At 71.2% G+C, this 57671-nt stretch carries 43 protein-coding genes, 1 rRNA gene and 2 pseudogenes (1 of these 46 running past the window's edge); 27 read left to right on the top strand and 19 right to left on the bottom strand.

The genetic code is table 11. The features are described from left to right. From ACIBVL_RS37665 to ACIBVL_RS37625, 9 genes are all read left to right on the top strand, one after another. A protein-coding gene (locus ACIBVL_RS37665; RefSeq protein ID WP_399104931.1) for an FHA domain-containing protein crosses the window boundary here: on the top strand, positions 1-2947 show its 3' portion. It extends 443 nt beyond the left edge of the window; 2947 of the gene's 3390 nt are visible here — the last part of the coding sequence; the start codon falls outside the window, past its left edge; it ends in the stop codon at positions 2945-2947. Positions 2948-3155: 208 nt separating this feature from the next. Continuing rightward, complete coding sequence (locus ACIBVL_RS37660) at positions 3156-4538, top strand: ABC transporter substrate-binding protein (RefSeq protein ID WP_399104765.1); 1383 nt, start codon at positions 3156-3158, stop codon at positions 4536-4538. Between the two features lie 7 nt (positions 4539-4545). Next, on the top strand, positions 4546-5889 hold the full coding sequence (locus ACIBVL_RS37655) for a carbohydrate ABC transporter permease (RefSeq protein ID WP_399104763.1): 1344 nt from the start codon (positions 4546-4548) through the stop codon (positions 5887-5889). Then, on the top strand, positions 5886-6728 hold the full coding sequence (locus ACIBVL_RS37650) for a carbohydrate ABC transporter permease (protein ID WP_399104761.1): 843 nt from the start codon (positions 5886-5888) through the stop codon (positions 6726-6728). Before ACIBVL_RS37655 ends, ACIBVL_RS37650 begins: the two co-directional genes overlap by 4 nt. Before the next feature lie 147 nt (positions 6729-6875). After that, positions 6876-9149, top strand: coding sequence for a CDP-glycerol glycerophosphotransferase family protein (locus ACIBVL_RS37645; protein ID WP_399104759.1), 2274 nt, complete (start codon positions 6876-6878; stop codon positions 9147-9149). A gap of 41 nt (positions 9150-9190) precedes the next feature. Then, positions 9191-11392, top strand: coding sequence for a CDP-glycerol glycerophosphotransferase family protein (locus ACIBVL_RS37640; protein ID WP_399104757.1), 2202 nt, complete (start codon positions 9191-9193; stop codon positions 11390-11392). A gap of 8 nt (positions 11393-11400) precedes the next feature. After that, positions 11401-13617, top strand: a complete 2217-nt coding sequence (locus ACIBVL_RS37635; protein WP_399104755.1) for a CDP-glycerol glycerophosphotransferase family protein — start codon at positions 11401-11403, stop codon at positions 13615-13617. A 60-nt stretch (positions 13618-13677) separates the two neighbouring features. Then, a complete protein-coding gene (locus ACIBVL_RS37630; RefSeq protein WP_399104929.1) occupies positions 13678-14976 on the top strand; it encodes a hypothetical protein in 1299 nt (432 codons plus the stop codon). A gap of 103 nt (positions 14977-15079) precedes the next feature. Then, complete coding sequence (locus ACIBVL_RS37625) at positions 15080-16651, top strand: hypothetical protein (RefSeq protein ID WP_399104753.1); 1572 nt, start codon at positions 15080-15082, stop codon at positions 16649-16651. A gap of 49 nt (positions 16652-16700) precedes the next feature. On the opposite strand, the gene ACIBVL_RS37620 is transcribed toward ACIBVL_RS37625, so the two are convergent. Further along, positions 16701-17114 (bottom strand): organic hydroperoxide resistance protein, encoded by a 414-nt coding sequence (locus tag ACIBVL_RS37620; RefSeq protein ID WP_399104751.1) that lies wholly within the window; start codon positions 17112-17114, stop codon positions 16701-16703. Positions 17115-17255: 141 nt separating this feature from the next. Here ACIBVL_RS37620 and ACIBVL_RS37615 point away from each other — a divergent pair, with 141 nt between their 5' ends. Then, positions 17256-17762, top strand: coding sequence for a MarR family winged helix-turn-helix transcriptional regulator (locus ACIBVL_RS37615; protein ID WP_399104749.1), 507 nt, complete (start codon positions 17256-17258; stop codon positions 17760-17762). Here the strand turns inward: ACIBVL_RS37615 and ACIBVL_RS37610 are convergent. Continuing rightward, positions 17701-19233, bottom strand: a complete 1533-nt coding sequence (locus tag ACIBVL_RS37610) for a glycosyltransferase family 39 protein (RefSeq protein ID WP_399104747.1) — start codon at positions 19231-19233, stop codon at positions 17701-17703. The two genes, ACIBVL_RS37615 and ACIBVL_RS37610, sit on opposite strands and share 62 nt — an antisense overlap. Before the next feature lie 91 nt (positions 19234-19324). Between ACIBVL_RS37610 and ACIBVL_RS37605 the strand changes: the two genes are divergently transcribed. The 3 genes from ACIBVL_RS37605 to ACIBVL_RS37595 all read left to right on the top strand — a co-directional run bounded on the left by ACIBVL_RS37605 (position 19325) and on the right by ACIBVL_RS37595 (position 22606). Then, on the top strand, positions 19325-20569 hold the full coding sequence (locus ACIBVL_RS37605; RefSeq protein WP_399104745.1) for a glycosyltransferase family 87 protein: 1245 nt from the start codon (positions 19325-19327) through the stop codon (positions 20567-20569). Between the two features lie 82 nt (positions 20570-20651). Next, entirely contained in the window at positions 20652-21632 is a 981-nt protein-coding gene (galE, locus tag ACIBVL_RS37600; RefSeq protein ID WP_399104743.1) for a UDP-glucose 4-epimerase GalE, read from the top strand. 44 nt (positions 21633-21676) lie between these two features. After that, positions 21677-22606: an ADP-ribosylglycohydrolase family protein gene (locus ACIBVL_RS37595; protein WP_399104741.1), complete on the top strand. Its 930-nt coding sequence runs from the start codon at positions 21677-21679 to the stop codon at positions 22604-22606. Positions 22607-22616: 10 nt separating this feature from the next. On the opposite strand, the gene ACIBVL_RS37590 is transcribed toward ACIBVL_RS37595, so the two are convergent. Next, positions 22617-23261: a response regulator gene (locus ACIBVL_RS37590; protein ID WP_399104739.1), complete on the bottom strand. Its 645-nt coding sequence runs from the start codon at positions 23259-23261 to the stop codon at positions 22617-22619. Positions 23262-23319: 58 nt separating this feature from the next. Next, entirely contained in the window at positions 23320-23967 is a 648-nt protein-coding gene (locus ACIBVL_RS37585) for a TetR/AcrR family transcriptional regulator (RefSeq protein ID WP_399104737.1), read from the bottom strand. Between the two features lie 173 nt (positions 23968-24140). Here ACIBVL_RS37585 and ACIBVL_RS37580 point away from each other — a divergent pair, with 173 nt between their 5' ends. Further along, positions 24141-25058, top strand: coding sequence for an ABC transporter permease (locus ACIBVL_RS37580; RefSeq protein WP_399104735.1), 918 nt, complete (start codon positions 24141-24143; stop codon positions 25056-25058). Continuing rightward, positions 25051-25923, top strand: a complete 873-nt coding sequence (locus ACIBVL_RS37575) for an ABC transporter ATP-binding protein (protein WP_399104733.1) — start codon at positions 25051-25053, stop codon at positions 25921-25923. Before ACIBVL_RS37580 ends, ACIBVL_RS37575 begins: the two co-directional genes overlap by 8 nt. Positions 25924-26076: 153 nt before the next feature. Here ACIBVL_RS37575 and ACIBVL_RS37570 read toward each other — a convergent pair whose 3' ends face one another. Next, entirely contained in the window at positions 26077-31032 is a 4956-nt protein-coding gene (locus tag ACIBVL_RS37570) for an NAD-glutamate dehydrogenase (protein ID WP_399104731.1), read from the bottom strand. A gap of 590 nt (positions 31033-31622) precedes the next feature. Here ACIBVL_RS37570 and ACIBVL_RS37565 point away from each other — a divergent pair. Next, a complete protein-coding gene (locus tag ACIBVL_RS37565) occupies positions 31623-32189 on the top strand; it encodes a DJ-1/PfpI family protein (RefSeq protein ID WP_399104729.1) in 567 nt (188 codons plus the stop codon). A gap of 58 nt (positions 32190-32247) precedes the next feature. On the opposite strand, the gene ACIBVL_RS37560 is transcribed toward ACIBVL_RS37565, so the two are convergent. Together ACIBVL_RS37560 and ACIBVL_RS37555 are read right to left on the bottom strand one after the other, a co-directional pair. After that, positions 32248-32916: an HAD family hydrolase gene (locus tag ACIBVL_RS37560; RefSeq protein ID WP_399104727.1), complete on the bottom strand. Its 669-nt coding sequence runs from the start codon at positions 32914-32916 to the stop codon at positions 32248-32250. Between the two features lie 89 nt (positions 32917-33005). After that, positions 33006-33521: a DUF6912 family protein gene (locus ACIBVL_RS37555; RefSeq protein WP_399104725.1), complete on the bottom strand. Its 516-nt coding sequence runs from the start codon at positions 33519-33521 to the stop codon at positions 33006-33008. 327 nt (positions 33522-33848) lie between these two features. Between ACIBVL_RS37555 and ACIBVL_RS37550 the strand changes: the two genes are divergently transcribed. After that, a complete protein-coding gene (locus ACIBVL_RS37550) occupies positions 33849-34382 on the top strand; it encodes an Rv3235 family protein (RefSeq protein ID WP_399104723.1) in 534 nt (177 codons plus the stop codon). A gap of 180 nt (positions 34383-34562) precedes the next feature. Here the strand turns inward: ACIBVL_RS37550 and secA are convergent, their stop codons facing one another. Next, a complete protein-coding gene (gene secA / locus ACIBVL_RS37545; protein ID WP_399104721.1) occupies positions 34563-37376 on the bottom strand; it encodes a preprotein translocase subunit SecA in 2814 nt (937 codons plus the stop codon). Between the two features lie 282 nt (positions 37377-37658). On the opposite strand from secA, the gene ACIBVL_RS37540 reads away from it, so the two are divergent. Beyond that, positions 37659-38243 carry a GNAT family N-acetyltransferase gene (locus ACIBVL_RS37540; RefSeq protein ID WP_399104719.1) on the top strand — a complete coding sequence of 195 codons (585 nt, stop codon included), beginning with the start codon at positions 37659-37661 and terminating at the stop codon, positions 38241-38243. Positions 38244-38313: 70 nt separating this feature from the next. Then, on the top strand, positions 38314-39498 hold the full coding sequence (locus ACIBVL_RS37535) for a winged helix-turn-helix domain-containing protein (protein WP_399104717.1): 1185 nt from the start codon (positions 38314-38316) through the stop codon (positions 39496-39498). A gap of 6 nt (positions 39499-39504) precedes the next feature. On the opposite strand, the gene ACIBVL_RS37530 is transcribed toward ACIBVL_RS37535, so the two are convergent. The 4 genes from ACIBVL_RS37530 to ACIBVL_RS37515 form a co-directional block, all read right to left on the bottom strand. Further along, entirely contained in the window at positions 39505-40260 is a 756-nt protein-coding gene (locus ACIBVL_RS37530; protein ID WP_399104715.1) for a response regulator, read from the bottom strand. Positions 40261-40467: 207 nt separating this feature from the next. Next, the gene (gene hpf / locus ACIBVL_RS37525; RefSeq protein ID WP_399104713.1) at positions 40468-41160 is read right to left on the bottom strand and encodes a ribosome hibernation-promoting factor, HPF/YfiA family; all 693 of its coding nucleotides are present in this window, start codon (positions 41158-41160) and stop codon (positions 40468-40470) included. Positions 41161-41473: 313 nt separating this feature from the next. Next, positions 41474-42538, bottom strand: coding sequence for a ComF family protein (locus tag ACIBVL_RS37520; RefSeq protein ID WP_399104711.1), 1065 nt, complete (start codon positions 42536-42538; stop codon positions 41474-41476). A 134-nt stretch (positions 42539-42672) separates the two neighbouring features. After that, positions 42673-42810 (bottom strand): hypothetical protein, encoded by a 138-nt coding sequence (locus ACIBVL_RS37515; RefSeq protein WP_399104709.1) that lies wholly within the window; start codon positions 42808-42810, stop codon positions 42673-42675. Here ACIBVL_RS37515 and ACIBVL_RS37510 point away from each other — a divergent pair. Next, positions 42809-43090 carry a hypothetical protein gene (locus ACIBVL_RS37510; protein ID WP_399104707.1) on the top strand — a complete coding sequence of 94 codons (282 nt, stop codon included), beginning with the start codon at positions 42809-42811 and terminating at the stop codon, positions 43088-43090. The two genes, ACIBVL_RS37515 and ACIBVL_RS37510, sit on opposite strands and share 2 nt — an antisense overlap. A gap of 71 nt (positions 43091-43161) precedes the next feature. Here ACIBVL_RS37510 and ACIBVL_RS37505 read toward each other — a convergent pair whose 3' ends face one another. From ACIBVL_RS37505 to ACIBVL_RS37490, 4 genes are all read right to left on the bottom strand, one after another. Continuing rightward, positions 43162-44997, bottom strand: coding sequence for an LpqB family beta-propeller domain-containing protein (locus ACIBVL_RS37505; RefSeq protein WP_399104705.1), 1836 nt, complete (start codon positions 44995-44997; stop codon positions 43162-43164). After that, positions 44987-47077, bottom strand: coding sequence for an MtrAB system histidine kinase MtrB (gene mtrB, locus ACIBVL_RS37500; protein ID WP_399104703.1), 2091 nt, complete (start codon positions 47075-47077; stop codon positions 44987-44989). The genes ACIBVL_RS37505 and mtrB overlap by 11 nt, the downstream gene beginning before the upstream one ends. Position 47078: 1 nt before the next feature. Beyond that, positions 47079-47768 carry a two-component system response regulator MtrA gene (mtrA, locus tag ACIBVL_RS37495; protein ID WP_199314651.1) on the bottom strand — a complete coding sequence of 230 codons (690 nt, stop codon included), beginning with the start codon at positions 47766-47768 and terminating at the stop codon, positions 47079-47081. Positions 47769-48725: 957 nt separating this feature from the next. Further along, positions 48726-48914 (bottom strand): hypothetical protein, encoded by a 189-nt coding sequence (locus ACIBVL_RS37490; protein ID WP_399104701.1) that lies wholly within the window; start codon positions 48912-48914, stop codon positions 48726-48728. 234 nt (positions 48915-49148) lie between these two features. On the opposite strand from ACIBVL_RS37490, the gene arr reads away from it, so the two are divergent. After that, entirely contained in the window at positions 49149-49559 is a 411-nt protein-coding gene (gene arr / locus ACIBVL_RS37485; protein WP_399104699.1) for an NAD(+)--rifampin ADP-ribosyltransferase, read from the top strand. A 104-nt stretch (positions 49560-49663) separates the two neighbouring features. Here arr and ACIBVL_RS37480 read toward each other — a convergent pair. Beyond that, positions 49664-50064 (bottom strand): annotated as a pseudogene (locus ACIBVL_RS37480) (transposase family protein); the annotation flags it as partial. An 81-nt stretch (positions 50065-50145) separates the two neighbouring features. Here ACIBVL_RS37480 and ACIBVL_RS37475 point away from each other — a divergent pair. Beyond that, a pseudogene (locus tag ACIBVL_RS37475) lies at positions 50146-50471 on the top strand (conjugal transfer protein TraS); the annotation flags it as partial. 12 nt (positions 50472-50483) lie between these two features. Here the strand turns inward: ACIBVL_RS37475 and mtnA are convergent. Then, a complete protein-coding gene (gene mtnA / locus ACIBVL_RS37470) occupies positions 50484-51626 on the bottom strand; it encodes an S-methyl-5-thioribose-1-phosphate isomerase (RefSeq protein ID WP_399104697.1) in 1143 nt (380 codons plus the stop codon). Between the two features lie 140 nt (positions 51627-51766). Here mtnA and ACIBVL_RS37465 point away from each other — a divergent pair, with 140 nt between their 5' ends. The 5 genes from ACIBVL_RS37465 (at position 51767) to ACIBVL_RS37445 (ending at position 57488) form a co-directional block, all read left to right on the top strand. After that, complete coding sequence (locus ACIBVL_RS37465) at positions 51767-53116, top strand: glycerophosphoryl diester phosphodiesterase membrane domain-containing protein (protein WP_399104695.1); 1350 nt, start codon at positions 51767-51769, stop codon at positions 53114-53116. Positions 53117-53282: 166 nt separating this feature from the next. Continuing rightward, positions 53283-53996, top strand: coding sequence for a DUF4129 domain-containing protein (locus ACIBVL_RS37460; RefSeq protein WP_399104927.1), 714 nt, complete (start codon positions 53283-53285; stop codon positions 53994-53996). After that, positions 53993-55189, top strand: coding sequence for a DUF4350 domain-containing protein (locus ACIBVL_RS37455; RefSeq protein ID WP_399104693.1), 1197 nt, complete (start codon positions 53993-53995; stop codon positions 55187-55189). The genes ACIBVL_RS37460 and ACIBVL_RS37455 overlap by 4 nt, the downstream gene beginning before the upstream one ends. After that, entirely contained in the window at positions 55186-56178 is a 993-nt protein-coding gene (locus tag ACIBVL_RS37450) for an AAA family ATPase (protein ID WP_399104691.1), read from the top strand. Before ACIBVL_RS37455 ends, ACIBVL_RS37450 begins: the two co-directional genes overlap by 4 nt. After that, positions 56178-57488, top strand: a complete 1311-nt coding sequence (locus tag ACIBVL_RS37445; RefSeq protein ID WP_399104689.1) for a DUF58 domain-containing protein — start codon at positions 56178-56180, stop codon at positions 57486-57488. The genes ACIBVL_RS37450 and ACIBVL_RS37445 overlap by 1 nt, the downstream gene beginning before the upstream one ends. A gap of 100 nt (positions 57489-57588) precedes the next feature. Here the strand turns inward: ACIBVL_RS37445 and rrf are convergent. After that, positions 57589-57671: ribosomal RNA gene (rrf, locus tag ACIBVL_RS37440) — 5S ribosomal RNA — on the bottom strand; the annotation flags it as partial.

Raw genomic sequence — 57671 nt, 5'->3', positions numbered from 1 at the left:
GACGCTCGCGCCCGACGGCCGTGCCACGGTCACCGACCTCGGCTCCACCAACGGCACCACCCTGGACGGCACCCGCGTCCAGACCCGCCCGGTCCGTCTCGCCCCCGGCGCCCTGCTGCGGATCGGCGAGTCGGCCCTGCGGCTCGCTCCCCCCGGCGGCCCCGGAGTCCGGGTGGCGACCACCCCGGACGGCGAGGGCCAGGTGCGGGTGCCGTGCGGCGGTACCACGGCGGAGGGCACGGTGTCCCCGGGTGCGGTGACGACGGGCTCGGACACGGCACGTTCCGCGCACGCGCGCGTGGGGAGCACCCCGGCCGGTCCCGCCGGCCCGACCGGCCACGCCTACGGCAGGGTCGACTGGAGCGGCACGGCGGGCTCCCGGGGCGAGCGCGCCCCTGCCCCCGGGGAAGGCCCCCTGGTGCCCGGCCAGGGCAGCGCACCGCGCATCGAGAGCACACCCCCGGCCGGCACCGGCTCCGTCCACGACACCCACGCCGGCCGCACCGGCGTGGGCTCGTTCCCGACGCCGCACGACAGGACGCCGTACGACCACGCGCCGTACGACGACACGCCTCAGCACGAGGTCCGGGGCCCGCGGAGCCCCTCCCACGCCCCCTCACCCACCGACCCCGACGTCTCCTCCAGCCGCAAAGGCACCCCGCTGCGCGGCACCGACATCCCGCCCGGCGTGCGCAAGCGGGGCGGGCTCTCCGCGTGGGCGCGGCGGCTGGCCGGCGGGCGGGGCGGCGCGCAGGAGGGGCCGGACGCCGGGACCTGCGACGACGAGGCGGCCGGCGCCGGCACGCAGCCTTCGGCCGCCGCCGCGCCGGCGCCGGAGACCTGGCCGGACCTCGCGGCTCTGCTGCTGACGGCCCTGGCCCCGGGCCCCCGGCTGTGGGAGCGCGGCCCCGGTCACCCGGAGACGCTCACCGTCCGGCTCGGCACGGCGGACCGGGCGGCGCCCGACGGCTCGGGCCTGCTGCCCGCCGTACCGGTGACGGCGGACCTGCGCGAGGCCGGGGCGCTGGGCCTGGCCGGGCCCCGCCCGCGGTTGTCGGGGCTGGCCCGCGCGGTGCTGGCCCAGCTGGCCGCGCTGCACTCCCCGGACACCCTGGAAATCGTGCTGATCAGCACGGACCGGGGGCGCGCCGAGCAGGAGCGCACCGCCGAGTGGTCCTGGCTCGGCTGGCTGCCCCATCTGCGCCCGGGGCACGGCCAGGACTGCCGCCTCCTCCTCGCCTACGACCACGACCAGGCCGCGGCCCGCACCGACGAGCTGCTGCGCCGGCTGGAGGACCATCTTCCGGACGGCGCCCCGGCTCCCCGCACCGCCCCCCGCCCGTCCTGGGCCCGGACCGACGAGGCGGCGGACGGCTTCCCCGGCCCGTACACGGTGGTCGTCGTGGACGGCGACCCGGGCGGCGCCGACCTGCGGGAAGCGGTCACCCGGCTGGCGGTGCAGGGGCCGAGGGCCGGCATCCACGTGCTGTGCCTGGCCGAGACGTCGGCCGTTTCCCCGGCCGGCCCCGCCGCCCCGGTGACGCAGACGTACGAGGCGGCCTGCGCGGTGGCGCCCGCGTTCCCCGCGTGCGGGGCGGTCGCGCTGCTCAGCGGGGACGTGGCGACGGCGCTGCGGCTGTTCCGGGTCGCCCCGGTGGGCGACGGCAGGCCGGGCCCCGTCGGCCCGGGCACGCTCGCCGCCGTGGACGCGGTCTCCCCCGCCTGGGCCGAGCGCTTCGCGCGCGCCCTGGCCCCCCTGCGCCCCGACGGCGGCGACAAGCACCACACGCGCGTGTCCGCCCCGCTCCCCCCGTCGGCCCGCCTGCTGGACGAGCTGGGCCTGGCCCGGGCCACCCCGGCCTCGCTGATGGCCCGCTGGGCGGACGCGGCCGACGACGCCGAGGCGCTCGGCGGCCGGGCCTGGGCGGTACTGGGCGCCGGCCCGCGCGGCCCGGTCTCCGTGGACCTCGCCGCCGAGGGCCCCCATCTGCTGATCGAGGGCCCGCCCGGCAGCGGGCGCACGGAACTGCTGCGGGCGGTCGTCGCCTCACTGGCCGCCGCCGAGCGCCCGGAGCGGCTCAGCATGCTCCTGCTGGACGGCCGCGACACCGTCGGCAAGGGCAGCGGCGGCCACGGCGACGGCCTGCGCGTCTGTACGGACGTACCGCATGTCACGAACCATCTCACCGCGAACGACCCGGTGCGCATGCGGGAGTTCGCCCAGTCGCTGAGCGCCGAGCTGAAGCGGCGGTCCGAGCTGCTCGGCCTCTCCGACTTCACCGAGTGGCACACGCACCGCGCGGTCTCCGGCCGGATCGTCCCGCAGCGGACCCCGAAGACCCCTCCGGCCTCGTCCAGCGGCGCGGCCGACCTGGACGCCCCGCCCAGCACCACCATCCGGCTGCGCCCCTCGGCCGCCGCCCGTCAGCAGACCGAGGCCGCCCCGCCGCTGCCGCGGCTCGTCGTGGTCGTCGACGACCTCGACGCCCTCGTCTCGCCCGCCCTCGGCTCCCCCGGCCGGCCCGCCGCGGGCTCGGTCATGCGCGCGCTGGAGGCGGTGGCCCGCGAGGGCGAGCGGCTCGGCGTGCACCTGGTGGCGGCCACGAGCCCCGGCGGCCGTACCGCGGAGTCGGAACCGGTCCGCCGTTCCACCATACGGATCAGTCTCGACGCACCGGGTTCGGGCGCCGAGGAACCGGCTCCGGGCCGGGGCCGTCTCAAGGGCGCGGACGGCCGCCTCACCCCCTTCCAGGGCGGCCGCGTCACGGGCCGCATCCCTCGCACGGCCACCCTGCGCCCCACGGTGGTCCCGCTGGAATGGCAGCGCATGGGCGACCCCCCGGCCCGCCGCCCGGTCCGCGAACTGGGCAACGGCCCCACGGACTTGGCCCTGCTGGCCAGCGCCCTGGAACGGGCGTCACGTCATCCCAGCCCGTCCGGCGTCTGAGGACGAGGCCGTTTCAGGGCCGAAGCGGGGGCCCGGGGGTGTGACAGCCCCCGGCGACGCCCCGCAGCAGCCCCGCCCACCGATCACGACGCGGTCACGATCTCCCGGTTGACAGCGCGGGCGCTCTTGCCGACCCATGGCACCCGGCGTAGACCAGTGCCACGGGACAGCGCTCGAACGTTCGACGAGGACGAAGAACGGGGCAGTGATGCGCAGGACGAGCAACACCATCCGGACACGCAGGACCGTGAAAGCAGCCGCCACCCTCGTGGCGGGAGCCCTCGCGCTCTCGCTCACCGCGTGCGGCAGCGACGACGACAAGAGCAGCGGAAACGGGAGCGACACCGGGACCGAGGACTCCGGCAGCACGCTCACCCTCCCCAAGCTGGACGGCACGACCCTGGAGGTCGCGGCCGTCTGGACCGGCACAGAACAGGCGAACTTCAAGAAGGTCCTCGCCGAGTTCGAGAAGCGCACCGGCGCGAAGATCACCTTCGTGCCCGCGCAGGACCCGATCATCAACTTCCTCGGCTCCAAGATCGCGGGCGGCTCACCGCCGGACGTGGCCATGCTGCCGCAGCCCGGCGCCATCAAACAGGCCGTGGACAAGGGCTGGGCCAAGCCGCTGGGCGCCGACGCCCTCAAGGAGCTGCAGAAGAACTACTCGCAGGGCTGGCAGGACATCGGAAAGATCGGCGGCAAGCAGTACGGCGTCTACTACAAGGCCGCCAACAAGTCGCTGATCTGGTACAACGCCAAGGTCTTCGAGAACGCGGGCGCGAGCGACCCCACGACGTGGAAGGACCTGCTGACCACCGCGCAGACGGTGTACGACTCCGGCGTCACCCCGTTCTCGATCGGCGGCGCCGACGGCTGGACCCTCACCGACTGGTTCGAGAACGTCTACCTCTCCCAGGCGGGCCCGGAGAAGTACGACCAGCTCGCCCAGCACAAGATCAAGTGGACGGACCCCTCCGTGCAGGAGGCCCTGACCACCCTCGCGCAGATCTGGGGCAAGAAGGACTGGGTGGCGGGCGGCGCGAGCGGCGCGCTCCAGACCGAGTTCCCGGCCTCGGTCACGCAGACCTTCACCGGCGGCGAGCAGCCGAAGGCGGCCATGGTCTACGAGGGCGACTTCGTCCAGGTCAACATCGCCGACACCAAGGCGAAGGTGGGCACGGACGCCAAGGTGTTCCCGTTCCCGTCGGTCGGTGACACCGCGCCGGTGGTCTCCGGCGGTGACGCGGCGGTGATCCTGAAGGACTCCAAGGGCGCGCAGGCGCTGGCGACGTTCCTCGCCTCGCCGGACGCGGCGACGATCCAGGCGAAGCTGGGCGGCTACCTCTCACCGAACAAGAACGTCGACATCTCCGCGTACCCGAACGAGGTCCAGCAGAAGATCGCCAAGGCGCTGATCGCGTCCGGCGACGACTTCCGCTTCGACATGTCCGACCAGGCCCCGCAGGCCTTCGGCGGGACGCCCGGCAAGGGTGAGTGGAAGGACCTGCAGGACTTCCTGAAGAACCCGTCGGACGTGGCCGGCATCCAGAAGAAGCTGGAGTCGGACGCGGCGGCGGCGTACGGGAACTGACCCGGCGATGAAGTCGGCCGCGGTGGCGGGGGCTCCCGGAGCCCCCGCCGCTCCTCGCTCGCGCAAGAGTGTGACCGGCACCCGCAGGACCGTGGCGGCGCTGTTCCTGCTGCCCGCCCTGCTGCTGCTCGGCGCGCTCGTGGTCTACCCGATCGGGTACTCGGTCGTGCGCAGTTTCTACGACCAGTCCGGCGACGGTTTCGCCGGCGTCGACAACTACAAGGCCCTCTTCACGGACGACGGCATCCGCGCCGCGCTGAAGAACAACGTGATCTGGGTGGTGTTCGCGCCGACGATCGCGACCGCCCTCGGTCTGATCTTCGCGGTGCTGACCGAACGGGTGCGCTGGGGCACCGCGTTCAAGCTGGTCGTCTTCATGCCGATGGCGATCTCGATGCTGGCCGCCGGCATCATCTTCCGGCTGGTCTACGACCAGGACCCGGACAAGGGCGTCGCGAACGCGGTGTGGGTCGGCGTGCACGACACGTTCGCGCAGGCCTCCGCGTTCCCGAAGGCCCACCCGGGGCGCGACTCGCCGCTCGTCGCACAGGGGGGCGGCTTCAGCACCAGGACCGTCGTCCACACCGGCACCCCGGTGAGTCTGCCCCTGGTGGGCGTCGCCCCCGGCCAGATGCCCGACAGCGCCAAGAACGCCGTACCGGCCCGGTCCCAGCAGGACAAGGTCACCGGCACCACCTGGCAGGACTTCACCCGGGGCAAGGGCGTGGGCACCCTCGGCGCCCCCGACCCCTCCGAACTGGGCTACGCCGGGATGAGGATCGAGGCGGTCAAGGACGGCAAGGTGGTCGCGTCCACGACGGCCGCCGACGACGGCACCTTCACCCTCCCCGCCAAGGCCGACGGAGCCCACCTCCGGCTGCCGGCGAGCAATTTCAAGGAGCCGTACAACGGCCTGGACTGGCTCGGCCCCTCCCTGGTCACCCCGGCGATCATCGGGTCGTACATCTGGATGTGGGCCGGTTTCGCGATGGTGCTGATCGCGGCCGGGCTCGCGGGTGTGCCACGGGAGCTCCTCGAGGCCGCCCGCGTCGACGGGGCGAACGAGTGGCAGGTGTTCCGCAGGGTCACCGTCCCGCTGCTCGCGCCCGTCCTCGCGGTGGTCGCCGTCACCCTGATGATCAATGTGCTGAAGGTCTTCGACCTGGTGTTCATCATCGCCCCGGGCTCCTCGCAGGACGACGCGAACGTGCTGGCGCTGGAGCTGTACCGCAAGGGCTTCTCCGAGGACCAGCCGGGCATCGCGAGCGCGATCGCGGTGTTCCTGCTGCTGCTGGTGATCCCGGTGATGTGGTTCAACGTACGGCGGCTGAGGCGGGAGGTGCGGCGATGAGCAAGTGGCTGATCGAGAAGCTCAACGGCGGTCTGGTCCGCGCCTTCCTGATCGTCGTCGGCCTGTTCTGGCTGGTGCCGACGATCGGTCTGCTCATCTCCTCGCTCCGCTCGCCGGAGGACATGAGCGCGAGCGGCTGGTGGCAGGTGTTCAGCCAGCCCTCCCAGCTCACCTTCGACAGCTACCAGAAGCTCCTCGAGAACAGCGACATCACCGACTCCCTCGTCAACACGGTGCTGATCACCGTCCCGGCGACGGTCCTGGTCGTCGTCGTCGGCTCGCTCGCCGGATACGCGTTCGCGTGGATGGAGTTCCCGGGCCGCGACTGGTGGTTCCTGGCCGTCGTGGGGCTGTTGGTGGTGCCCGTGCAGGTGGCGCTGATCCCGATCGCCGAACTGTTCGGCAAGATCGGTGTGTTCGGGTCGGTCCTCGGGGTGGTCCTGTTCCACGTCGGCTTCGGTCTGCCGTTCGCGGTGTTCCTGCTGCGGAACTTCTTCGCGGAGATCCCCCGCGAACTGCTGGAGGCGGCCCGCCTGGACGGGGCGGGTGAACTGCGCCTGTTCCTGCGGGTCGTGATGCCGCTGGGCGGTCCGGCGATCGCGAGCCTGGCGATCTTCCAGTTCCTGTGGGTGTGGAACGACATGCTGGTGGCGCTGGTGTTCACCGACGCCGACAGCCAGCCGATCACGGTCGCGCTGCAGACCCAGGTACGGCAGTTCGGCAACAACATCGACGTGCTCGCGCCCGGCGCGTTCATCTCGATGGTGATCCCGCTGGCCGTGTTCTTCGCGTTCCAGCGGCAGTTCGTGTCCGGTGTGATGGCGGGCGCGGTCAAGTAGACGACAACGATCGCGGGGGTGGGCCGGACACCGGTCCGCCCCTTGCCGTTCACCCACAATCCCCCGAATGCCGTACAAAGCGTAACCACATCACTCCATCGGCCGTTCCCGGGCAAGGCCCTGTCCGCGCCGACCCATGGATGTCCCTTGCCCAGGTTCAGTGTCATCGTCCCCGCGTACAAGGTTCAGGCGTACCTGCACGAGTGCCTCGAATCGGTGCTGTCCCAGTCGTGGACCGATCTCGAACTCATCGCCGTCGACGACCGTTCGCCGGACGCCTGTGGCGAGATCATCGACGAGTTCGCCGCCCGCGACCCCCGCGTGCGTGCCGTGCACCTGCGGGAGAACGTGGGTCTGGGCCGGGCCCGCAACGCCGGCATGGACGCGGCGTGCGGCGACTACCTGCTGTTCCTGGACTCCGACGACACCCTCACCCCGGACGCGCTGCACACGATCGCCGACCGGCTGAAGGAGACCGGCGAGCCGGACGTCCTGCTCTACGACTACGCGCGCACCTTCTGGACGGGCGCGGCCGAGCGCAACCAGAGGGCGGCCCTGCTGACCGAAGAGGGCCCGGCACCCTTCCGGCTGGAGGACCGCCCGGGCCTGTTCCGGGTGCTGATGGTGGCCTGGAACAAGGCCTGCAAGCGGGAGTTCGTCGAGCGCCTGGGCCTGAGGTTCCCGCCCGGCTACTACGAGGACACGCCGTGGACGTACCCGGCGCTGATGGCGGCGGAGTCGATCGCGACGCTCGACCGGGTCTGTGTGCACTACCGCCAGCGCCGCCGGGGCAACATCCTCTCCACCACCAGCCGCCGGCACTTCGACGTCTTCGAGCAGTACGACCGGGTCTTCGCGTTCGTCGAGGAGCGGCCCGAACTCGCGTGCTGGCGCCCGGTGTTGTTCCGCCGCATGGTCGACCACTTCACGACGATCTTCACCAAGCGGGACCGTCTCCCGCGCGGCTCGCGCGCCGCGTTCCTGCGCAGGGCCCGCGCCCACTACCGCCGCTACCGCACCCCCGGCACCACGATCCCGCTGCGCTCCCGTCTCCGGCACACCCTGGTCCACCTCGGCCTGCACCGCACGTACCGGGCCCTCCAGGCGGCCATGACCCTGCGCCGCCGCGCCCTCAAGCTCGGCGTGAAGCTGGCCCGGGCCCTGAAGGCCGCCCTGCTCCAGGCGCACTACCGCATCCAGCTGCGTCTGCCCCTGCGCGCCGACCGCGCGGTGTTCGCCGCGTACTGGGGGCGGGGGCACGGCTGCAATCCCGGCGCGCTGGAGGCCGCGTTCCGCGCGTTCGCCCCGCAGGTGCGCACGGCGTGGATCGCCCGCCCCGAGCACCAGCACACCGTCCCGCCGGGCCCGCGCCGCCTCTCCCCCGGCACGGCCGCCTACTGGACGGCGCTGGCCCGCTCCAAGTACCTCGTCAACAACGTCAACTTCGACCGCCGGCTGGTCAAGCGCCCCGGCCAGGTCTTCGTCCAGACCCAGCACGGCACCCCCCTCAAGCACATGGGTCTCGACCTCCAGGAGCACCCGGCGGCCGCCCGCGACCTGGACTTCCCGGAGCTCCTCAAGGGCGTCGACAAGTGGGACTACGTCCTGTCCGCCAACCGCCACACCACCCTGACCTGGGAACGCGTCTACCCCGGCAGCTACCGCACCCTGGAGTACGGCTATCCGCGCAACGACGTCTTCCAGCAGGCGACCCCGGCGGACGTGGCCCGGCTGCGGGAGTCCCTCGGCATCCCCCGCGACACGGTCGCGATCCTCTACGCCCCCACCCACCGCGACTACCGCCGCACCCAGCGCACCGCCCTCGACCTGGAGCGCGTCCTGCGCCGCCTGGGCCCCCGTTTCGTGATCCTGGCCCGCGCCCACTACTGGCAGCGCGTCCCCCTCCCCCACCAGGCGCCCGGCGTCATCGACGTCGGCGACCACCCCGTCGTCGAGTCCCTCTGCCTCGCCTCGGACGTCCTGGTCACCGACTACTCGTCGATCATGTTCGACTACGCCAACCTGGACCGGCCGATCGTCGTCCACGCCCCCGACGACGACTGGGCGGCGTACCAGGCGGCCCGCGGCACCTACTTCGACGTGCGGGCCTTCCCGCCCGGCGCGGTCGCCCGCAGCGAGGACGAGCTGATCGACATCTTCGCCACCGGCCACTGGCGCGGCTCCCGTTCGACCCAGTTGCGTGCCGCGTTCCGCGAGCGGTTCTGCCCGTACGACGACGGACGCGCCGCCGAGCGGGTCGTACGGCATGTCGTGCTGGGCGAGACCGAGCTGCCGCCGGTCGTGCCGCTCGCCGAGCGCCGGCCCGTGCCGTCGGCGGCGGCCTCGGGACTGTCCCCGGCCGCCACCGTGCCGCAGCCTTCCGGCTCGCTGCCCGTCACCGACGGCCACGAACGCCGTTGAACACCGCTGTAAGCGACACGGATCTACGGAGAAAGAGCAGCATGCCCCGCTTCAGCATCATCGTCCCGTCCCATGGGGTCGCGGGCCGGCTGTCCCTGGCGCTGGACTCCGTCCTCGCCCAGTCCTTCGGCGACTTCGAGCTGATCCCCGTCTGCGACGCACCCGGCACCCCGGGCGCCCTCGTCGCCACCGGGTACGCGGAGCGGGACCCGCGGGTGACGCCGGTGCACTCGCCGCCGTCGGCGGGCCTGGCCGGGGCGCGCAACACCGGGATGCGGGCGGCGAACGGCGCGTACCTGCTGTTCCTCGACGGCGACGACACCCTCGCGCCGGGCGCCCTCGCGGCACTGGACGCCCGTCTCACCGAGACCGGTGACGTCGATGTCCTGTACGCCGAGCACGAGCGCACCCCGTGGTGGGAGGGCGAGCCGACCAACCCGGCGGCCCCCCTGCTGGCGAAGACCCCCGAGGGCGCCTTCGCCCCCGCCGAGGCCCCCCGGGTGACCGGCGTGCAGCTGCCCGCCTGGAGCGCCGCCTACCGCCGCTCCTTCCTCACCGAGCACCGGCTCGTCTTCCCCGACGGCCATTTCACGGACATCGGCTTCGGCGGTCTGGTCATCCTGCACGCCGACCGGATCGCGGCGCTGCGCTCCGTCGTCGTACGGCACCTGCTGCGCCGGCAGGGCAGCCGGCTCAACCTGCCGGGCGAGCACCACGCCGAGCTGCTGGACCGGGCCGAGCAGGTGCTGACCCGTGCCGGTGAACTCGATCTGCCGGCCGACCGGTTGAGCCCGCTCTTCGAGCAGCTCTTCGCCCTGGTCCTGAAGACGGCCGCGCACCCCGCGAGGCTGCCGGGCCGCCGGCGCCGGGCCTTCTTCCTCCGCGCGGGCAAGCTGTACCGCAGGCACCGCCCGGCGGGTTTCCGCAGGCCGGGCGGGAGCCTCGGAGTGCAGCACCGGCTGCTCGCGGCGGGGGCGTACACCGCGTTCCGCGCGCTGCGGGGCGCCAACCGGAAGGCGTCGGCCCTCGCCCAGCGCGTCCCCCGTCCCCGGGGGCTGCGCACGCGGATGTACTACCGGCGCCAGCTGCGCCGCCCCGTCGATCCCCGGCTCGCCGTGTACTGCGCGTACTGGGGCCGCGGATACGCCTGCAACCCGGCCGCGATCCACGCCAAGGCCGCCGAACTCGCCCCGCACATCCGCTCGGTGTTCCTCGTCGAACCCGACCAGGTCCACGCGATGCCCGACGGCGTCGACCACGCGGTGATCGGCAGCCGCCGCTACTGGAAGGTCCTCGCCCGCGCCAAGTACCTGGTCAACAACGCCAACTTCGCGGAGGGCGTGGTCAAGCGCGAGGGCAGTGTGCACGTGCAGACGCAGCACGGCACCCCGTTGAAGAAGATGGGTGTCGACCAGTCGACGTACCCGGTGGTCGCGGCCGCGACCGGCTCCTTCACCAAGCTGCTCGGCCGCGTCGACCGCTGGGACTTCAACCTCTCCTCCAACACCCACTCCACCCGGATGTGGGAGCGCGCCTTCCCCGGCCGGTACGAGCACCTCGAATACGGCTATCCGCGCAACGACGTCTTCTACACGGCGACGGCCGAGGACGTGGCCCGCGTCCGGCGGGAGCTGGGGGTCCCCGAGGGGAAGACGGCCGTCCTGTACGCGCCCACCCACCGCGACTACCAGACCGGCTTCGCGACCGGCCTGGACCTGGAGGCCTTCTGCGAAGCGGCCGGCGAGGACGTCGTCGTCCTGCTGCGCGCCCACTACTTCTACGACCGGGGCTCCCGCGCCGGTACCGGCCGGATCATCGACGTGACCGGCCACCGCTCCTCCGAGGACGTCTGCCTGGCCGCCGACGCGCTGGTCACCGACTACTCGTCGATCATGTTCGACTACGCCAACCTGGACCGGCCGATCGTCGTGTACGCCGACGACTGGGACGTCTACACCGAGACGCGGGGCGTGTACTTCGACCTGATGGCGGCCCCACCGGGACCGGTGGCCCGCACGCCAAAGGACCTGGCGCGCGTGTTCCGCGACGGCTCGTACGCGGACGCGGAATCGGCCGCCCGGCGGGCCGAGTTCCGCTCCCGCTTCTGCCAGTTCGACGACGGCCGGGCGGCCGAGCGCGTGGTGCGCCGGGTGCTGCTCGGCGAGCCCCCGGAGGCGATCGAGCCCGTGCGGCCGCTCGCCGAGCGCGTCCCGGCCCCCGCCGCCACCCTCGTAAGGAGCTGACCCCCGCAGTGCCCCGCTTCAGCGTCATCGTCCCCTGTTTCAAGGTGCAGGGCTTCCTGCGCGAGTGTCTCGACTCGCTCCTCGCACAGTCGTACCGGGACTTCGAGGTGATCGCCGTCGACGACCGCTCACCCGACGGCTGCGGTGCGATCCTCGACGAGTTCGCGGCCCGCGACGAGCGCGTCCAGGTGCTGCACCTGCCGGAGAACGTCGGCCTCGGCCGCGCCCGCAACGCGGGGATGCCCCATGCCACCGGCGACTACCTGTTCTTCCTCGACAGCGACGACACCCTCACCCCGGGCGCCCTGCACGCGATGGCCGACCGGCTGGCCGAGTCCGACGACCCCGACGTGCTGGTCTTCGACTACGCGCGCACCTACTGGTGGGGCGGAACGCGTCGCAACGCCCTCGCGCACGTCCTCGCCGACGTCGGTTCCGGCACCTTCACGGCCGCCGAACACCCGGAGATCCTCGACCTGCTGATGGTCGTGTGGAACAAGGTGTACCGCCGGGACTTCGTGGCGAAGAACGGCTTCGCCTTCCCGCCCGGCTACTACGAGGACACACCCTGGACGTTCCCGGTCATGCTCAGCGCGGAGCGGATCGCCACGCTGGACCGGATCTGCCTGAACTACCGCCAGCGCCGACAGGGCAACATCCTGTCCACCACCAGCCGCAAGCACTTCGACATCCACGACCAGTACGAGCGCGTCTTCGCCTTCGTCGACTCCCGCCCGGAGCTGGCCGGCTGGCGGCCCTATCTGCACCGCAAGATGGGCGAGCACTGCCTGGACATCCTGGCCAAGCCGGACCGGCTGCCGCCGTCGGACAAGGGCGAGTTCTTCCGCCGCACGGTGGAGATGTTCCGCACCCACCGGCCCGACGACGGGCCCGTGCCCGCCGAACTGCGCGTCCTGGAGGGCGGTTACCCCGCCTACCGGGTGCGGCGGCAGGCCGAACGGGCCGGGCGGGAGCTGGCGCGGCGCGGCGGGCTGGTGCAACGGGCGGCCGCGGGGCGCGTCCGGCGTGCGGCGGACGGGGTGCGGGCGCGCCGGGCGCTGGATCCGCGGCTCGTCGTGTACTCGGCGTTCTCGCACCGGGGGGTGCTCGGCGACCCGGGTGCGATCTACCGCAAGGCACTGGAGATCGCCCCGCAGATGCGCGGGGTGTGGGTGGTGCGCGACGAGGAGACGGCCGCGCGGCTTCCCGAGGGCGTCGAGCACGTCCTGCTGGACTCCCCCGCGTACCGCAGGGTGACCGCGCGGGCCGGTTTCTTCGTCAACAACGTCAACTGGCCGGGCGCGCTGGCCAAACGTCCCGGCAGCGTCCACATCCACACCCACCAGGGCACCCCGCTGAAGTACATGGCCGCCGATCTGCTCGCCAAGCCGGGCGGCCGGTACCAGGTGGACGTGCCGCAGATGCTGCGCCGCGCCGACCGCTGGGACCACAGCCTGGTCGCCAACCGGCATTCCGAGCTGGTGTGGGAGCGGGCCTACCCGTGCCACTTCGCGTCGGCGCGGACCGGCAGCCCGCGCAACGACGTCCTGGTCGGCGCCGGCCCGGAGGCGGGTGCGGCGGTCCGGGCCCGGCTGGGCATCCCGGCCGGGCACACGGTCGTGCTGTACGCGCCGACCCGGCGGGAGTACGTCCGGGGCGGGCACGTCGACCGGATCGACCTGGCCCGTTTCGCCGCCGATCTCGGCACGGACCACACCCTCGTCGTCCGTCTGCACCCGTCCCTGGCGACCGGGCACGCGCGCGGGCTGGGCCTGTCGGACCTGCACCGGCGCGGTGTGCTGATCGACGCCACCGACGAACCGCACGTCGAGGACGTGATGCTCGCCTCCGACGTCCTGGTCACCGACTACTCGGCCCTGATGTTCGACTACGCCAACCTGGACCGGCCGATCGTCGTGCACGCCGACGACTGGAACGCGTACGTGGCGAGCCGGGGCACCTACTTCGACATCACCGCCGAGGCGCCGGGCCATGTCTCGCGCAGCTACCGCGAACTGGCCTGGCTGCTGGCCTCCGGCAGCTGGCGGGACGGGGACTCCGCCCGGCTGCGGGCCGGCTTCCGGGCGCGGTTCTGCGAGTACGACGACGGACTCGCCGCCGAGCGGGTCGTACGGCGGCTGCTGCTGGGCGAGGAGTTCCCGGACGGTGCGGCGCAAAGGGTGCCCGGTCCGAGCGCGGCCCGCGAGGAGCTCGCGTCGACGTGAGAGCGCGGCCGACGTGATAGGCCAGATGTCGTGAAATTCCCAGATGTCGTGAAAGTTCGGTTGCGGCCCCGGGGCTGGGTGCTGGTCCTGGCCGCCGTGTTCGCGGTGCTCCAGCTCGCGAACGTCGCCGGCCGGGACACCCCGGACACCAAGAACTACCTGTCGTACGCGCTGAGCCTGCGCGGGGAGAGCAAGCGGGAGGCGGCGGCCACGACCATCGACTACGCCTGCCGGGGCAGCGCCTCGATCGCGGCCCGGCGGCAGAGCGTGAACGTGGTCCGCTTCCACGCGCCGGACCCCACCCGCCGGGTGCTGGCCGAGTGCCGCGCGCGGGAGTGGCGGAACGTCTCGGCGCGACTGAGGGCGGGGCAGACCGGCGGGCACACCGTGCCGTTCATGCCGGAGCGCTTCATGCGGATCTTCGAGGCGCGGCCGGGGTATCCGGTGTTCCTCCTGCCGTTCCTGACGCTGTTCGGGGTGACGTGGGGGCTCTGGCTGGCGGGTGTGGCGGTGACGGTGGCGGGCGGGGCGCTGGTCTTCCTGATCCTGCGCACCCTGCGCGCCCCGGCTCCAATCTGTCTGACGGGGCAGGCCCTGTACTACGTCCTGCCGTGCGGCACGACCGCGATGCGCCCGATGACCGAGGGCCTGATGCTGGCCTTGACGCTGACGGCGGTGTGGGGGTGTGCGCTGGCCCTGGAGGGCGGCGGACGGCGGCCGCGGGACGCGGCCTGGCTCGTGGGGGGTTCGCTGGCCGCGCTGTTCACGGTCAAGCACTCACAGGCGCTGTTCCTCGGGCTGTGCCTGGCGGGCTCGGGAGCGCTGGTCGCCGTACGGCGGCGCAGGGCCGGCCGGGAGCCGGGGCGCGGGGTGGTGACGGTGACGGTGGCGGGCTGCTGCTCGGTGGCCGGGACCGTGCTGCTCGCCCGGCTGCTGCACTACCCGTCGGAGTCGGAGAGCCTGCAGGATCTGCTGACCCATCACTTCTCCCGGCCGGACCGCACGCGCGTGTGGCCGGAGTTCCTGCACCTTCAGTTCAACTTCTGGGTGGAGTGGACGCGTCGGCAGCTGTGGGAGCCGCTGTTCGCGGTGGCGCTGGCGGCCGGGGCGTGGGGGGTGCTGCGGGCGCGGCGGCGGGCGGCCGGGGTGTTCGTGCCGGCCGCCGCGTGCACCGGGTTCCTCACCCAGGCCGGGCATCCGGACATCGCCATCTGGGGCGACCGGCTGATCGTCCTGGCATGGCTGCTGCCGGTGCTGGGGCTGCCGCTGCTGCTGGAGTCGGTGCTGCTGAGGGAGCGGGTCGCCCTGCCGGCACAGGAACGGTCCGGTCCGCCCGATCGGGCTCACTCGATGGGATGACAGTCGGCAAAGCCGCCGACGCGGGCGGGAATGTACGGCAAATGCGCCTGATGTGCAACTTTACCCCCATCTGCCATATCCGCGTTTTTCTGGTGCCCGTCCGGTGAGCGCCGGTGTCCTGACCCGGCGGCCGACGCTCGGTGCCACGGCGCTGCGCGGCGGACGGGTGTGGCGTCCGAGCCCGTACCGGGTCGTCGGCTTCCTGTTCTGGCTGGTGATGTCGCTGGCGTACTGGCGGGTTCCGCTGTGCTGCGACGCGGGTGTGCACGCGGCGGTCGTCGAACGCCTCAAGGCCGATCTGATCCATCCGCGGCATCCGATGGCCGACCTGCCGGGGGCGGGCAGCCCCTACTACTCGCCGTACGCGGTGGCCGAGGGCGCGTTCGCCCGGATGACCGGGCTGACGGGGTGGGAGGTGCTGTGGGTCGCCGGACCGGTGAACCTGCTGGTGCTGCTGACCGGCATCGGCCGTTTCGTGCGGGTGCTGACGCCGCGGCCCTGGGCGCCGGTGCTCGCCCTGACGGCGATGACGCTGCTGTGGGGCACGCAACGGGCCTGGTGGAGTGGCTATCTGGGCCTGATGTCGATGACCGGCAACCTCGGCTACCCGTCCACCTTCGGCATCGGGCTCGCCTTCTGGGCCTGGTCCCTGACGGGGGCGCGCGCGAGTGACGGGCGTCCGGTGCGGTTCGTCGGCCCGAGCGGGCTGCGCGGCTTCACCGGGTACGCGGACCTCGGGGCGCTGTACGGGGTGATCCTGCTGGTGCATCCGATCACGGCGGTGGCGGCCGTGACGGGCGGTGTCGCCGTCGTCCTGGGGTGGCAGCGGGCGTGGCGGCCGGCGGTGGCGGCCCGGTGGGCGGTGACGGGGGCGGTGGCGCTGACGGTGGCGGCCGGGTGGCCGTACTTCGACGTCTTCGCGCTGGCCGGGGACGGCAGCGTGGACGCGATGCACCGGCGGCTGTACGACGGCATGGCCGGGCACTTCTGGCTGGCGCTGCTGGGCCTGCCGGCGCTGTGGGCGCGGGGGCGGCGCTCGGTGCGCGATCCGCTGGTGCTGATGTTCGCCCTGGACTGTCTGGTGGTGGCGTACGGGTTCGTCAGCGGCCACTACACCTACGGGCGGATCCTGGGGCTGACCCTGGTCCCGCTGCAGTTCGCGCTCGCCGTGGAGCTGGCGGCGCCCCGGCCGTGGAGGGCGTGGCGGAAGGCGGTGGGGGCGGTCGCGGCGGCCGGGGCCTGTGCGGGGCTGCTGACCGTGCAGGCGGGGGCGGTCCTGCCGGCCTCGCTGGACCCGGTGGGTTTCGACCAGCCGCCGCACTGGCCGACGTACGACTGGGCCGCGCGGCACATCGGGCCCGGGGAGGTGGTGGTCACCGACGGCTACTTCGCCGTCCACGCGATCGCCGGGTACGGGCCGAACCTCGCCGCGCCCGCCTGGCCGGACGCGGCACTGGACGAACGGGCGCGGCGGCGTCGGCTGGAGGACGTCCGCGCCTACCTCGCCCGTGACTCGACGCGCGCCCAGCGGGCCGTGATCGCCCGCCGCTACCGCATCCGCTGGCTGCTGCTGACGCGCTGGCACCCGGTGCCCGAGGAGGCCGTGGTGGTGGCGTGGAGCCGGCGGACGGGGGAGGTGCTGGCGCGGGTGTCGCCGGCAGGGGGAAACCCCTGAGACCGGCCTCAGGGGAGTGGCCGCTCTCAGGGGTGGTCGTCCGTGGCGCCTACTCGATGACGAGGTCCACGTCGATGTTGCCGCGGGTGGCGTTGGAGTACGGGCAGACCTGGTGGGCGGCCTCGACCAGCTTGCGGCCGGTCGCCTCGTCCAGGGTGTCGGGCAGTTCGACGCGCAGCGTCACCTTCAGACCGAAGCCCTCGCCCTGCTTGCCTATGCCGACCTCGGCGGTCACGGCGGCGTCGGAGACGTCGACCTTCGCCTGGCGGCCGACGAGACCGAGGGCGCTGCCGAAACAGGCCGAGTAACCGGCGGCGAACAGCTGCTCCGGGTTGGTGCCCTGACCGTTGCCGCCCAGCTCCACCGGCATGGCGAGCGCGAGGTCGATCTTGCCGTCGTTGGAGACGGCACGGCCCTCACGGCCGTGGGTGGCGGTGGCGACCGCGGTGTACAGCGCGTCCATGGATGAACCATCCCTCTCGAAGTCTGTGTCAGGGGGTGGCCGGCCCGGACGCTCAGCGCATCCGGGCCGCTCACGGAGATAATTAGAGCACACAATTCAGTTGTGCACAACTAAATGGCTCGCTAGAGCTACTCTGGAGGCATGACCCCGACGTCGACCTCCGCCCCCTCACCCGCCGCCTCGGAGAACTGGCTGCGCCTGGACCGCCAGATCTGCTTCTCCCTGCACGCCGCCTCGCGTGCCTTCAACGGCGTCTACCGCGTGATCCTCAAGGAACTCGGCCTGACCTACCCCCAGTACCTGGTCATGCTGGTCCTGTGGGAGCACGGCGAGCTGCCCGTGAAGAAGCTCGGCGAGCATCTGCGCCTGGACTCCGGCACGCTCTCCCCGCTGCTCAAGCGGCTGGAGTCGGCGGGTCTGGTGAGCCGGGAGCGCAGCACGCACGACGAGCGCTCGGTGGAGATCCGGCTCACCGAGGAGGGGGTCGCGCTGCGGGAGCGGGCGCTGCAGGTGCCGCGCCGGATCGCTTCGGCGACCGGGTTCGACCTGGAGGAGATCAGCGAGCTTCGGGAGCGCCTCGACAAACTCACGGTCGCGCTGGACGCGGCCGCGCTGGAGGAGACGCGGGGGACGCCGGGGAGCCGGTAGGCGGGCGGCGCGTGTACAGGCGCACGGTGATGCCCTCACGCACGAACTCGCGCCTGGGCACGCTCGGCACGAAGTCCTCCGTCACGACGGTCAGCTTGACCCGCTCGGTCGGATTGCGCGGACGCCACGGGGAACGCAGGGCGTACGGCTCGGCGAACACCCAGAGCCGGTCCAGCGCGAGCAGACGGCGGCGCAGCTCGGCGGCGCCCCGCTCCCGGCCGTAGAGCGTGCCCGAGGCGGGTCCGGGAGTCTTCAACGCCACGTCCCTCATGTTCCCGAAGCCCTGCGGGTAGGTGACCGCCGCGCGCCGCCCGATGGTCGGCAGGAACACCACGGCGTCCCCCGGCCGCAGCTCGCGCGCGGCCAGCGCGGAGACGGCGGCGAGGGTGTCGGGGCGGGTGCGCAGGGTGCGGTCCTGGCGGTGGAGGGGCAGGTGTTGGGTGAACGCGAGGGCGATGGCGAGAGTCCCCGCGAGCGCCCCCGCCGAGGGCGTGAACCAGTCCCTCGCGCTCAGCAGGCGGTCCGCACCCGCCGCCGCCAGCAGTGGCGCCCCCGCGAGGGCGTACAGCACATACCGGTCGTCGTACATCGGCCGCAGCTGGGAGACGACGAGAAGGGTCAGCGGAGGCACGACCGCCCACGGCAGAGCCACCGAGGCCACGGTCAGCCGGCGGGGCCCCGGCACGGCGACGAGCGCGAGGACCAGGCAGGTCCAGAAAACCAACCCGCTCGGCCCGAAGAAGGCGTGCAGCAGCCGCTCCGCACTGCCGAGCCCCGGCCGCGGCAGCCACGCCACCTGGCCGGCCTGGGCCTTCGACACCAGGGCGAGCGGGACCAGGGCGAACACGGCCGCGCCTGCCGCGCCGGCCCACCGAAGCCAGGCCCCCCTTGCCACGCGCGCGTGCAGGAGCGTCAGCGCGTGCGCGAGCACCAGCAGCGCGGCGAACTCGTGCAGCAGACAGGTCAGCGCGAGGACTACGCCGTAGGGCCACCAGGAGCGCCCCTGGAGCGCCCGGACCAGCAGCAGGGTCGTCCCGGCCGCGCCCGCGCCGACGAGGGCGTACGAGCGGCCCTCCTGCGCGTAGTGGCCCACCAGCGGGGTCGCGGCGTACAGCAGGCCCGCCCAGAGGCCGACGCGCGGCCGGGCCAGCCGTACGCCGAGGGCCGCGACCAGGCCCGCGGTGGCGGCCGCCGCACAGACGGACGGCAGCCGCAGGACCGCCTCGCCCGGGCGGACGGCGAGGACCGCGTGCATGAGGAGGTAGTACAGACCGTGCACGGCGTCCACACCGTGCAGCAGCCGCCAGATCTCCGGCACCGAGCGGCGCGCGACCTGGAAGGTGACCGCCTCGTCACGCCACATGCCCCCGCGGTCGAGCCCCCAGAGACCGAGCGCGAGCATCACCCCGGCGGGGACGCCGGCCGCCACGGCTGCCGCATGCCCCGCCCGCCCCTTGTTCGCGATGTTCACGGCACCATTTTGTGAGATTTAGTACCGCTTCTTGGCTATTGACGGAGTATCTGAACTAAAGAGGCATTCGAGCGGCTTACCATCCGCCGTCATGGAACGTCGTCGTCTTCTCCTCGCCCTCGCCGCCGCCTGGCTGGCCACCCGCGCCCTGATGCTGTGGCTGCTCGCCCATGACTCCCTGGGGATTCTGGGCGGACGGGTGGGCCGGGAGGTGTGGCGTCTGTACCACCACTGGTACGGCGTCCTGGCGCACGGCGCCTTCCCCGCACACGACACGCTGTGGCAGTACCCGCCGGGCGCCGGTGTGGTCCTGCTGTCGCCGGGACTGCTGCCGTGGTGGACGTACTTCCAGGCGTTCGTCGCCCTCACGGTCCTCTCGGACGCGGTGATCGCGTTCGCGCTGGCCCGCGCGGGCACCCGCCCCGGCCGGACCCTGGCCGGGGCGGCGGTCTGGGTCGGCGGGCTGCCCCTGCTGGTCCGCGTCCCCTTCGCGCGCTACGACGTCCAGGTCACGGCGCTCGCCGTGGTCTCCCTGCTGGCGCTGTCCCGCTCCACACGCGTGTGCGGGGCGTTCGCGGCCCTGGGGACACTGGTGAAGGTGTGGCCGGCGCTGGTGCTGGTGGGCGTCCAGCGCGGGCGCGACACCCGGTCGGTGTGGGCCTCGGTGGCGCTGACCGGGACCTCGCTGCTCCTGCTGCTGGTGTTCGTGTTCCGCAACCCGCTCGCCTTCCTGCTCCAGCAGGGCGGCAGGGGCGTGCAGATCGAGTCCCTGGGCGGCACCCTGCTCTCGCTCGCGACGCACGCCGGCTGGCCGGGCAAGGTCCACTACCGGTACGGCGCGATGGAGTTCACCGGCCCGTACGTCTCGACCGTGGCCCACACCTCGCTGGCCCTCACCGCCGTCGCCTTCGGCCTGCTGCTGCTGTGGCGGATCCGCGCCCGCCACTGGACCGAGGCCGTGCCGTACGACGCCGCCCTGAGCGCCGTCCTGCTGTTCACCGTGACCAGCCGGGTCATCAGCCCGCAGTACATGATCTGGCTGGTGGGCCTGGCCGCGGTCTGCCTGACCTCCCGGCACACCACCCAGCGTCCCGTGGCCACGCTGATCCTGGCGTCGACCGCGCTCAGCGCCGTGATCTTCCCGGTGAAGTACGGCGAGGTCATCGAGTGCAGTTGGACCGGCACCGGGCTGATGGTCCTGCGCAACGGGATGCTGCTCCTGGCGGCCGCGCTGTCCTTCGCACGCCTGTGGCGCACGAGCACGGTGCGTGCGCCACAGGACACGGGGAGTTATCCACAGGCCCTGCGCGAGAGCCGTGCGCCTGCTTCACTGTGAGACGACGTCATTGCGGCAATTGTCCGCGGACCGACTGGGTGACGGAACCGACCGGGTTACCGACGAGGGGGAGGGCCGCTCCATGACCTGGCTGATCACCGGCGGCGCCGGATACATCGGGGCACACGTCGTACGCGCCATGACGCGTGCGGGCGAGCGGACGGTGGTGTACGACGATCTGTCGACCGGTATCGCCGCGCGCGTACCGGCCGGGGTTCCCCTGGTCGCGGGCTCGACACTGGAAGGGGAGCGGGTCGCCCGCGCCCTCGCCGAGCACCGGGTCACCGGGGTCGTCCACCTGGCGGCGAAGAAGCAGGTCGGCGAGTCGGTGGACCGGCCCCTGCACTACTACCGGGAGAACGTGGAGGGGCTCAGAGTCCTGCTGGAGGCGGTCACCGCGGCCGGAGTGCCGTCCTTCGTGTTCTCCTCCTCGGCCGCCGTGTACGGCATGCCGGACGTCGACCTGGTCACCGAGGACACCCCCTGCCTGCCGATGTCGCCGTACGGCGAGACGAAGCTGGCCGGCGAGTGGCTGGTCCGCGCGACGAACCGGGCCACGGGCCTGTCCACGGCCTCCTTGCGCTACTTCAACGTGGCCGGGGCGGCCTCCCCGGAGCTTGCCGACACCGGCGTCTTCAACCTCGTCCCGATGGTCTTCGAGAAGCTCACGGAGAACGCGCCGCCGCTCGTCTTCGGCGACGACTACCCGACGCCCGACGGCACCTGTGTGCGCGACTACATCCACGTCGTCGACCTGGCCGAGGCCCATGTGGCCGCGGCCCGCGCCCTCCAGGCCTCCCCCGGCCGCGAGCTCACCCTCAACATCGGCCGCGGGGAGGGCGTCTCGGTCCGGGAGATGATCGACCGCGTCAACGCCGTCACCGGATACGACCGGCCCCCCACGGTCGCCCCGCGCCGCCCCGGCGACCCGGCCCGCGTGGTCGCCGCCGCCGACCGCGTCGCGGCCGAGCTGGGCTGGAAGGCCGGACACGACGTCCATGACATGATCACCTCGGCCTGGGAGGGCTGGGTACGACTACATCCACAGGCGGCTCGGGCGTAGGCGGGGCCGGGGGAGCGAGTGTGGCGGTCTCATGGAGTGACGCGGTGATCGATTTCGCACGTGCCGTCGGCTGTGTCGTCGGGTCCGCCGTGGGTGACGCGCTGGGGGCGCCCTTCGAGTTCGGCCCGGAACGTGCCTTCTCGGCCCGGTTCCCGGCCACGGGGCACGGGGGCGAGATGTGCGGGGGCGGAGGCTGGGAGCCGGGCGAGGCGACCGACGACACGCAGATGGCCGTACTCGTCGGCGAGTCCCTGCTGGAGTGCGGCGGTCTGGAACCGGCCGACGTCTTCCGCCGGTTCACCCGCTGGGCGGCGGCCGGCCCCAAGGACATCGGCCTGCAGACCGAGGCGGTGCTGAGCAGCGGGGACCCCTGGGACACGGCCGCCGCGCTGCACTTCCAGGTGAGCCAACGGGCGGCGGGGAACGGTGCGTTGATGCGGGCGGCCACCTCCGCCGTGCACTTCGCGTCCCAGGACCGCTCCGCCACCATGGACGCGGCCCGTCGGCTCGCCGCCCTCACCCACGGGGACCGCGCCGCCTGGGAGGGCACGGCCGTCTTCCACGAGCTCGTCCGCGTCGCGCTGACCGGCGCCGACCCACTGGCCGCGCTCCCGGACACCCTGGCCGAGGTCCACCCCGACCACCGCGAGCGCTACGCCACCGTCCTCGCCCCCGACTGGCACCCGGACCTGGCGACCGAGTTCAACGGCGCGGTCTGGCCCTGTCTCGGCTCCGCCGTCTGGGCGCTGCGCACGACCTCCTCCTACGAGGAGGCCGTCCGCGCCGCCGTCGACCTCGGCGGCGACACCGACACGGTCGCGGCGGTCACCGGCGGGCTGGCCGGAGCGGTGTACGGCATCGACGGCGTGCCGCGGCGCTGGACGGCCGCCGTGCACGTACCGCTGCCGGGGTGGGGCGACCGGGTCCTGCGCCTGCCCGGCCTCACCGAGCTGGCGCGGCGGCTGGCCGCCTGAGGCGGATGGTCTACGCGTTGTTGAGGTACGCCAGCACGGCCAGCACCCGGCGGTGGCCGCTGTCGCTCGGCGGCAGGCCCAGTTTCAGGAACACATTGCCGATGTGCTTGCTGACCGACCGTTCCGTGATGACGAGCGTGGTGGCGATGGTGGTGTTGTCGCGGCCCTCGGCCATCAGCTTGAGCACCTCGCGCTCGCGCGGGGTGAGCTGGTCCAGCGGGGAGTCCTTGCGGCGTGTCATCAGCTCGGTGACGACCTCGGGGTCCAGCGCGGTACCGCCGCCCGCGACCCGGTCCAGGGCGTCGAGGAACTCGTCGACCCGGCCGACGCGGTCCTTCAGCAGATAGCCGACGCCGCTCGCGCCACCGCCGAGCAGTTCGGCCGCGTAGGACTCCTCGACGTACTGGGAGAGCACCAGCACCGGCAGGCCGGGGATCTTCTCACGGGCCTCCAGGGCGGCCCGCAGCCCCTCGTCACGGAAGCCCGGCGGCATCCGCACATCGAGCACGGCCACGTCGGGGCGGTGCTCCAGCAGCGCCGGAAGGATCTCGGGGCCGGTGGCGACGACGGACGCGACCTCGTGCCCCGCCGACGTCAGCAACAGGACGAGGCCCTCTCTGAGCAGGGCGTTGTCCTCGGCTATCACGACTCTCATGCCACCTCGACTCCCGTCGACCCGGTCGACTCCCGTCATGGCGCCCGGAGTTCTCCGCTCACAGCGCCTTGATCGCCTCGGCGGTCGCCCGCGCCAGCGCGCCCAGGTACCCCTTGGGCAGCTTCGGGCTGCGGATCACCACCGAACGCCAGTAAAGCGGACCGGAGATCAGATCGAGTGCCAGCTCGTCGTCCAGGCCCATACGGACCTCGCCGCGCTGCTCCGCCGCCGCCACGATCTTCAGCGCGACCCCTTCCTGGCCCTCCCGCAGCGCCTTCTGCAGGGCCTCGGCGATCTCCGGGTTGCGGGCCGCCTCGGCCTGCAGATCCGGGATGACCTGCGAGGCGACGGGGTGCCTGAGCGCGCGCGACGTCACCTCGTACAACATCCGCAGGTCACCCTCCAGACTGCCCGTCTCCGGGGCCGGCAGGCCCTGCACCGCGAGCGCCGAGACGAGGTCGAGGACCAGGTGCAGCTTGGAGCGCCAGCGCCGGTACACCGCGGTCTTGCCCACGCCGGCGCGCCGGGCGATGCCCTCGATGGACATCCGCGCGTAGCCGACGGTGGCGAGCTCCTCGAACACGGCCGCCCGAATGGCTTCCGTCACATCCTCGCGGAGCACGGCCGCGCCCGCGGGAGCCCGGCGGCGCGGCTTCGCCTGCCGTTCATCGGCGTTCGTCGCGTTCGTCGTCATGCCGACCAGCATAGGGCGTTACGACGAAACGGTTGCGTTCCGACGTCCACTGGGCCTACGCTCACGTTGCGACGATACGGTCCCGTCCCGACGTAAGAAAACGTGAAGAGAAGCGTAAGAGAACACCGGGCGACGGCGGCACGACCGGCCCCTTGCCCCCCACCCCCCGAGTGAAAGCAGCGGATGTGAGCCAGGTACTCCACACACCGCCCACGACACAGGCCGCACCCCACGACGACCTCGCGGCCCTCGCCGCCCGTCACGGGCTCACGGTCAGCGGTGCCCGCCCCTCCCTGCCCCAGTACGTCCGTCAGCTGTGGGCACGCCGCCACTTCATCACCGCCTTCGCCACCGCCAAGCTCACCTCGCAGTACAGCGACGCGAAGCTGGGCCAGATCTGGCAGGTGATGACCCCGCTGCTGAACGCGGCCGTCTACTACTTCATCTTCGGCCTGCTGCTGGGGACCAAGAAGGGCGTCCCGGACTACATCCCCTTCCTGGTCACGGGCGTGTTCGTGTGGACGTTCACGCAGAGCTCGATCATGTCGGGCACCCGGGCCATCTCCGGCAACCTCGGCCTGGTGCGGGCCCTGCACTTCCCGCGGGCCGCACTGCCGCTCTCGTACTGTCTGCAGCAACTCCAGCAGCTGCTGTTCTCGATGGCCGCGCTGCTGGTCATCCTGTTCGTCATGGGCGTACCCCCGGCGCTCTCCTGGGTACTGGTGATCCCGGTCCTCACCCTGCAGTTCGTCTTCAACGCGGGCGTGTCGATGATCCTGGCCCGCGCGGGGGCGAAGACCCCCGACATCGCCCAGCTGATGCCGTTCGTGCTGCGCACCTGGATGTACGTGTCCGGTGTGATGTGGAGCATCGACAAGCTGCTCAGCAAGCACACCGACTGGCCGGCCTGGGTCACGGACGTGCTGCGCGCCAACCCGGCCGCCGTCTACATCGATCTGATGCGCTTCGCGCTGATCGACAGCTTCCACGCCGACCAGCTGCCGCCCCACGTGTGGGCGTGGGCGGCCGGCTGGGCGCTGGTCGCCGGCGTCGGCGGCTTCACCTACTTCTGGAAGGCTGAGGAGACGTACGGCCGTGGCTGACAAGGCACACCCCATCGAGCCCCTCGACGAGCGGGCCCCCACCGTCATCGCCGACGGCGTCGACATCGTCTACCGGGTCAACGGCACCGGCGGCGGCCGAGGCTCCGCGACGGCGGCCCTCAACCGCATCCTGCGCCGCAAGCAGACCGAGAAGGCCGCGGGCACCCGTCTGGTGCACGCGGTGAAGAACGTCTCCTTCGTCGCCTACAAGGGCGAGGCCATCGGCCTGATCGGCACCAACGGCTCCGGCAAGTCGACCCTGCTCAAGGCGGTCGCAGGCCTGCTGCCGGTGGAGAACGGCCGTATCTACACCGACGGCCAGCCCTCCCTCCTCGGCGTCAACGCGGCCCTGATGGGCGACCTGACCGGCGAGCGCAACGTCTACCTCGGCGGCCTCGCCATGGGCATGTCCCGGGAGCAGATCAAGGAGCGCTACCAGCACATCGTCGAGTTCTCCGGCATCAACGACAAGGGCGACTTCATCTCCCTGCCCATGCGCACCTACTCCTCCGGCATGGGCTCGCGGCTGCGCTTCTCCATCGCCGCCGCCAAGGACCACGACGTCCTGCTCATCGACGAGGCCCTGGCCACCGGTGACGCGCTGTTCCGCAAGCGCTCGGCGGACCGCATCCGTGAGATGCGCGAGCACGCCGGCACCGTCTTCCTGGTCAGCCACAGCAACAGCTCGATCCGCGAGACCTGCGAACGCGTGCTGTGGCTGGAGCGCGGCGAGCTGAGGATGGACGGCCCCACGGAGGAGGTCCTGGACGCGTACGAGGCGTTCAGCGGGGAACAGAAGGCCAAGAAGAAGCCCGCTCCCAAGAAGCCCGCCCCGAAGCCGGCCGCGGCGACGACGACGGCCTGATCGGGACGCCGCACGAAAGACGGTCTGATCAGGACAGCACACGGAAAGGGCGCCCCCGACCACTCGGGAGGCGCCCTTCCTCCTGTTCTCAGATGGTGACGGATGCGTCCGCCGGTGACGGATGCGTCCGCCGGTCACGCATCCCTTCGCCGGTCACGAATGCGTCCGCAGCAGGGTCCGCATGGTGCGCATCGCCACCGACAGATTGGCCAGGTCGAACGTCTCCGAGCTCTGGATCTCCTCCAGCGTCGTGCGCGCCCGGCCGAGGATCGCCGCGTTCTTCTCCTCCCAGGCCTTGAACCGCTGCTCGGGCGTCGAGGTGCCGTTGCCGACGGCCAGGACGTCCGCGGTCAGCGCCGCATGGGCCGCGTACAGGTCCTCGCGGATGGAGGCGCGGGCCATGGACTGCCAGCGGTCGGCACGCGGCAGCTCGATGATGCGGTCCATCAGCTGGGTGATGCGCAGCCGGTCGGCGAGGTCGTAGTAGACCTCGGCGACGTCCAGCGGGTCCTTGCCCATGCGGTCGGCCACCGACACGATGTCCAGCGCCGGGAAGACCGACGAGAACCCGGCCACCCGGGAGGCGAGCTCGTCCGGCACGCCGGCTCCGGACAACTCGTCGTAGATCTTCTGCCACCACTCCAGGTCCGCGCCGCGCAGCAGCTTGGTCAGCTGCGACCAGACCTGTTCGACGCGTTCGGCGAAGAAGTCGACGGTCTCGGCCAGTTGCAGCGGCTGCGGCCGGTTGTTGAGCAACCAGCGCGTGCCGCGCTCGACGAGCCGGCGCGAGTGCAGCCGGATCCGGGTCTGCACGGCCGCCCCGACCGTGTTGTCGAGCTCCTCGACCGCGTCCCACACCGGCGCCGAGCGGAAGATCGCCCGGGCCGCGGTCTGCGCCCGCACGATCTCCTCCAGCGAGGCACCGGTCTCCTCGCGCAGACGGTGCAGATACGTCGTACCGCCCGTGTTGACCGTGTCGTTGACCAGCACGGTCGTGGTGATCTCGCGGCGCAGCGGGTGGTTGTCGATGTACCCGGGGAACGTCTCGCGCAGCGCGGTCGGGAAGTAGGCGTACAGCAGACCGCGCAGATACGGGTCGTCGGGCAGCGAGGTGTGCAGCAGCTCGTCCGAGACCGTGATCTTCGTGTACGCCATCAGGACGGCCGTCTCCGGACCCGTCAGGCCGTGTCCGGCTCCGAGGCGTTCGCGGATCTGACGGTCGGTCGGCAGGAACTCCAGCGCCCGGTCCAGATGGCCCTCACGGACCAGGTGACGGATGAAGCGCTGCTGGGCGTGGAGCATGTCCTTGGACTGGGCGAGGGCGTTGGCGATCGCCACGTTCTGCGCGTAGTTGTTGCGCAGGACGAGCCCGCCGACCTCGTCGGTCATCTCCGCGAGCAGCTTGTTGCGCTGCTTGACGGTCATGTCGCCGTCGGTGACCAGGCCGTTGAGCAGGATCTTGATGTTCACCTCGTGGTCGGAGGTGTCCACGCCCGCGCTGTTGTCGATGGCGTCGGTGTTGATCCTGCCGCCGAGGCGGGCGAACTCGATCCGGCCGAGCTGGGTCAGGCCCAGGTTGCCGCCCTCGCCGACGACCTTGACGCGCAGGTCCTGGCCGTCGACGCGGATCGGGTCGTTGGCCTTGTCGCCGACGTCGGCGTTCGACTCCGTGCTGGCCTTGACGTACGTACCGATGCCGCCGTTCCACAACAGGTCCACCGGCGCCGACAGGATCGCCTTCATCAGGTCGGCCGGGGTCAGCTTGGTGACGCCCGCCTCGATGCCGAGGGCCTCGCGGATGTGCGCGTTGACCGGGATCGCCTTCGCCGTACGGGGGAAGACACCGCCGCCGGAGGAGATGAGATCGCTGTTGTAGTCGGCCCAGCTCGACCTGGGCAGCTCGAACAGGCGGCGGCGCTCGGCGTAGGAGGTCGCCGCGTCCGGGTGGGGGTCGATGAAGATGTGCCGGTGGTCGAAGGCGGCGACCAGGCGGATGTGCTCGGAGAGCAGCATGCCGTTGCCGAACACGTCACCGGACATGTCCCCGATGCCGACGACCGTGAAGTCCTCGACCTGCGTGTTCACGCCCAGCTCGCGGAAGTGCCGCTTGACGGACTCCCAGGCGCCGCGGGCGGTGATGCCCATCGCCTTGTGGTCGTAACCGGCGCTGCCGCCGGAGGCGAAGGCGTCCCCGAGCCAGAAGTTGTACGACTCGGCGACCTCGTTGGCGATGTCGGAGAACGTCGCCGTGCCCTTGTCGGCCGCGACCACCAGGTAGGTGTCGTCCTCGTCGTGCCGTACGACGTCGGCCGGCGGCACGACCTCCCCGGCGACCATGTTGTCGGTGATGTCGAGCAGCGCCGAGATGAACGTCCTGTAGCTGGCGATGCCCTCGGCGAGCCACGCGTCACGGTCGGCACCCGGGTCGGGCAGCTGCTTGGCGACGAAGCCGCCCTTGGCGCCGACGGGCACGATGACGGTGTTCTTCACCATCTGCGCCTTGACCAGCCCGAGGATCTCGGTCCGGAAGTCCTCCCTGCGGTCCGACCAGCGCAGCCCGCCTCGCGCGACCTTCCCGAACCGCAGGTGCACACCCTCCACCCGGGGCGAGTACACCCAGATCTCGAAGGCGGGCCGGGGCGCCGGCAGATCGGGGATCGCCTGCGGGTCGAACTTCATCGACACGTACGCGTGCGGCGTGCCGTCCGCGGTCTTCTGGAAGAAGTTGGTGCGCAGGGTCGCCTTGATGACGGTGAGGAAGGACCGCAGGATCCGGTCCTCGTCGAGCGAGGCCACCTGGTCGAGCGCGGCCTCCAGCTCCTCCAGCAGCGCGTCGACGATCTCGAGCCCGGCACGCTGCCGGCCGGGCGACATCCGCGCCTCGAACAGCGACACGAGCAGCCGGGTGGTGTGGACGTTCGTGCGGAGGGTGTCCTCCATGTAGTCCTGGCTGAACGTGGAACCGGCCTGGCGCAGGTACTTGGCGTACGCGCGCAGCACCATCGCCTGCCGCCAGTTCAGCCCGGCACCCAGCACCAGCGCGTTGAACCCGTCGTTCTCCGCCTTGCCGGTCCAGGTCGCGGCGAACGCCTCCTGGAACCGCTCACGCCCGTCGTCCCCGAGCAGGTCGGTCGTGCCGCCGCCCAGGGCCTTGGGGATGCGCAGGCCGAAGTCGTAGATCCAGGCGACGCTGCGATCGGTGCGGCGCAGCTCGTACGGCCGCTCGTCGATCACCTCGACACCGAGTCGGTTCAGCACCGGCAGCACGGCCGACAGGGAGATCGCGTCGCCCTTGCGGTAGATCTTGAAGCGGCGCTCGTCGGGCGCGGCACCCACCGGCTCGTACAGGCTGAGCGAGAAGCTCTGCTCCTCCGTGAGCCGTTCGAGGTGGACGAGGTCGGCGACCGCGGCCCGTGGGCTGTGGTCCGCCTTGTAGCCCTCGGTGAAGGCGTTGTTGTAGCGGCGCAGCAGCTCGGCGGTGCGCTCCTCGCCCAGCTCGGCGTTGAGCGCCTCGGCGAAGGCGTCGGTCCAGGACCGCGCCGCCTCGACGAGCCGCGCCTCGATGCGGTCCTTGTCGGCCTCCGACAGCTCGGGCAGCTCGGTGCCCTGCGGGACACGGACGACGAAGTGCAGCCGGGACAGGATCGACTCGGTGTTCCAGGCGGTGAAGTCGACGCTGGTCCCGCCCAGTTCCTCCTTGAGGATGTCGATGATCCGCAGCCGGACGCCGGTGGTGTAGCGGTCGCGGGGCAGGTAGACGAGCGCGGAGTAGTAGCGGCCGTACTCGTCCTGCCGCAGGTAGAGCCGCAGCCGCCGCCGCTCCTGCAGATACAGCACGGAGGTGACGATCGAGCGCAGCTCGTCCACCGGGGTCTGGAAGAGCTCGTCGCGCGGATACGTCTCCATGATCTGGAGCAGATCGCGCCCGTCGTGGCTGTTGGGCGAGAACCCGGCGCCTCTGAGGACGGCGTCGACCTTGCGCCGGACGACGGGCACCCGCAGCACGGACTCGGTGTAGGCGGCGGAGGAGAACAGCCCGAGGAACCGCCGCTCCCCCACGACGTTCCCGTCGGCGTCGAACTTCTTCACCCCGACGTAGTCGAGATAGGACGGCCGGTGCACGGTGGCCCGGCTGTTCGCCTTGGTGAGGACGAGCAGCTTGTGCTCACGGGCCTTGGCGCGGGCGTCGGCGGGGAGCCGCTCGAAGGAGGGGCTGACGGGGTGGGTGTCACCGTCGGCGTGATGCGGGTCGGCCCGCAGTATCCCCAGCCCGGTGCCCGGTACCGCGGCGAGGGAGTCGTCCTCCCGCAGCTGGTACTCCCGGTACCCCAGGAAGGTGAAGTGATCGGCGGCGAGCCAGCGCAGCAGCTCGCGGGCTTCCTCGACGTCGGGCGAGGCGAGGTCCCCGGGCCTGGGCTCGTCGGGGAGACCGTCGGCGATACGCAGGGCCGAGTCCCGCATCTTCTCCCAGTCCTCGACGGCCTCACGGACGTCGGAGAGCACCCTCAGCAGATCGTGGGTGATCTGCTTGAGGTCCGCCCGGTCGGTCTCCCGGTCCATCTCGACATGGATCCAGGACTCGACGTGCGCGTCGTGTGGGAGGTCGCCGGTGGCGGGCGGGGCGCCCAGCACCTCGATGAGCTTGCCGGTCACATCGCGCCGCACCGCGACCTGCGGGTGAATGACGAGGTGGATGCCCCGCCCCTGCCGGGTCAGTTCATTGGTGACGGAGTCGACGAGGAAGGGCATGTCGTCGGTGACGACTTCGACGACCGAGTGGCTGCAGGTCCAGCCGTTCTCCTCGACGGTCGGCGTGTGGACCCGGACGTTGGCGGTCCCCTGTGGCCGGTTCTCGGCGAGCCGGTAGTGGGAGAGCGCGGCCCCGAAGACATCGACCGGGTCGCGGTCGTTGAGGTCGTCCGGAGCGGTGTGCAGGTAGTAACGCTGCAGGAACGCGAGGAGGGCGTCATGGTCCGGGGTGCCCGGCGTGCCTGACGTGCCCTCGCCCGTCGTCCCAGTCGGTAGGTGCCCCCCGACCGGGCTGTTCTCAGCGACCCGCGCCGCCCTCTCGAGCAGCTCGGCCTTGGCTTCGTCCAGCTTGGTCTGCATTGTCCTCTGACTCCTGTCGCGCGCCGTTGCGTGACGTAGAAGGAAGTACGGTCTCTTCCCCTGCGGCTCGACGCCACGGCCCGGGGTCTCCGGTCTGTTCCGACGCTATGCCGCAAGGTGAGATGAGCGGGGGATAATCAGCCATTCTCGACACCACTCCGAGGTGTGACGCTGCTCTCCGCGCCGCGCTCTCCCCGGACCCGTACGGCGTCCCGGCGCCCCTGGCGCCCCGGCCCCACCCGCGAAAACCAGCGTCCGCCGCCCGGCCGCGGAGATGGTCCGCACGCACCGGGCGCAGGGCAGGGACAACCGCACCCCCGCGAAATATCGCGCTGATCACGCCACTAAGGCTATCGCTCCTCACCGGGGGCCCGTCATGAGCCGTATGTGTACAAAACAGGGGGTCGAACTTTGACGTTCTGCACAGGGGCGGGGAGGGGGGTGGCGTGCGGGGGTCGTCCGGGCGGAGGGGCAGGAGTCGACGTCGGCCCCCGCCCCGAGGGACCCTGAAAGCGCCCCCACCTCTTGGCAAGGCCGCCCGCCGGAGGCACGTTGCCAAGGACAGCGCCCGCTTGGGAGGAGCCGCCCACATGTCCGCGAAAGTCCTCATCGTCACCGGCGACGCAGCGGAATCCCTGGAAGTCCTCTACCCCTACCAACGCCTGCGCGAGGAAGGCTACGAGGTCCACATCGCCGCCCCCACCCGCAAGAAGCTCCAGTTCGTCGTCCACGACTTCGAACCCGGTTTCGACACCTACACCGAGAAACCGGGCTACACCTGGCCCGCCGACCTCGCCTTCTCCGAGGTCGACCCCGGCCAGTACGCCGCCGTCGTCATCCCTGGAGGCCGTGCCCCCGAATACCTGCGCAACGACCCCGAACTCCGCAAGATCCTCAAGTCGTTCTTCGACGCCGACAAACCGGTCGCCCAGATCTGCCACGGCCCCCTGCTCACCGCCGCCGCAGACGCCCTGCGCGGCCGCCGCGTCACCGCCTATCCCGCCCTGGAGATCGACATGCAGTCGGCCGGCGCCACCTTCCAGGACACCGAGGCGGTGGTCGACGGCACTCTCGTCTCCTCCCGGGCCTGGCCCGACCACCCGGCCTGGATGCGCGAATTCCTGACGATCCTGCGCGCGAAGGCCCCGGCGATGTGACCCGCCCCCACAGGTGCGGCGTCCCCAGGACGCCGCACCCCGCTCACCTCGACACCCCTCAGGCGGCGAGCCACTCCGCCATCTCCACCGCCTCGGCCAGGGAATCCACCACCGGCACCCCCACCCCTTCCAGACTGGCCCGGCTGTGCGATCCTCCGGTGTAGAGCACGGCCCGCGCCCCCGCGTGCAGCGCGGCCACCGCGTCATCGGCCGCGTCCCCGATCACCACCGTCCGCGCCGGCTCCACCTCCTGCAGCGCCGCGAGATGCCGCACCATGTGCTCCGCCTTGCTTCCGCCGGACGGCCCGACCCGCCCGTCGACCCGCACGAAATGCGGTTCGATCCCGAACCCCCGCACCACCGGAATCAGTTCCTCATGCACGTACATGCTCAGCAGGGACTGGCTGTGCCCCGCCGACCGCCACCCCGCCAGCAGCTCCACCGCCCCGTCGGTGAGCGCGCACCGCGCCCGGTGCTGCGCGTAGTACCGGTGGAAGGCCTCGTCCATGACCTCCCACTCGGCGTCGGTGGGCAGCCGCCCCATCAACCGCTCGTAGAACTTCGGCACCGGCACGCAGTACAGCGCCCGGTAGCGCTCGAGTGTGAGGGGCTCCAGCCCCAGCTCTGCGAACGCCGCGTTCGTCGCCCCGATGATCGCGTCGTTGTCGTTGAGCAGCGTCCCGTTCCAGTCCCAGACGATGTGCGCCGCCACCTGCTGCTTCCCCATACCGGCAAACGTACCCGCCGCCACCGACAATCAAGTGCCGAAGCCGACCGCACAACCGCCGCACCGCCCGCGCGCCGGCCTGCGGGGCGTCAGCTCCCGGCCCCCACCAGGTTGGGGATCTCCTGCGTGGCGAACCACAGCAGCTCATGGTCCTCGGCCCCGTCCACCACGAACTGCGCGTCGTCGTCCCCGCCGTCCGCCGCCGCGAGCGCCTCCGCCGCCGCGGACACGTCCGCCTCCGCGTCCCCGGCGTCGACATGCACCGCGGCCGCCTTCGCCAGCAGCACGCCCCCCGACACCCGCACCTCACCGAGCGCCGCCGGATCCAGTCCCCGGTCGGGGTCGGCCACGGCCGCGCGGTCGGGTACGTCGACGGCGACCACGACCCGTCGGCGCGGCGCGGCCGGGTCCGCCGCGAGCAGCCGCAGCGAGGCGAGCGCGGCCCGGCTGAGCGCCGCGTACTCCAGCTCCTCGATGTCGTCGGACAGGTACCACTCGCGCAACGCGGGCGTGACGGCGTACGCGACGAGCGGCCCGGACCCCAGCTCCCCCGTCTTGTGCGCCTCGGCGAGGCCGGAGAGGGTCAGGGGGACGTAGACGCGCATGGCTGGCCGCTCTTTCGTCGTCGGTTCCGGGGCCGGAGGCTCCGCTCGAAGGACCTTCAGGATACGTGCGGGTGTCCCCTTTCGGGCCTCTGCCCGCACCCCGGAACGTGTCCACCCGACGCCCCGGAATTCACCCCCCGCACCCCTCCCGCCGGGACTTTTCCCTCCCTCGATCACCCTGATAGGTGAATCACCCCCGCCTTCACCGGAAACTCTCCGCTTCCTTGCCCTCACCCTCCGCAACCCCGTACAAGATCGACCACGGCAAGTTACCGCCCGGTAGAACCCGGGGCCGTCGACCCCTCAAGCCGATCGAACGGGGACACGATGAACAAGGTCATGACGAGGATGCAGCACACCCCCGGCACCCGCCCTCCCGGCCGCCGCGACACCCGCCGCCCCACAGGCACCCCACCCCGCACCCGACAGACACGCCCGACCCCACCGGCCCCCACCCCGGCCAAGCCCCGGCCCACCACCCCCGCAGCCATCCCGAGCCCCCACCGCCCACCGGCCCAGCCCCGCCCCACCGACCTCTTCGCCGACCGCCTCCTCGCCGTCCTCAGCGGCCGACGCCCCGTCCACTCCATGCTCCGCCACACCCTGGGCCGCGCCTACGACGACCTCGCCCACCTCGCCGAACGCGGCCCCCTGCGCACCGCCCACGGCATCAGCCCGACCGTCCGGGACATCGGCTACTACGTCCCCCGCCCCGGCGCCATCGAGGCCTTCGCCCGCATCGGCACCGGCGACCGCCTGCGCGCCATGGCCTTCCGCCTGGAACTCGGCACCGACCGCCGCTGGCGCTGCACCGCCGTAGAGGTGGGAGGCCCCCGCAGGCCCGACACCCACGACGACTGACCGACCCGCGCGGCTCCGGGCAGAACCTCCCAGACCGCCCACCGACGCGCCACGACCGCCCGCCACGCCTCACCCGTCTCATGCCAGAGGGCCGGGCCACCGCAAGGTGACCCGGCCCTCACAACGCCACGCACTCCACGACACCATCACCCCCGGCGACGACCCCGCGGACCCGCACCGCTACTTCTTACGGCGCCGCCCGGCCTTCGCCTGCTTACGACGCTCCGCGCGCGTCAGACCGTCCGCCTCGGAACGGACCGGCTCGTCGTCCGCGTCGAATTCGCCCTCGACGGTGCCGCCCTCACCGTCCACGGTGGGCGCGGAGAAGTGCAGGTTCCGCCGCTGCGGAGCGTCCAGCCCCTTGGCGCGGATCTCCGGACGCGCGCCCGCCTGCGCCGGCACCACGTCCTGCTTCTCCAGATCCACCGGCTCGGCGTCCTCGACCGGAACCTCCTCGACCTGCTGCTCCACCTGGACCTCCAGGTTGAACAGGTAGCCGACGGACTCCTCCTTGATGCCGTCCATCATCGCGGAGAACATGTCGAAGCCCTCACGCTGGTACTCGACCAGCGGGTCCTTCTGCGCCATCGCGCGCAGGCCGATGCCCTCCTGGAGGTAGTCCATCTCATAGAGGTGCTCACGCCACTTGCGGTCCAGAACCGACAGCACGACCCGGCGCTCCAGCTCACGCATGATCTCCGAGCCGAGCTGCGCCTCACGCGCCTCGTACTGCTCGTGGATGTCGTCCTTGATGGACTCGGAGATGAACTCGGCGGTCAGACCGGCACGGTCACCGGCCGCCTCCTCCAGCTCGTCCACGGTGATCTTCACCGGATACAGCTGCTTGAACGCGCCCCACAGCCGGTCCAGGTCCCAGTCCTCTGGGAAGCCCTCGGCGGTCTCCGCGGAGACGTACGCGTCGATCGTGTCGTCCATGAAGTGATGGATCTGCTCCTGCAGGTCCTCACCCTCCAGAACGCGGCGCCGCTCGCCGTAGATGACCTCACGCTGGCGGTTGAGGACCTCGTCGTACTTCAGAACGTTCTTACGGGTCTCGAAGTTCTGCTGCTCGACCTGCGACTGCGCGGACGCGATCGCACGCGTGACCATCTTGTTCTCGATCGGCACGTCGTCGGGCACGTTCGCCATCGACATCACCCGCTCGACCATCTGCGCCTTGAACAGACGCATCAGATCGTCACCCAGCGACAGATAGAAACGGGACTCGCCCGGGTCGCCCTGACGGCCGGAACGACCGCGCAGCTGGTTGTCGATACGACGCGACTCGTGCCGCTCGGTGCCCAGTACGTACAGGCCGCCGAGCTCCTCGACCTCTTCCTTCTCGGCCTTGACGGCCTGCTCGGCCTTCTCCAGGGCGGCGGGCAGAGCCTGCGCCCACTCCTCGATGTGCTCCTCGGGGTCGAGGCCGCGCTGCCGCAGCTCCGCCTCCGCGAGATCCTCGGGGTTGCCGCCGAGCTTGATGTCCGTACCACGGCCGGCCATGTTGGTGGCCACCGTCACCGCGCCCTTGCGGCCGGCCTGCGCGACGATCGACGCCTCACGCTCGTGGTGCTTGGCGTTCAGCACCTCGTGCTGGATACCGCGCTTGGAGAGCTGCTGCGAGAGGTACTCCGACTTCTCGACGGACGTCGTGCCGACCAGGATCGGCTGACCCTTCTCGTGCTTCTCCGCGATGTCGTCGACGACCGCCTCGAACTTCGCGACCTCGGTGCGGTAGATCAGGTCCGACTGGTCCTTGCGGACCATCGGCTTGTTCGTCGGGATCGGGACCACACCGAGCTTGTAGATCTGGTGGAACTCGGCGGCCTCGGTCATCGCCGTACCGGTCATGCCGGAGAGCTTGCCGTAGAGGCGGAAGAAGTTCTGCAGGGTGATCGTGGCAAGGGTCTGGTTCTCGTCCTTGATGTCCACCCCTTCCTTCGCCTCGATCGCCTGGTGCATGCCCTCGTTGTAGCGGCGGCCGGCGAGGATACGACCCGTGTGCTCGTCGACGATCATGACCTCGCCGTCGATGACGACGTAGTCCTTGTCCTTCTTGAACAGTTCCTTCGCCTTGATGGCGTTGTTCAGATAACCCACGAGCGGCGTGTTCACCGACTCGTACAGGTTGTCGATGCCCAGCCAGTCCTCGACCTTGGAGACACCGGCCTCGTGGATCGCGACCGTGCGCTTCTTCTCGTCGACGTCGTAGTCGCCGGTCTCCTCGAGGCCCTTCAGCGGGTTGCCCGCCTCGCCCTTCTTCAGGCGCGTGACCAGCTTGGCGAAGTCGCCGTACCACTTGGTGGCCTGGTCGGCCGGACCGGAGATGATCAGCGGCGTACGGGCCTCGTCCACCAGGATGGAGTCGACCTCGTCGACGATGGCGAAGTTGTGGCCGCGCTGGACGAGCTCGTCCTTGGACCACGCCATGTTGTCGCGCAGGTAGTCGAAACCGAACTCGTTGTTCGTGCCGTACGTGATGTCGCACTGGTACTGCTCACGGCGCTGGGCCGGCGTCATGTTCGCCAGGATGCAGCCGACGCTCAGCCCGAGGAACCGGTGGACACGGCCCATCATCTCGGAGTCACGCTCGGCCAGATAGTCGTTCACCGTGATCAGATGCACGCCGTCGCCCGAAATCGCGTTGAGATACGCGGGCAGCGTGCCGACGAGCGTCTTGCCCTCACCGGTCTTCATCTCGGCGACATAGCCGAGGTGCAGGGCGGCACCACCCATGAGCTGCACGTCGTAGTGACGCTGGCCCAGAACGCGCTTGGCGGCCTCACGCACCGTGGCGAACGCCTCGGGCAGCAGGTCGTCCAGGCTCTCACCGTCGGCGTACCGCTGCTTGTACTCATCGGTGAGGGCCCGCAGCTCGGCGTCGGAGAGGTCGACGAAGTCCTCTTCGATGGAGTTGACCTGGTCCGCGATGCGGTGCAGCTTGCGCAGGATTTTGCCTTCGCCTGCACGCATGATCTTCGAGAGGACGGACACGGGGGTTGGTCTCCTTGCCGGTCGGGCCTAGGACGGTCGGTTTCCCATTTGACTTACTGAGCAACGGCCATCGTATGCGAGGACCCCGCCACGCCGGGAGGCCTGCCGCGGCGAGGACCGCACACTGTCGCGCACATGCTCCAAAATCTTCTCCACACAGGACAACGTCCACCCCCCGCCGATAGTGCCGCCCACACCCCACGAATTGCGCGAATTGTGATCACCCGCTCACCCTCGGCAAACGCGTGGCGCCCGCCGTGCACCCCCCACCACAATCTCCCGATGGAGCCCGTCACCCTCACCACCGACCGCCTGGTCCTGCGCCCCGTCGGCCCCCACGACACCGACGCCGTGTACGCCGCCGCCCAGGACCCCGACATCCAGCGCTGGACCACCCTCCCCTCCCCCTATCTCCCCGAACACGCCCGCAGCTTCACCGAACAACTCGTCCCCGAAGGCTGGGCCAACGCCTCGATGTTCACCTTCGGCGTCTTCCTCCCCGACGGCCCCCTCACCGGCATGCTCGCCCTCACCATGCACTCCCTGGCCACCGCCGAGATCGGCTTCTGGACAGCCAAGGAACACCGGGGCCGCGGCTACACCACCGAGGCCGCGCTCACCGCCGTCCGCTGGGCCTTCACCCACCTCGCCGTCGACCGCGTCGAATGGCGCGCCGAAGTGGGCAACACCGCCTCCCGCGCGGTGGCCGAACACGCCGGCTTCACCCTTGAAGGCACCCTCCGCTCAGCCGTCAACAACAAGGGCGTACGCCGAGACTGCTGGGTCGCCTCCCTCCTCCCCTCGGACCTCGGCCTGCCCTCCACCGCACCGTACTTGCCGGCACCGACACCGTCCGACGGCGACTGACGCACACCCCCATCGGCCGAACCCCCAGCCCACCCGCCCACTGTCAGACCCACCACCTATCGTGCGACGCATGACGACCCCGCCCCCCGCCACCGAGCTCTCCGCGGACGAAGCCCGCCGCATCGCCCTCCGCGCACAAGGCTTCCTCGGCGCCCCCAACCGCAAGGCCGGCGTCCGCGGCATCCTCCGCCATCTCGGCGCGGTCCAACTCGACACCATCTCCGTCCTCGCCCGCTCCCACGAACTCATCCCCTACGCCCGCCTGGGCGCCGTGGGCCGCAAGACGGTCGAGAACGCCTACTGGAAGGACACGCACACCTTCGAGTACTGGTCCCACGCCGCCTGCATCCTCCCCATCGAGGAATGGCCCCACTTCGCCTTCCGCCGCCGCGCCTACCGCAACCGCCCCCACTGGAACCACGACCTCCCCGAGGGCACCTACGACCAGGTCATCAAGCAACTCCGCGCGGAAGGCCCCCTCACCGCCACCGAACTGGGCGGCGCGAAGAAGACCAGCGAGTGGTGGGACTGGTCCGGCACCAAGGTCGCCGTGGAACGCGCCCTCATGTACGGCGAGGTCGTCTGCGTGGAACGCCGCGGCTGGAAGCGCCTCTACGACCTCGCCGAGCGCGCCGTCCCCGCCGACCTGCTGCACGACGAACTGGACGACACCGAATGCCTGCGCCGCCTGGTCCGCCTGGCCGGCCAGTCCCTCGGCGTCGGCACCCGCGCCGACATCGCCGACTACCACCGCCTCAAGGGCGAACAGGTCGACGCGGTGATCGCCGACTCGGGCCTGGTCCCGGTCACGGTCGAGGGCTGGGGAAAGCCGGCCTGGGCCGACCCGGAGGCGCTTGGGACACCCCCGCGCGGCCGCCACCGCACCACGCTCCTGTCCCCCTTCGACTCCCTCATCTGGGAGCGGGCGCGCACCGAGCGGATCTTCGGCTTCACCCACCGCCTGGAGGCCTACGTCCCCAAGCCCAAGCGGATCTACGGCTACTTCGCCATGCCGGTCCTGGCCGGCGGCCGGCTCGTCGGCCGCGTCGACCCCGCCCGGGAGGGCCGCACCCTGGTCGCCAAGCAGGTCACCCTGGAAAACGCCAAGGCGGTCCCCGCGGTGGCGGAAGCGCTGGTCGAGGCGGCGAGCTGGGTCGACTGCACGGACGTACGTGTGGAACGCGTGGACGCCCCCGAACTGCGCGACCCCCTCACCAGGGAGGTCACCCGCGCCCTGGTCACCGCCCTGCGCTGACCGAGGTCACCGGATCTCGAGGATCTTCTCCCGCATCGCGTACACCACCGCCTCCATCCTGGAGTGCAGCTGCAGCTTCTCCAGGATGTTGCGCACATGGTTCTTCACGGTGTTCTCGGAGATGAACAACTCCTTGGCGATGTCCCGGTTGTTCATCCCCGTCGCGACCAGCTTGAGCACCTCGAGCTCACGGTCCGTCAGCCGCGGCGCGGGCACCAGCCGACGCTCGTCGGTCCGCTGGATCATCGACTTGAACTCGGTGAGCAGCTTCGACGCCATCGACGGGCTGATCTGCGACTGCCCGTCGGCCACCGCGCGAATCGCGGTCGCGACCTCGTCGGTCGAGATCTCCTTGAGGAGATAACCGGTCGCGCCCGCCTTGATCGCGTCGTAGAGGTCGGCCTCCTCGTCGCTGATCGTCAGCATGATGATCTTCGCGCTGGGGGCCACCTCCTTGATGGAGGTGCACGCCTCGATACCGCCGCGCTTGGGCATCCGTACGTCCATCAACACGATGTCCGGCAGCAGATCGGCCGCCTTGTCCACGGCCTCCGCGCCGTCGCCCGCCTCACCGACGACCTGGATATCCTCCTCGGCGGCGAGCACGATCTCCAGCCCCCGGCGGAAAAGGGCGTGGTCGTCCACGACGAGGACTCTGATCGGCTCCTTGCGTGAAGTGCCGTCATCGCCCGCGCCCGGGCCCATGCCGACGACGCCGTCGTGGGCATTCTCGTCATGCATCGGTCCGAAGCTGTCCGCCATCGTTCCTCCCCCTGAAGGCTGTGGCCGTGATTCCTGAGCCATCGCCAACCCAAGGCAACGACCCACCGGTTGGGTCGCCCTTGCCATGATTCCATGCCGAGACGACAACGCGGTGACGGTGCGCTGCCGCAAGGGGTCGCACACGGGTGCCCCTGGGGGCGCACACCGCGCTCCAGGGGCACACCGCTCAGCTGTCACCGGGCCGGGTCAGCCGCCCAGCGCGCCACCCGCCTCGGGGGAGTGCGCCTGCGCGACCATCGGGTCCGTGTCGAGATGGATCACGCCATAGTCGTAGGCGTGGCGCCGGTAGACGACGCTCGGCTGCTTGGTTTCGGAGTCGACGAACAGATAGAAGTCGTGGCCGACCAGTTCCATCTCGTAGAGGGCCTGGTCGAGCGTCATCGGAGCGGCGACGTGGGTCTTCTCGCGGACGACGAGGGGGCCATCACCCTGTACCTCCAGCGAACCGATCTTCTTGGTCGGCACACTGTCGGACGCTTCGGCCGGCACGGGGTGCCCGTTGCCGTTGAGCGTCGCCACGCCCGGGACGTGGTCGGGAACCTCTGCCGCGCTGAGCCGGCGCGAGCCGCGGCGCGTGTAACGCTTGTCGTGCTGCTTGCGCAGCTGGGCATCCAGCTTCTCCGCCGCCAGGTCGAGTGCCGCATACGGGTCACTGGCCGCTGCCTCCGCCCGGATCACAGGGCCCCGGGAGCGGAGCGTGATCTCCACTCGGTCGCACCGGTCGGCCTGTCGGGGGTTGGGCTCCTTGGACACCTCGACGTCGAGGCTGATCACCTTGCCGTCGAGCTTCTGGATCTTCTCCAGCTTCAGCTTCTCGGCCACGTGCTTGCGGAACCGCTCGGGCACCTCGGTCTTGCGGCCCTTGACGACGATGTCCACGCAGAACTCCGTTCCCGGAACGCTCCGCCTCACTGCGGAGCGTCTCCCTTTTGCACCAGGCTCCGGTGAGCACCGGAACCTCGGACTTGGTGACTTCCACCTCCTCCTCCCCCATGGGCGAGATCTACACCCCAGGTGCTGCGGATCATTACCAAAACCGCAGCACGGCATTCGGAAATGTGAGGTGTGGCCTGCGGCATTCCCTCACAACCGAACATATCTCGCCCGGACGGATGTCGTCACCCTCTACTGCGGCGTACCTCCGTTCAGATGAATTGACCCTCTCATTACCTGCAACGACGCAAGATCTCAGTCAGTTCCGGTTTATTACGAAGGAATCCGGAGGCGCCGCGACCACGGCAGCGCAGAGCACCTCGCCACCCCGGCCCACGCCCGCCGCCCCGACAGCCACCCCGCCGACCCCTCCCTCCCCCGTTGGGGACGGCTGTACCCCTCCGCCTCCCCGAGACACACCCGGGCACACAGCCGACACACCCTCGCCACTCGCGAGGCCCCCTTCTTCACAACCCGCCCACCCCACCTCACCCCCTGCCCCGACCATGCCCAGCCGCCCCACCGACCACGCCGGCGCCGCCATCCCACCACGCCTCTCCGCCCACCCCGCACGCTCCGCCGCCGTCGCCGCCCGCACGGCACGCGCCGCCTCCGCGAGCGAGGCACCCGTCGTCACCAAGTCGTCGACGAGCACCACCGCACCACCACACAGCACGCGCCCACCGCCCGGCACCACCGCCAGCGCGCCCGACAGGTTGTCCAGCCGCTGCCGCGAGTTCAGCCCCGCCTGGTCGGCCACCGTTCGCCGCTGCCGCAACACCCCCGCCACCCGCACCGGCAGCCCGGCCCGCCGCAGCTCACCCGCCGCGGAAAGCGCGAGACGCCGCACGGGGTCATGTCCGCGTGCTCGGGTGGCGGCGGGGGCGGAGGGGACGGGGACGAGCAGTAGGTTTCGCGGGGGCGGGAGGGCGTTCGGGGGCGGGAAGGCGTTTCCTGGGGGCAGGAGCACATCTCCCGGGGAAGGGGGCCCCTCCCCCACCCCCACCCCCGCCTCCCCCAACCCCACCCACACCGCCCCCGCCAACGCCACCCCCAACGGCCGTGCCAGCGCCAGCCCGCCGCGTTCCTTGTGGGCGAGCAGCACGGCCCGTACCTCGTCCGCGTAGCGTGCCGCCGCGTGCACGACGGGCAGCCCGGCCGGCTCCGGCACCGGCCGTACTTGTCGTGGCGGGTTCCCGCCGAGCGCGGCACGGCACTGCGGGCAGAGCACCGTACGGGCCCGTCCGCAGCCCCCGCACTCGGCCGGCAGTACCAGGCCGGCGAGTTCCTGCCACCACCTGCGAACGCCTTCCACGTCGTCCACTGTGCCGACATCCGAGTGGTCCGGCCACCCCTGTGGAAAACCGCCCGGGGTGCCTGTGGAAAACCAGTCGCGGAGTTCCGTCCAAAGGCACCGCGGCCGTCAAGAATGGCAGCTCAGCCCGTTAAGCGGATGTCTCACGTGGTGAGTTTCGCGAGCTTCTTGCAGTAGGTGAGGACGGCGGCGAGACCGAAGAAGGCGAGGAAGCGGGAGCCCTTCCGCTCGTACCGGCCCGGCAGGTCCGCGACGAACTCGCCCGCCAAGAGGCAGGGCATGCTTCTGGTCCTGGCCGCACGGGACGGCGCACGCCTGGAGGCGGCGGCCAAGCGGCCGCACGCCGAGCACGGGGCGCAGGTGTCGACGCTCGCTCCGGACCTGTCGCACCAGGGTGCTCCTTCCCGGCCGGCCGAGTGGCTGACGGGTGCGGGAACCGAGGTCGACGTGCTGGTCAACCATGCCGGCGCCGGCCTGATGGGGCCGGTCGCCGAGGTTCCGCGCCCGTCCCGGATCTATGACACCCCACCAGGAAGCAGCACCGTGGCCGACTCGATGTGACAACCGGCCTGCTTTGGTGACATCTGCCATGGCCTCGGCTCATGCCTCACCTGAGGTGGAATGGAGAAGGATCAGCCCGGATAAAGCGCGACGGAAGAGGTCTCCTTCAGCGTTCGCCAGCCGCTCCCGCCGGGCAGCCACAGCAGCCCGTCCTTGGAGGTCGCGAAGAGGGGGGTCTCGCCGTACTCGGAGGCGGCGATGCTCGTGACCTCGGTCAGGCCGGGCATGGTGCCGGACTCGGGGATCGAGCCGTCGCACTGCACGTACTGCACCTGTTCGACCCCGCCGGACTCCCGCCCGACGACCACGAGCCGGCTGTCACCGGCCCACGCCACTGCCGTGACCTGCTCCAACTCCGGGGTCGCGGAGCGCAGTTCCTGCACGGACACGGACGGCCGGTCCCCGCTGCCCGCCGCCCGTTCGATCCGCCCGATGAGGAGGGACTGCTTGCCGTCCTTGTCGACGACGAGCGCGATCCGCACCCCGTCGGCGGCCACGCGCACGGCGTCGATACGTCCGTCCAGTCGCGGGGTGAGCACCTCGATGGGCTGACCCGCGCCCTTCTGCAGCAGGAGCAGCCGGGGGTCGGCGGGGTCGCGGTCGGCCACCCACAGGTCGCCCTGGGCGTCCCAGGTCGGCGTGGTGAGCCGGTCGTCCTCGGTCTTGCCGGCGCTCTGCAGGACGGCCTCGCCGAGCGAGGCGCCGGCCGTGAAAGAGGTGACGTAGAGGGTCTTGCCGTCGAGGGCGACTCCGGCGGCGCTGTGCTCGTCGCGGGCCACGGCCACCGAGCGGAACGTCTTGGCGCCGTCGCCGAGCGCACCGGGGACGGGGTCGGCCTCGGCGTTGCCGCCGGCGCTGCTCGCCATGCGGACGAGCTTGTGGTGGCCGTCGATGAAGTACAGGTATTCGGGGCGGGTCTCGGAGCCGCGTGCTGCCACGGCCGCGGCCTCGCGCTCGTTGAGGGAGCACAGCTGTCCCCCGCCCGCCCGCAGGGCGATCTCCTCCACAGTCGGGGTGAGGCTCTGCAGGGTGAACAGCAGTTGGGCGGCCATCTCGTCGCACTTGGCCCGCCCGATGTGGGCGGCCTTGTCGTTGAGCGGCACGGTGAGCTTGTTCTGGTCGTCGGGCGTCAGTGCGGTGACGCCCTTCTTCAGCGCCGCACCGGTGGGGAAGCTGGATCGGACGACGGGCCGGAGCCAGCTGGTGGGTCCGTTGAGCACGGAGCGCACCATCTGGGTCATGGGGTCGACGCGTTCACGGACATAGACGGGGTCGGCGACGGCCATGGGCTGGCCGTAGGTGGCGGACTTGGTGTCGGAGGCGAAGTAGTACTTGTTGACCGACATGTAGTTGCGCTGGAAGTCCGACTTGCCCATGACGACGCCCTGGGGGAGCGCGTCGATGCGCCACTGTTCGGTCTTCTTGTCGTGTGTGAGGTGCACCGTCTTGGCGTAGCCGCCGGAGGCGGGGGCGTACGACTGCTGGTCGTCGACGGTGGCGACCTTGGTTCCGGTCAGGGTGAACGAGTAATCGTCGCCCTCGTCCCGGCCACCCGGCCGCCCGGCTTCGGCGCCCGGTCCGTCGGCCAGGACGGTGGTGGACTGCTCGGGTTCCCAGCTCCGGGAGGCCTCGCTGGTCAGGTACTGCCGTGCGGTCGAGTAGCTGGGGTCGTCGCTGGTCAGCGCCTCGAGGAAGCCCTGGACGATCTCCGAGGGCGGTGCGTCGTCACGGGGTGGCATCGCGAACACCCGTACCTGGGTGTCCTGGCGGGGTGTGGACTCCACGCCCTGCAGGTCGCCGCTGTCGGGCATCGAGGCGCACCCGGCCAGCAGGACGACGCCACAGACGGCGTACGCCACCGCGCGCCCCGGCGTGCGCCGGTTGCCTCCCTCGCGGTCAGCGCCCACGGAATGCCTCCCCTTGCTGGTCCGGGCCCTGCGGTCCGGCGTCCGGCCGGTCCGGGGTGTCGCTCTGTGCCGTGTCCGTCCGTTCCGGAGCGGTGTCTCGGGCCGGTTCGTCCGGGCGCCGGGCGCCCGAGGCGTGCCGGGGCACCACGCGTGCGCCGTTGCCGGGCAGCGCGGTCGGGTCGGCCGTGGGTGCCACCGTGGTCATGCGGGGCGTGAGCGGGGCTCGCGCGCCCGAAAGCTGATCAGCGGCCGGCCGGACCGGCACTGTGGCGCTCTTCTCGTCGCCCCGGCCGGGCCGACCGGTGTCGTCGAGTCCGCGGTTGCGCCGCGAGTCCTTGGGCTCGAGCGGTATCGGCGAGCCGCGCAGCGGCTCGTCCGCCGTCCTGGGCAGCGTCAGACGGAACTGTGAGCCGCCGCCGGGCTCGCCCCAGGCCTGCAGCCAGCCGCCGTGCAGCCGGGCGTCCTCCAGGGCGATGGAAAGCCCAAGGCCGGTGCCGCCGGTGGTACGCGCGCGTGCCGGGTCGGCGCGCCAGAAGCGGCTGAAGACACGGGTGGCCTCGCCGGGCTTGAGTCCGACGCCGTAGTCGCGTACGGCGACGGCGACCGCGCCGCCCGCGGCGGCCAGTTTGACGACGACGTCCTTGCCCTCGCCGTGCTCGACGGCGTTGACGACGAGGTTGCGCAGCACTCGCTCAACGCGGCGGGCGTCGGCCTCGGCGACGACGGGCTGCTGGTCGCCGAGGACGCGGATGGTCGTGTTCTTGCGCTCGGCGAGGGGCGCGGCCCCGCTGACGACACGCCGTACGACCTCTCTGAGGTCGATGGGCTCGGCCTCCAGGGCGGCGGCGCCCGCGTCGAAGCGGCTGATCTCCAGCAGGTCCGCGAGCAGCGACTCGAACCGGTCGAGCTGGTCGGCGAGGAGTTCCGCGGACCGCGCGGTGACGGGGTCGAAGTCCTCGCGTGCCTCGTGGATGACGTCGGCGGCCATCCGCACGGTGGTCAGCGGTGTCCGCAGTTCGTGCGAGACGTCGGACACGAACCGCCGCTGCATCCGTGACAGGTCCTCCAGCTGCTGGATCTTCAGCTGGAGGTTCTGCGCCATCTTGTTGAAGGCCTCGCCGAGCCGTGCGATGTCGTCCTCGCCGGTGACCTTCATCCGTTCCTGCAGCCGCCCTGCGGACAGCCGCTCGGCGATCCCGGCGGCCATCCGCACGGGCGTGACGACCTGCCGCACCACGAGCCAGGCGATCGCGCCGAGGAGTACGACGACGAAGAGCCCGGCGGTCGCGAGGGTGCCCTTGACGAGGCTGAGGGACTTCTCCTCCTGGGTGAGCGGGAAGAGGTAGTACAGCTCGTACGGGTCGCCGTTGGGGTCGTTGACCTGCTTGCCGATGACGAGAGCCGGCTTGGTCTCGTTGACCTTGCTGTAGATGATGCGGGTGTAGCTCTGGGCCGCGCCGGTGGTGGTGTTGACGCGTACGCGCAGGTCTTCCGGGACGCTCTTGTTGGGGTCCACGCCGCCGGAGGCGCGCGGTCCGCGCCCGCCGCCGCTGTCGTCGCCCGGGGGCAGCGTGACCACGTCGAAGGCGCCCTGGCCGCCGCTGGACAGCGACGACACGAGTTCGCTCATCCATTGGATGACGTTCTGCGAGGAACGGCCGTCCACCGCGGTCCCTTCGCTGCCGTCGGCCCCGGCTGCCTCGTCCGCCTTCTGCTTGGCCACGGCGAACCCCCCGGTGGCCTGGCTCTGGGAGGCCTTGACCTTGGCGTCGAGGAGTCCGTTGCGGACCTGTCCGATGACGACGAAGCCCAGCAGCAGGACGACGCCCAGGGACATCAGCAGTGTGGTGGCGACGACTTTGAGCTGGATGTTGCGCCGCCACAGCCGCATGACGGGCAGCAGCGGCCTGCGTACCCAGCGCAGCAGCAGGCGCAGGACGGGGCTGCCCTGCATTCCGCCCTGCAGCAGCCCGCCCTCGAGGAGGCGTCCGAACCGTGAACCCATCGTCTTCCGGCCGACAGGCCGCTCCGGTCGGGCCCCGGACCGGCCGGGGGCCGAAGCGGCACTGTCCCCGGACATGTCAGCTCGGTCCCGCCTTGTAACCGACGCCGCGGACGGTCACCACGATCTCCGGTCGCTCCGGGTCCTTCTCGACCTTGGAGCGCAGCCGCTGTACGTGCACGTTGACCAGGCGGGTGTCGGCGGCATGCCGGTAGCCCCACACCTGTTCCAGGAGCACCTCGCGGGTGAAGACCTGCCACGGCTTGCGTGCCAGGGCGACCAGCAGGTCGAACTCCAGCGGCGTGAGCGCGATCGACTGCCCGTCCCGCTTCACGGAGTGTCCGGCCACGTCGATGAGGAGGTCACCGATGGCCAACTGCTCCGGCGCCGGCTCCTCCGACCTGCGCAGCCGCGCCCGGATACGGGCCACGAGCTCCTTCGGCTTGAACGGCTTCACGATGTAGTCGTCAGCGCCGGACTCCAGCCCGACGACCACATCGACGGTGTCGCTCTTCGCCGTGAGCATCACGATCGGCACTCCGGACTCCGCCCTGATCAGGCGGCACACCTCGATACCGTCCCGCCCGGGCAGCATCAGGTCCAGCAGCACCAGATCGGGCTTCGCCTCCCGGAAAGCGGCCAGCGCCTTGTCGCCGTCGGCTACGAAAGACGGCTCAAAACCTTCACCACGCAGCACAATGCCGAGCATCTCGGCCAGTGCGGTGTCGTCGTCGACGACAAGGACTCGTCCCTTCATAAACGACATCATCCCATTCTCATAACAGTGAAGGTGACGCAGGTGAGCATGGTCACTGGCCCGTGACCCTAGCCGTACTGGACCGTCACTGTCTGCCCCTGTCCGTCGCCGTCGATGTCAGCACTGATGTCAGGCGACGACCTGGGACCTGAAGGGTTCACCACAACCCGGATGGTCGTGGCCGTCTCGCACGCGCTGAGACGGCGTCGCACTCTGAAGACGTGACCGACGGCGACGCAAGGCGAGTCCGCGCGAGACGATCACGCCTGGTGTGGGCCGGCGCTGCCCTGATGTGTGTGGGTGTGGCTCTGCTCGCTGTGGTCATCTTTGGCGGTTTGAACTCGTCGAGCGTTTCGCCCCGGCCATCTCCCACGCCGACCAGCAGTCATGGACCAGCGCCGCCGTCTACTTCGCCGACCGGCAATGAGACGGCCGGCAGTCCGACTCCCAGCCATGCCTCCCCGTCCGGGACCACTCCTGAGCCCCCTCCTCATGCGTCCCCTCCTGGCACCACCAGCGACGAGTCTTCTGGCCCGCTGCCGCCACCGCCGTCAGCCCCTGTGACCATGACCGTCACGGTCATGGTCACAGCAACACAGACGGTCCTATCTGGGGGTGGTGGCGGTACAGCTGCAGGCAAATCGGGACTCGACGTCCCCGCAACCATCACCGCAGTCGCGGGGCTGATCACCGCTGGAGTCGGGGCAGCCTCTTTCTTCGCCGGAATGAAGAAGAGCCAACCACCAGCCAGGGAGTCCATCGCACGGTGATCATTAGAGGCTCAATGTCGGTGCAGCCGCTTCAGCCTGGAGTCTCCATGCCCGCTTGAGCTCAGTGGGGGCTCTGGCTTGGGCTGGTCTGCCGCTCACCTGCTCCCCGGGTGGAATGAGGCGCTCGGCGCTCTCAGCGTCGTCCACGCTTCTGGTGCGGTTGTGGTGCGCGCACTCGTCATCCACGCCCCGGAGCCGCCTACCGCTTCTGCGCTCTGTAGCGCTTCATCAGCGCAGTGATCCTTGCGGGGTTCGCCTGGCCGTTGAGCTCGGCCACGAGATCGTCGGGACACAACTCGTAGAGATCGCCCCACCATCGACATCCCCGGTTGTCCCAGATCCGGTAACCACCCGGCACGCCCCGGGCGACGTAGCGTCTCCTGCTCACGGTCCCCCATTCCTGGCACAACTCCGTGCCGTCCTTCAGCGAGTCACCCCCGGCGCGCGACCATACGCGGGCTGCGGCCAACCGGCGAGGCGGTATGCGAGTGCTGGCCCACACGCTTTCCCACTGTGTTGGTGCGGTGTTGGGCCGGGTGCAAGGCCGTTCACCTGGGGTTTCGTGCGAGCCGCCCTGGACAGTTCGCCGTCACGACGGCTTTGGTTTTGATAACCTGTGGTGATGGACGAGGCGTTGGACGAGGGGCCGTTCTTTCACGGCACAAAGGCCGAGCTGCGGGTCGGAGATCACCTCACCGCCGGTTTCCGTTCCAACTACCGGCCCGAAGTGGTGATGAACCACATCTACTTCACCGCGTTGCGTGACGGCGCGGGACTCGCCGCCGAACTCGCCGCCGGCGACGGGGCCCCGCGAGTGTATGTCGTCGAACCGACCGGGGAGTTCGAGAACGATCCAAACGTCACCGACAGGAAGTTCCCAGGCAATCCCACCCGCTCCTATCGCAGCAGGGAACCGCTCCGGATCGTTGGAGAGGTCACCGACTGGACGCGACAGACACCCGAAGCTCTCCAGATGTGGCGAGACCGCCTGGCCGCAATCCGTCTGGATGACCGCGCCGAAATCATCAACTGAGGACTGTCCCGCAACGATCTTGGAGTTGGGACAGGCAAGGTCGGCTGATCCGACTGGTTCACCTGTCCGGCGAGGGTGAGGTTGTGCAAGTGGGCCATGAAAGCGTGTCGGTTGCCCGGCACGTGTTGGCCGACCAGGACGACCAAGACGAGTGTCGGCGTCGATGACCACCTGAGGGATGTGGAATGGCGGTAGTTCTTCGACTGCTCGGCCACCTGTGATCACGGGTGGCCACCAAGGTGCCGTCGACGATGAGCACGGTGTTCCTACGGAACCACTTCCGCGGCCTGAGCGCCGGCAGCGGACCGAGGTGGTCGATAATCCGCTATGACGGCCGACTTGGAGACCCAGAACAGCGGGGCGAGCTGTCGCATCGTCAAGTTCGTGCCCAATATGCCATGACTGGCAGGACGCGGTCCTCCGGGACCAGACTCCAAGGGCGACCCCGCTGTTGATCTGCGCCCCGTTCGCGTCGTACCGCGGCTACCAGCTTGCCGAAACACCGTCCAGGACAGCACCCACGCCGTGATCACACCGGTCACAACGTGATCGTTTCACCTGGGACGAGGCAGCTGAGCAACCAGCCACCACGCTGATCCGCGTCGCCCAGCTCGGCCGCGCGGCCGGCATCCACCTCGAAGTGTGCGGACAGCGCTTCGGGTCCGAACTCGGCAAGGGCGCCACCGTGCTCCGCGCCCCGCTCACCGGCGGCATCTGCCACCGCGTGAACGACGAGTCGTCGGCGAACATGGCGTTCGCCGACATCTCACCTGAGGCGGTCCTCGCCGCAGCCGCCATCCCTGCCGAACGCCCCGGCATCGCGATCGTCGGCGACTCCTCCGGCGGCTGGTCCCGCGAACGGTCCCCGCACCTCACCTCGACGAAGCGGCGGCCGTCTGCCGCGCGACCTCCGCCTCAGCAACGTCAGCCGCTCGCCGCCGGACGCGCCCGCGCACAGAGCTCCGCGAGCCCCTCCGCCGTCACCGGCGAGACCGCGCCCTCCTCCGTCACGATCGCCGTCACCAGCTCCGGCGGCGTCACATCGAACGCCGGGTTGTACGCCTGGGTCCCGAGCGGCGCCACCGGGACCCCGCCTCCCGCTCCCATCACCGGCACCTGCGGCGCCATCAGCTCGGTCACCTCGAACCCGGGACGCTGTTCGACCTCGATCGACGCCCCGTTCGGTGTGTCCGGATCCACGGTGGTCACCGGCGCGACCACGATGAACGGCACGTGGTGGTAGCGCGCCAGCACCGCGAGGGGATAACTCCCGACCTTGTTCGCCACCGAACCGTCGGCCGCGATCCGGTCCGCCCCGATCAGCACCGCATCGACCTCCCCCGCCGCGAACAGCGAGCCCGCCGCGTTGTCCGTCAGCAGGGTGTAGCCCATGCCACTGCGCGCCGCCTCGTACGCCGTCAGCCGGGCGCCCTGCAGCAGCGGACGCGTCTCGTCCACCCACAGCCGCCGAAGCCGGCCCACCCGATGCGCGGCCAGCGCCACGGCGAACGCCGTCCCCTCCCCACCGGACACCAGCGAACCGGTGTTGCAGTGAGTGAGGATCCGATGCCCGCCGCCGGGCAGCAGCTCGTCGAGAAGCGCCAGCCCGTGCGCGGCCATCCGGACGCTGGCCTCGGCATCCTCCCGGTGCAGCTGACGCGCCGCCGCCAACGCGGCCAGCGCACCCTGCCCGGGGTCACCTCCTCTGGCCAGTTCCGCCCGGTAAGCGGCCCGGGCCCTGGTCACACCGACGGAGAGGTTCACCGCGGTGGGTCGTGCCCCGGCCAGCGCTGTGGCGGCCTCGTCCACGTCGAAGCCGCGCGCGGCGGCGAGCGCGACGCCGTAAGCCCCGGCGATGCCGAGCAGCGGCGCACCACGCACCGCGAGCGAACGGATCGCCTCCACCAGCGCCGACGCGTCCGTACAGACCAGTTCGACCTCCTCGGCCGGAAGCCTCGTCTGGTCCAGCAGCACCAGAACGGGGCCTTCGGGTGGCTCCTCCCAACGGATCGCCGGTATCTCGGCCGGCCGCTTGTCCTCACCGGATTGCGCGTACTGATCAGCCATGCGGTCAGTCTGCCCGCTGAACGGCAGACAATTGAAGGTGTCCAGCCCCTACCGCGGCCGATCTCCCCACGACCACCCCATGGCACGATGGCTGCCAACCTGCCACCGCGACCGCGGACGGGCACCGTGAAGGAGCGACGATGAACGACACTCCGGGCTGGGCCTCGCCCGGATCCGCCCCGTCCGACGGACGGCAGCCCGGCGCGTCCGAACCCGCCGACCAGCCGACCGGCCCGCAAACCGCCGACCAGCCGGGCGCGAATCCACCGAGCCCCGGCACGAAGTGGTCCAAGGAGCAGCCGCCGGCCAGCCAGTGGTCCGCGCCCGCAGGCCCCCGCGCCCCCGGCCAGACCCCTCCGCCCCCGCCCCCGCCGCCCGGCCCGAGCTGGGGCACCCACCCGGCCGCCGGCCCCGGCGGCACCTACGGCGGCGCCCCCAACGGACGCACCGCGTACGGCGGCTACCCCGGCTGGGGCAACGGCTGGGGCGGCCCCCCGCCGGCCGCGAAGCCCGGTGTGATCCCACTGCGCCCGCTGGGCGTGGGCGAGATCCTCGACGGCGCGGTCTCCACCATGCGCACCTACTGGCGCACGGTCCTGAGCATCTCGCTGACCGTCGCGATCGTCACCGAGATCATCGTCGTCCTGCTCCAGGGTCTGGTCCTGGAGCGCACCTCGGACACCTCCGCCCTCGGCAACCCGAACGCCACCCTCGACGAGCAGAGCAGCGCCATGGGCAACCTCCTGCTCAGCTCCGGTGTCATCCTCCTGATCACCCTGATCGGCACCATCATCGCCACAGCCCTGCTCACGGCCGTCACCAGCCGCGCGGTCCTCGGCAAACCGGTCACCCTCGGGGACGCCTGGCACGACGCCCGCCCACGGGTGCCCAAGCTGTTCGGCCTGATCTTCCTGCTGCTGCTCCTCACGGCCGCCGTGGGCGCCGCGGGCGCCCTGCCGGGCGTCCTCGTCAGCGCGGCCGGAGCCGACGAGGCAGGAGCCGCGCTCCGGGTGCTGGGCACCCTCGGCTCGCTCGCGGTCGCCCTGTGGCTGCTGGTCCGCTTCTCCCTCGCCTCGCCCGCACTGATGCTGGAGAAGCAGAGCATCAAGAAGGCGCTCGGCCGCTCCGCGAAGCTGGTCCGCGGCTCCTGGTGGCGGATCTTCGGCATCCAGCTGCTCGCCCTGATCATCGCCAACATCGTGGCGACGATCGTCGTCGTCCCCTTCGCCCTCGCCGGCGCCGCGCTGAGCGACAGCGGTCTCGCGGGCCTCGTCAACGGCACCGGCGATTACGGGTGGACGTACCTCATCGTCAGCGGCGTCGGCTCCGTGATCGGCTCCATGATCACCTACCCGATCGCGGCAGGCGTCGTCGTGCTCCTCTACATCGACCAGCGCATCCGCCGCGAGGCCCTCGACCTCGACCTGGCCCGCGCCGCAGGGCTCCAGGGCTACGGCTCCCCCGAAGCCGGAACGACCCCGGGGAGCTGATGCGGTGAGCCTGACGGGGGGAGTTGTCACAGCGCTGTCACTCCTGGGCGGCACCTCCACACGGGTGCCGCCCGGCTCGGCCGACGCGGCCCCCACAGCCCTGTCCCGCGCCCTCCCGCCGGCCCCGGAAGCCTGGTCACACACCCTCGGCACAGCCGCACACGCCCTGCTGCGGGCGACCGACAGCTCCCTGCTCTCACTGGCACGCTCGGGCGACGGGCCACCCGTGACCATCCCCCGCGATCCCGCACGGGAGGCGGCCCGGCGTGAACTGTCCAAACGCCTGTACCACGAGAACGACCCCAGCCTGCTCCAGCGCGCCCTGAACACATTCTGGGACTGGATCGGCGACCTCTTCGACACCGCGTCCACCGCCACCCCCGGAGGCACCCTCGGCGTACTGGTCGTCATCGCGGCCCTCGTGGCCGCCGTGGGCGCGCTGTGGTGGCGCCTGGGCACCCCTCGCCGCCAACCAGCCTCCACCGCCACCCTGTTCGACGACCGGCCCCGCAGCGCCCCCGAACACCGCGCGGCCGCCGAGGCACACGCCGCCCAGGGCCACTGGAACCAGGCCGTCCAGGAACGCGTGCGCGCCATCGTCCGCTCCCTGGAGGAACGCGCTCTCCTCGACACCCGCCCCGGCCGCACCGCCGACGAAGCCGCCGCGGAAGCCGGCCGCACCCTCCCCACCCACACCGACCGGCTGCGCGCCGCCGCCCGCGAGTTCGACGACGTGACGTACGGCGGCCGCAGGGCGACCGAGCAGGCGTACCACCGCATCGCCGAACTCGACCGCGACCTGCAAGGCACCAAACCCCGCCTCACGGCGAGCAGCACCCCCACCACGGCCCCCACCACCCGCCGGGGAGCCGCCGAATGACCACCGAGGCCACGCTCCCATCGACCTCGGCCTCGCCCACCGCCCGCCAACTGTGGCCCCGGGCCCGAGGACTCGCCCTCGCCTCCGCGCTCCTCCTGACGGGGGCCGTCGCGATCGCCACCCTCCAGTCCGACGCCCGGCACGGCGCCCTCGACCCCCGCTCCGCCGACCCCCACGGCAGCCGCGCCATCGCCGAACTCCTTGCCGACCACGGCGTATCCACCCGCGTCGTCACCACCCTCGCCGAAGCCCGCACCGCCGCAGGACCCGACACCACCCTCCTGGTCACGGCTCCCGACCTCCTGACGGAGCGACAGCAAAGGCGGCTGCACTTCACGACCGCCGACTCGGGCGGCCGTACCGTCCTCATCGCCCCCGGCAGCTGGTCCGTCACCACTCTCGCCCCCGATGTCAGCGCGGAGCCGGCCACCAGCCGCGGCGCCGCCCTCTCCCCCGACTGCGACCTGCCCGAGGCCCAACGCGCCGGCACCGCCGAAACCGGCGGCACCCGCTACACCACCCGCCGCCTCGACGCCGACGAGTGCTACCCCAGCCAGCGCCTCGCCACCCTGCTGCGCATCCCCGACACCTCCGGCAACGGCGACACCGTCGTCCTCGGCGCACCCGACATCCTCTACAACACCCGCCTCGCCAAGCAGGGCAACGCCTCGCTCGCCCTCCAACTCCTCGGCTCCCGCCCCCATCTGACCTGGTACCTCCCCTCGCTCTCCGACACCTCCGCCGGCGACCCGGGCGACGAGAAGAGCTTCCTCGACCTGCTCCCCTCCGGCTGGCTCTGGGGCACACTGCAACTCTTCGTCGCGGCAGCCCTCGCCGCCCTCTGGAGGGCACGCCGACTCGGCCCCCTCGTACCCGAAAAACTCCCCGTGGCGATCCGCGCCTCAGAAACCGTCGAAGGCCGCTCCCGCCTCTACCGCAAGGCCAACGCCCGAGACCGCGCGGCCTCCGCTCTTCGCTCCACCACCCGCACCCGCCTCGCCCCTCTCGTAGGCGTCCCCGTCGCCCAGGCGCACACGCCCGAAGCGCTCATTCCCGCCCTGTCCGCCCACCTCCACGGCGACGGACAGCCCCTGCACTCCCTTCTCTTCGGCCCGCCGCCCAGCGACGACACCGCCCTCATCGCACTCGCCGACCAACTCGACGCCCTCGAAAGAGAGGTACGCCGTCCATGATGGACCCGACCACTGACAACGCCGGGAACACCGGGGTCCCGGGCCGCGCCCGAGCCTCCCTGGAAGCCCTGCGCGCCGAGATCTCCAAGGCCGTGGTCGGCCAGGACCCCGCCGTGACCGGCCTCGTCGTCGCCCTCCTCTGCCGCGGACACGTTCTCCTTGAAGGAGTCCCCGGAGTGGCCAAAACGTTGCTCGTCCGCGCCCTCGCCTCCGCACTCGAACTCGACACCAAACGCGTCCAGTTCACCCCCGACCTCATGCCCAGCGACGTCACCGGCTCGCTCGTCTACGACACCCGCATCGCCGAGTTCTCCTTCCAGCCCGGGCCGGTCTTCACCAACCTCCTCCTCGCGGACGAGATCAACCGCACCCCGCCGAAGACCCAGTCCTCCCTCCTCGAAGCGATGGAAGAACGCCAGGTCACCGTCGACGGCACAGCACGCCCCCTCCCCGACCCGTTCCTGGTCGCCGCCACCCAGAACCCCGTCGAATACGAGGGCACCTACCCCCTCCCCGAAGCCCAACTGGACCGCTTCCTCCTCAAACTGACGATCCCTCTCCCCTCCCGCCAAGAGGAGATCGACGTCCTCACCCGCCACGCCGAGGGCTTCAACCCACGCGACCTCCGCGCCGCCGGCCTACGTCCCGTAGCAGGCCCCCGCGACCTCGAGGCCGCCCGCGCGGCGGTCGCCAAAACCACCATCTCCCCCGAGATCACCGCCTACGTCGTCGACGTCTGCCGCGCCACCCGTGAATCCCCCTCCCTCACTCTGGGCGTCTCCCCCCGCGGCGCGACCGCCCTCCTCGCCACATCCCGTGCCTGGGCCTGGCTGACCGGCCGCGACTACGTCATCCCCGACGACGTCAAAGCCCTCGCCCTACCGACCCTCCGCCACCGTGTCCAACTCCGCCCGGAGGCCGAAATGGAAGGCGTGACGGCCGACTCCGTCATCAACGCCATCCTCGCCCACGTCCCCGTCCCCCGCTGATGGCACTCACCGGACGCGCCGCCCTCCTCGCAGCCCTGGGCTCCCTCCCCGTCGGTATCTGGGAACCCGGCTGGACAGGCATCCTCGCCGTCAACGCCCCCCTCGCGATCGCCTGCGCCTGCGACTACGCCCTCGCCGCGCCCGTACGCCGACTGCGCATGACCCGCTCCGGCGACACCTCCGCGCGCCTCGGCGAGACCGCAGACGTCACCCTCACCCTCACCAACTCGTCCCGCCGCCCTCTGCGCGCCCAACTCCGCGACGCCTGGCCCCCCAGCAGCTGGCAGCCCGGCACCGAAACCGAGGCCTCCCGCCACCACCTGACCATCCCCGCCGGCGAACGCCGCCGCATCACCACCCGCCTCCACCCCACCCGCCGCGGAGACCGCCAAGCCGACCGCGTCACCATCCGCTCCTACGGCCCGCTCGGCCTCTTCACCCGCCAGGGCAGCCACAAAATCCCCTGGACGGTACGTGTCCTCCCCCCTTTCACCAGCCGCAAGCACCTCCCCTCCAGGCTCGCCCGACTCCGCGACCTCGACGGCCGCACCAGCGTCCTGACCCGAGGCGAAGGCACAGAGTTCGACAGCCTCCGCGAATACGTCCCCGGTGACGACACGCGTTTCATCGACTGGCGCGCCACCGCCCGCCACTCCACAGTCGCCGTCCGCACCTGGCGCCCCGAACGCGACCGCCACATCCTCCTGGTCCTCGACACCGGCCGAACCTCAGCGGGCCGCGTCGGCGACGCCCCTCGCCTCGACGCCTCCATGGACGCGGCACTCCTCCTGGCCGCCCTCGCATCCCGCGCCGGCGACCGCGTCGACCTCCTCGCGTACGACCGCCGAGTACGCGCCCTCGTCCAGGGCCGCACAGCACGCGACGTCCTCCCCTCCCTGGTCAACGCGATGGCCGCCCTCGAACCCGAGCTCGTCGAGACAAACGCCCGCACCCTCGCCGCCACAGCGCTCCGTACGGCCCCCCGCCGCTCCCTGATCGTCCTGCTGACCACCCTCGACACAGCCCCGACAGAGGAAGGCCTCCTCCCCGTCCTCCCTCGGCTCACCCAGCGCCACACCGTCCTGGTGGCCTCAGTCGCCGACCCCCACATCGTCCGTATGGCAGCCTCCCGCGGCACCGCCGACGCGGTGTACGACGCCGCATCCGCCGCCCAGGCCCAAAACGAACGCCATCGCACAGCCGAGCGACTCCGCCGGCACGGAGTCACAGTCGTCGACGCAATTCCGGACGAGCTCGCCCCGGCGCTGGCGGACGCATATCTGGCACTGAAGGCAGCGGGACGGCTATGACGTGCGCAATTGGCTCTCATGTGAGGGGCCCGCGAATCCGTCCGGCCCGGAAACGCAGAAAACCCCCGCACCGAAAGGTGCGGGGGTTTTCCCAAAGATTGTTCGGCGGTGTCCTACTCTCCCACAGGGTCCCCCCTGCAGTACCATCGGCGCTGTAAGGCTTAGCTTCCGGGTTCGGAATGT

The sequence above is a fragment of the Streptomyces sp. NPDC049687 genome (assembly GCF_044465285.1).
Taxonomy (GTDB): Bacteria; Actinomycetota; Actinomycetes; order Streptomycetales; family Streptomycetaceae; genus Streptomyces.
Note: the sequence above shows the minus strand (reverse complement) of the source record. Positions and strands in the feature narration are given on the sequence as shown.

What these genes read in the sequence shown, in the direction of transcription:
- ACIBVL_RS37660 (WP_399104765.1), top strand. Translation starts at nt 3,156, where the DNA reads ATGCGCAGGACGAGCAACACCATCCGGACACGCAGGACCGTGAAAGCA.
- ACIBVL_RS37655 (WP_399104763.1), top strand. Translation starts at nt 4,546, where the DNA reads ATGAAGTCGGCCGCGGTGGCGGGGGCTCCCGGAGCCCCCGCCGCTCCT.
- ACIBVL_RS37650 (WP_399104761.1), top strand. Translation starts at nt 5,886, where the DNA reads ATGAGCAAGTGGCTGATCGAGAAGCTCAACGGCGGTCTGGTCCGCGCC.
- ACIBVL_RS37640 (WP_399104757.1), top strand. Translation starts at nt 9,191, where the DNA reads ATGCCCCGCTTCAGCATCATCGTCCCGTCCCATGGGGTCGCGGGCCGG.
- ACIBVL_RS37620 (WP_399104751.1), bottom strand. Translation starts at nt 17,114, where the DNA reads ATGGACGCGCTGTACACCGCGGTCGCCACCGCCACCCACGGCCGTGAG.
- ACIBVL_RS37615 (WP_399104749.1), top strand. Translation starts at nt 17,256, where the DNA reads ATGACCCCGACGTCGACCTCCGCCCCCTCACCCGCCGCCTCGGAGAAC.
- ACIBVL_RS37605 (WP_399104745.1), top strand. Translation starts at nt 19,325, where the DNA reads ATGGAACGTCGTCGTCTTCTCCTCGCCCTCGCCGCCGCCTGGCTGGCC.
- galE (WP_399104743.1), top strand. Translation starts at nt 20,652, where the DNA reads ATGACCTGGCTGATCACCGGCGGCGCCGGATACATCGGGGCACACGTC.
- ACIBVL_RS37590 (WP_399104739.1), bottom strand. Translation starts at nt 23,261, where the DNA reads ATGAGAGTCGTGATAGCCGAGGACAACGCCCTGCTCAGAGAGGGCCTC.
- ACIBVL_RS37585 (WP_399104737.1), bottom strand. Translation starts at nt 23,967, where the DNA reads ATGCTGGTCGGCATGACGACGAACGCGACGAACGCCGATGAACGGCAG.
- ACIBVL_RS37570 (WP_399104731.1), bottom strand. Translation starts at nt 31,032, where the DNA reads ATGCAGACCAAGCTGGACGAAGCCAAGGCCGAGCTGCTCGAGAGGGCG.
- ACIBVL_RS37565 (WP_399104729.1), top strand. Translation starts at nt 31,623, where the DNA reads ATGTCCGCGAAAGTCCTCATCGTCACCGGCGACGCAGCGGAATCCCTG.
- ACIBVL_RS37560 (WP_399104727.1), bottom strand. Translation starts at nt 32,916, where the DNA reads ATGGGGAAGCAGCAGGTGGCGGCGCACATCGTCTGGGACTGGAACGGG.
- ACIBVL_RS37555 (WP_399104725.1), bottom strand. Translation starts at nt 33,521, where the DNA reads ATGCGCGTCTACGTCCCCCTGACCCTCTCCGGCCTCGCCGAGGCGCAC.
- ACIBVL_RS37550 (WP_399104723.1), top strand. Translation starts at nt 33,849, where the DNA reads ATGAACAAGGTCATGACGAGGATGCAGCACACCCCCGGCACCCGCCCT.
- ACIBVL_RS37540 (WP_399104719.1), top strand. Translation starts at nt 37,659, where the DNA reads ATGGAGCCCGTCACCCTCACCACCGACCGCCTGGTCCTGCGCCCCGTC.
- ACIBVL_RS37535 (WP_399104717.1), top strand. Translation starts at nt 38,314, where the DNA reads ATGACGACCCCGCCCCCCGCCACCGAGCTCTCCGCGGACGAAGCCCGC.
- ACIBVL_RS37530 (WP_399104715.1), bottom strand. Translation starts at nt 40,260, where the DNA reads ATGGCGGACAGCTTCGGACCGATGCATGACGAGAATGCCCACGACGGC.
- ACIBVL_RS37510 (WP_399104707.1), top strand. Translation starts at nt 42,809, where the DNA reads ATGCTTCTGGTCCTGGCCGCACGGGACGGCGCACGCCTGGAGGCGGCG.
- ACIBVL_RS37515 (WP_399104709.1), bottom strand. Translation starts at nt 42,810, where the DNA reads ATGCCCTGCCTCTTGGCGGGCGAGTTCGTCGCGGACCTGCCGGGCCGG.
- mtrB (WP_399104703.1), bottom strand. Translation starts at nt 47,077, where the DNA reads ATGTCCGGGGACAGTGCCGCTTCGGCCCCCGGCCGGTCCGGGGCCCGA.
- mtrA (WP_199314651.1), bottom strand. Translation starts at nt 47,768, where the DNA reads ATGATGTCGTTTATGAAGGGACGAGTCCTTGTCGTCGACGACGACACC.
- arr (WP_399104699.1), top strand. Translation starts at nt 49,149, where the DNA reads ATGGACGAGGCGTTGGACGAGGGGCCGTTCTTTCACGGCACAAAGGCC.
- mtnA (WP_399104697.1), bottom strand. Translation starts at nt 51,626, where the DNA reads ATGGCTGATCAGTACGCGCAATCCGGTGAGGACAAGCGGCCGGCCGAG.
- ACIBVL_RS37465 (WP_399104695.1), top strand. Translation starts at nt 51,767, where the DNA reads ATGAACGACACTCCGGGCTGGGCCTCGCCCGGATCCGCCCCGTCCGAC.
- ACIBVL_RS37455 (WP_399104693.1), top strand. Translation starts at nt 53,993, where the DNA reads ATGACCACCGAGGCCACGCTCCCATCGACCTCGGCCTCGCCCACCGCC.
- ACIBVL_RS37450 (WP_399104691.1), top strand. Translation starts at nt 55,186, where the DNA reads ATGATGGACCCGACCACTGACAACGCCGGGAACACCGGGGTCCCGGGC.
- ACIBVL_RS37445 (WP_399104689.1), top strand. Translation starts at nt 56,178, where the DNA reads ATGGCACTCACCGGACGCGCCGCCCTCCTCGCAGCCCTGGGCTCCCTC.